General features: G+C 39.5%; 45 protein-coding genes (1 of these 45 running past the window's edge). 21 read left to right on the top strand and 24 right to left on the bottom strand.

Annotated elements, in window-relative coordinates:
• The 5 genes from HWV58_RS17190 to HWV58_RS17170 all read left to right on the top strand — a co-directional run.
• Nucleotides 1-1,432, top strand: the 3' portion of a protein-coding gene (locus tag HWV58_RS17190; protein ID WP_175635272.1) for an MFS transporter. 5 nt of this gene lie to the left of the window's left edge; 1,432 of the gene's 1,437 nt are visible here — the last part of the coding sequence; the start codon falls outside the window, past its left edge; the stop codon is at nt 1,430-1,432.
• A 64-nt stretch (nt 1,433-1,496) separates the two neighbouring features.
• A complete protein-coding gene (locus HWV58_RS17185; protein WP_175635271.1) occupies nt 1,497-1,955 on the top strand; it encodes a deoxycytidylate deaminase in 459 nt (152 codons plus the stop codon).
• A 75-nt stretch (nt 1,956-2,030) separates the two neighbouring features.
• On the top strand, nt 2,031-3,560 hold the full coding sequence (gene guaA, locus HWV58_RS17180; RefSeq protein WP_175635270.1) for a glutamine-hydrolyzing GMP synthase: 1,530 nt from the start codon (nt 2,031-2,033) through the stop codon (nt 3,558-3,560).
• A 121-nt stretch (nt 3,561-3,681) separates the two neighbouring features.
• Entirely contained in the window at nt 3,682-4,896 is a 1,215-nt protein-coding gene (locus tag HWV58_RS17175) for a type 1 periplasmic-binding domain-containing protein (protein WP_175635269.1), read from the top strand.
• Between the two features lie 29 nt (nt 4,897-4,925).
• Complete coding sequence (locus HWV58_RS17170; RefSeq protein ID WP_175635268.1) at nt 4,926-6,086, top strand: RsmB/NOP family class I SAM-dependent RNA methyltransferase; 1,161 nt, start codon at nt 4,926-4,928, stop codon at nt 6,084-6,086.
• A gap of 254 nt (nt 6,087-6,340) precedes the next feature.
• On the opposite strand, the gene HWV58_RS17165 is transcribed toward HWV58_RS17170, so the two are convergent.
• The 4 genes from HWV58_RS17165 to HWV58_RS17150 form a co-directional block, all read right to left on the bottom strand.
• Entirely contained in the window at nt 6,341-6,907 is a 567-nt protein-coding gene (locus tag HWV58_RS17165) for a MarC family protein (RefSeq protein ID WP_039477650.1), read from the bottom strand.
• A gap of 79 nt (nt 6,908-6,986) precedes the next feature.
• Nucleotides 6,987-8,318: a porin gene (locus tag HWV58_RS17160; protein WP_175635267.1), complete on the bottom strand. Its 1,332-nt coding sequence runs from the start codon at nt 8,316-8,318 to the stop codon at nt 6,987-6,989.
• Nucleotides 8,319-8,416: 98 nt separating this feature from the next.
• Complete coding sequence (locus tag HWV58_RS17155) at nt 8,417-9,874, bottom strand: amino acid permease (RefSeq protein ID WP_175635266.1); 1,458 nt, start codon at nt 9,872-9,874, stop codon at nt 8,417-8,419.
• A 129-nt stretch (nt 9,875-10,003) separates the two neighbouring features.
• On the bottom strand, nt 10,004-12,250 hold the full coding sequence (locus tag HWV58_RS17150) for a sodium-translocating pyrophosphatase (RefSeq protein ID WP_175635265.1): 2,247 nt from the start codon (nt 12,248-12,250) through the stop codon (nt 10,004-10,006).
• 259 nt (nt 12,251-12,509) lie between these two features.
• Here HWV58_RS17150 and HWV58_RS17145 point away from each other — a divergent pair, with 259 nt between their 5' ends.
• The 6 genes from HWV58_RS17145 to HWV58_RS17120 all read left to right on the top strand — a co-directional run bounded on the left by HWV58_RS17145 (nt 12,510) and on the right by HWV58_RS17120 (nt 19,430).
• Nucleotides 12,510-13,952 (top strand): APC family permease, encoded by a 1,443-nt coding sequence (locus HWV58_RS17145; protein WP_175635264.1) that lies wholly within the window; start codon nt 12,510-12,512, stop codon nt 13,950-13,952.
• Nucleotides 13,953-14,278: 326 nt separating this feature from the next.
• Nucleotides 14,279-14,854: a hypothetical protein gene (locus HWV58_RS17140; RefSeq protein WP_175635263.1), complete on the top strand. Its 576-nt coding sequence runs from the start codon at nt 14,279-14,281 to the stop codon at nt 14,852-14,854.
• A gap of 141 nt (nt 14,855-14,995) precedes the next feature.
• Nucleotides 14,996-15,943, top strand: coding sequence for a TIGR01212 family radical SAM protein (locus HWV58_RS17135; RefSeq protein ID WP_175635262.1), 948 nt, complete (start codon nt 14,996-14,998; stop codon nt 15,941-15,943).
• 346 nt (nt 15,944-16,289) lie between these two features.
• Nucleotides 16,290-17,696: an ammonium transporter gene (locus HWV58_RS17130; RefSeq protein WP_175635261.1), complete on the top strand. Its 1,407-nt coding sequence runs from the start codon at nt 16,290-16,292 to the stop codon at nt 17,694-17,696.
• A gap of 37 nt (nt 17,697-17,733) precedes the next feature.
• A complete protein-coding gene (locus HWV58_RS17125; protein ID WP_175635260.1) occupies nt 17,734-18,753 on the top strand; it encodes a porin in 1,020 nt (339 codons plus the stop codon).
• Nucleotides 18,754-18,848: 95 nt separating this feature from the next.
• A complete protein-coding gene (locus tag HWV58_RS17120) occupies nt 18,849-19,430 on the top strand; it encodes a DUF4468 domain-containing protein (protein WP_175635259.1) in 582 nt (193 codons plus the stop codon).
• Between the two features lie 14 nt (nt 19,431-19,444).
• Here HWV58_RS17120 and HWV58_RS17115 read toward each other — a convergent pair whose 3' ends face one another.
• Nucleotides 19,445-19,912, bottom strand: coding sequence for an SRPBCC family protein (locus HWV58_RS17115; protein WP_235972754.1), 468 nt, complete (start codon nt 19,910-19,912; stop codon nt 19,445-19,447).
• Between the two features lie 198 nt (nt 19,913-20,110).
• Entirely contained in the window at nt 20,111-20,584 is a 474-nt protein-coding gene (locus HWV58_RS17110; protein ID WP_175635258.1) for a ribonuclease H-like YkuK family protein, read from the bottom strand.
• A 216-nt stretch (nt 20,585-20,800) separates the two neighbouring features.
• Between HWV58_RS17110 and HWV58_RS17105 the strand changes: the two genes are divergently transcribed.
• The 7 genes from HWV58_RS17105 (at nt 20,801) to HWV58_RS17075 (ending at nt 27,370) form a co-directional block, all read left to right on the top strand.
• Nucleotides 20,801-21,019, top strand: coding sequence for a hypothetical protein (locus HWV58_RS17105; RefSeq protein WP_175635257.1), 219 nt, complete (start codon nt 20,801-20,803; stop codon nt 21,017-21,019).
• Nucleotides 21,020-21,069: 50 nt separating this feature from the next.
• Nucleotides 21,070-22,374 carry a DEAD/DEAH box helicase gene (locus HWV58_RS17100; RefSeq protein WP_175635256.1) on the top strand — a complete coding sequence of 435 codons (1,305 nt, stop codon included), beginning with the start codon at nt 21,070-21,072 and terminating at the stop codon, nt 22,372-22,374.
• A gap of 190 nt (nt 22,375-22,564) precedes the next feature.
• Entirely contained in the window at nt 22,565-22,798 is a 234-nt protein-coding gene (locus HWV58_RS17095) for a DUF1456 family protein (RefSeq protein ID WP_029274124.1), read from the top strand.
• Nucleotides 22,782-25,475 (top strand): TonB-dependent receptor, encoded by a 2,694-nt coding sequence (locus tag HWV58_RS17090; protein WP_175635255.1) that lies wholly within the window; start codon nt 22,782-22,784, stop codon nt 25,473-25,475. Before HWV58_RS17095 ends, HWV58_RS17090 begins: the two co-directional genes overlap by 17 nt.
• 51 nt (nt 25,476-25,526) lie before the next feature.
• Nucleotides 25,527-26,264 (top strand): GDSL-type esterase/lipase family protein, encoded by a 738-nt coding sequence (locus HWV58_RS17085; RefSeq protein WP_175635254.1) that lies wholly within the window; start codon nt 25,527-25,529, stop codon nt 26,262-26,264.
• 351 nt (nt 26,265-26,615) lie between these two features.
• On the top strand, nt 26,616-26,963 hold the full coding sequence (locus HWV58_RS17080; RefSeq protein WP_175635253.1) for a hypothetical protein: 348 nt from the start codon (nt 26,616-26,618) through the stop codon (nt 26,961-26,963).
• A gap of 20 nt (nt 26,964-26,983) precedes the next feature.
• On the top strand, nt 26,984-27,370 hold the full coding sequence (locus HWV58_RS17075; protein WP_175635252.1) for a hypothetical protein: 387 nt from the start codon (nt 26,984-26,986) through the stop codon (nt 27,368-27,370).
• A gap of 106 nt (nt 27,371-27,476) precedes the next feature.
• Here HWV58_RS17075 and ettA read toward each other — a convergent pair whose 3' ends face one another.
• The 3 genes from ettA to HWV58_RS24450 form a co-directional block, all read right to left on the bottom strand.
• On the bottom strand, nt 27,477-29,156 hold the full coding sequence (gene ettA, locus HWV58_RS17070) for an energy-dependent translational throttle protein EttA (RefSeq protein WP_175635251.1): 1,680 nt from the start codon (nt 29,154-29,156) through the stop codon (nt 27,477-27,479).
• Nucleotides 29,157-29,420: 264 nt separating this feature from the next.
• Nucleotides 29,421-29,978, bottom strand: a complete 558-nt coding sequence (locus HWV58_RS17065; protein ID WP_235972753.1) for a hypothetical protein — start codon at nt 29,976-29,978, stop codon at nt 29,421-29,423.
• A 2-nt stretch (nt 29,979-29,980) separates the two neighbouring features.
• The gene (locus tag HWV58_RS24450) at nt 29,981-30,232 is read right to left on the bottom strand and encodes a hypothetical protein (protein WP_235972752.1); all 252 of its coding nucleotides are present in this window, start codon (nt 30,230-30,232) and stop codon (nt 29,981-29,983) included.
• A gap of 186 nt (nt 30,233-30,418) precedes the next feature.
• On the opposite strand from HWV58_RS24450, the gene HWV58_RS17060 reads away from it, so the two are divergent.
• Nucleotides 30,419-32,872, top strand: a complete 2,454-nt coding sequence (locus tag HWV58_RS17060) for a mechanosensitive ion channel domain-containing protein (protein WP_175635250.1) — start codon at nt 30,419-30,421, stop codon at nt 32,870-32,872.
• Between the two features lie 241 nt (nt 32,873-33,113).
• Here HWV58_RS17060 and HWV58_RS17055 read toward each other — a convergent pair whose 3' ends face one another.
• The 4 genes from HWV58_RS17055 to HWV58_RS17040 form a co-directional block, all read right to left on the bottom strand.
• Nucleotides 33,114-34,643: a DUF4394 domain-containing protein gene (locus HWV58_RS17055; RefSeq protein ID WP_175635249.1), complete on the bottom strand. Its 1,530-nt coding sequence runs from the start codon at nt 34,641-34,643 to the stop codon at nt 33,114-33,116.
• A 50-nt stretch (nt 34,644-34,693) separates the two neighbouring features.
• Entirely contained in the window at nt 34,694-35,011 is a 318-nt protein-coding gene (locus HWV58_RS17050; RefSeq protein ID WP_175635248.1) for a hypothetical protein, read from the bottom strand.
• Between the two features lie 144 nt (nt 35,012-35,155).
• Entirely contained in the window at nt 35,156-36,655 is a 1,500-nt protein-coding gene (locus HWV58_RS17045) for a RagB/SusD family nutrient uptake outer membrane protein (protein WP_175635247.1), read from the bottom strand.
• Between the two features lie 18 nt (nt 36,656-36,673).
• The gene (locus tag HWV58_RS17040; protein WP_175635246.1) at nt 36,674-39,580 is read right to left on the bottom strand and encodes a SusC/RagA family TonB-linked outer membrane protein; all 2,907 of its coding nucleotides are present in this window, start codon (nt 39,578-39,580) and stop codon (nt 36,674-36,676) included.
• 803 nt (nt 39,581-40,383) lie between these two features.
• Between HWV58_RS17040 and HWV58_RS17035 the strand changes: the two genes are divergently transcribed.
• Both HWV58_RS17035 and HWV58_RS17030 read left to right on the top strand, forming a co-directional pair.
• Complete coding sequence (locus HWV58_RS17035) at nt 40,384-42,933, top strand: ATP-dependent Clp protease ATP-binding subunit (protein WP_175635245.1); 2,550 nt, start codon at nt 40,384-40,386, stop codon at nt 42,931-42,933.
• Between the two features lie 146 nt (nt 42,934-43,079).
• On the top strand, nt 43,080-43,604 hold the full coding sequence (locus HWV58_RS17030) for a CAP domain-containing protein (protein ID WP_175635244.1): 525 nt from the start codon (nt 43,080-43,082) through the stop codon (nt 43,602-43,604).
• Nucleotides 43,605-43,696: 92 nt separating this feature from the next.
• Here the strand turns inward: HWV58_RS17030 and HWV58_RS17025 are convergent, their stop codons facing one another.
• The 11 genes from HWV58_RS17025 to HWV58_RS16975 all read right to left on the bottom strand — a co-directional run bounded on the left by HWV58_RS17025 (nt 43,697) and on the right by HWV58_RS16975 (nt 56,500).
• Nucleotides 43,697-44,569, bottom strand: coding sequence for an ATP-grasp domain-containing protein (locus tag HWV58_RS17025; protein WP_175635243.1), 873 nt, complete (start codon nt 44,567-44,569; stop codon nt 43,697-43,699).
• Nucleotides 44,570-44,616: 47 nt separating this feature from the next.
• Complete coding sequence (locus HWV58_RS17020) at nt 44,617-45,684, bottom strand: PA0069 family radical SAM protein (protein ID WP_175635242.1); 1,068 nt, start codon at nt 45,682-45,684, stop codon at nt 44,617-44,619.
• 78 nt (nt 45,685-45,762) lie between these two features.
• Nucleotides 45,763-46,980 (bottom strand): carboxypeptidase-like regulatory domain-containing protein, encoded by a 1,218-nt coding sequence (locus tag HWV58_RS17015; protein WP_235972751.1) that lies wholly within the window; start codon nt 46,978-46,980, stop codon nt 45,763-45,765.
• A gap of 101 nt (nt 46,981-47,081) precedes the next feature.
• Nucleotides 47,082-48,305: a carboxypeptidase-like regulatory domain-containing protein gene (locus HWV58_RS17010; protein WP_175635240.1), complete on the bottom strand. Its 1,224-nt coding sequence runs from the start codon at nt 48,303-48,305 to the stop codon at nt 47,082-47,084.
• Between the two features lie 91 nt (nt 48,306-48,396).
• On the bottom strand, nt 48,397-50,049 hold the full coding sequence (gene recN / locus HWV58_RS17005; RefSeq protein ID WP_175635239.1) for a DNA repair protein RecN: 1,653 nt from the start codon (nt 50,047-50,049) through the stop codon (nt 48,397-48,399).
• A 107-nt stretch (nt 50,050-50,156) separates the two neighbouring features.
• The gene (locus HWV58_RS17000) at nt 50,157-52,244 is read right to left on the bottom strand and encodes a M56 family metallopeptidase (RefSeq protein WP_175635238.1); all 2,088 of its coding nucleotides are present in this window, start codon (nt 52,242-52,244) and stop codon (nt 50,157-50,159) included.
• Nucleotides 52,245-52,339: 95 nt separating this feature from the next.
• Complete coding sequence (locus tag HWV58_RS16995; protein WP_175635237.1) at nt 52,340-52,711, bottom strand: BlaI/MecI/CopY family transcriptional regulator; 372 nt, start codon at nt 52,709-52,711, stop codon at nt 52,340-52,342.
• A 356-nt stretch (nt 52,712-53,067) separates the two neighbouring features.
• Nucleotides 53,068-53,964, bottom strand: a complete 897-nt coding sequence (gene porD, locus HWV58_RS16990) for a type IX secretion system protein PorD (protein WP_175635236.1) — start codon at nt 53,962-53,964, stop codon at nt 53,068-53,070.
• Complete coding sequence (gene coaBC / locus HWV58_RS16985; protein WP_175635235.1) at nt 53,961-55,157, bottom strand: bifunctional phosphopantothenoylcysteine decarboxylase/phosphopantothenate--cysteine ligase CoaBC; 1,197 nt, start codon at nt 55,155-55,157, stop codon at nt 53,961-53,963. The genes porD and coaBC overlap by 4 nt, the downstream gene beginning before the upstream one ends.
• A gap of 77 nt (nt 55,158-55,234) precedes the next feature.
• Complete coding sequence (locus HWV58_RS16980) at nt 55,235-55,561, bottom strand: DNA-directed RNA polymerase subunit omega (RefSeq protein WP_025145617.1); 327 nt, start codon at nt 55,559-55,561, stop codon at nt 55,235-55,237.
• A 3-nt stretch (nt 55,562-55,564) separates the two neighbouring features.
• The gene (locus tag HWV58_RS16975; RefSeq protein WP_175635234.1) at nt 55,565-56,500 is read right to left on the bottom strand and encodes an outer membrane protein assembly factor BamD; all 936 of its coding nucleotides are present in this window, start codon (nt 56,498-56,500) and stop codon (nt 55,565-55,567) included.
• Between the last annotated feature and the right edge of the window lie 1,171 nt (nt 56,501-57,671).

The following is a 57,671-nucleotide window of genomic DNA, read 5'->3' as shown; positions in this document are numbered from 1 at the left end:
TTCAGAACAAACGCAAACCAAGTGGGCGCAGTTTATCCCACTGGTCACTGTATTCTTCTTTTGGGGCTTTGTAGCCGCCAGTAACGACATTCTCATTCCGGTATTTAAAAAGGCTTTTGATTTATCGCAAGCCGAAAGTCAGTTGGTTTCATTGGCATTTTACATTGCATATACTGTGGGTGCCTTAATTTACAATCTAATTTCTGTTATTATGGGGCAGGATATTGTTAACAAATTAGGCTATAAAAACTCTTTGGCTCTGGGTTTGGTTATCTCGGCAGCAGGTACCTTACTTTTTTACCCGGCTGCAAATCTTCACTCTTTCCCGTTAATGCTTTCGGGTTTGTTTATTGTAGCTTTGGGTTTCTCTTTACAGCAAACAGTTGCCAATCCGCTGGCTATTGCTTTAGGTCCCATTAAAACAGGTTCGCAACGTTTAACACTTGCAGGTGGTATTAATAACTTTGGTACAACCATTGGTCCGCTTATTGTAAGTTTTGCCATTTTTGGTTCTGCAGCAAATGCGAATACCAATATTAGTGTAGAGAGTGTTAAAATCCCTTATTTAATTTTAGGAGTAGCTTTCATTGCAGTAGCGATTTTCTTAAAAATGTCATCTTTGCCTGATAGACCAGCTTTAGTGGAAGCCTCGGCAGATGATACTAAATCGATTAAGGGATCGGCATTAAACTATCCGCAATTGGTTTTGGGTATGATAGCGATCTTCGTTTATGTAGGTGTTGAGGTTTCGACCGCGAGTAACTTACCTGCTTACATGGAGAAAGATTTGGGTTTCGAAATTAAAGACATTGCACCATATATTTCGTTATACTGGGCTAGTATGATGATTGGCCGCTGGACAGGTGCTGTTGAAGCTTTTACCGATAATGTGAGCACTCAGAAAATATTGCGTTTTATTGCGCCTTATTTAGCTTTTGGTATTTTTCTATTAGTAAATGCGATCGCAAAACATGATTTAGCTCCTTTTTATGTTTATGCAGCTATTATTCTGGTACTGATTGTAGCAGATATGGCGAGTAAAGGTAACCCGGCCAGGATGTTGTTGATTTTCTCTGCCATTGGTATTACTGCTTTGTTAATTGGTATGTTTACTACCGGTATGACGAGTGTGTACGCCATTACCAGCGTTGGTTTGTTCTGTAGTACTTTATGGCCATGTATCTTTACTTTAGCTGTTAGTGGTTTAGGTAAACACACCAGTCAGGGTAGTAGCTTCTTAATTATGATGATTATGGGCGGTGGTATTATCAGCTGGTTACAAGGCTATGTATCTGAGTTTACAGGTATTCAATACAGTTATATTGTTGGGATTATCTGTTTTGCTTATCTGGCATTTTATGCATGGAGAGTGGCATCTATATTAAGATCACAAGGAATTAACTTCGACCAGAAAATTTCTGGCGGACATTAATTTTTAATAAAGTAATTTAGCAGCCACAAAGATGAATTTCTTTGTGGCTTTTTTATTTTAACAAATGACAGATAAAACAAGTTTCGATTCCATTTTTATGAACCTGGCCACCGATTTGGCCGCCCGCTCGCATTGTGTGCGTGCGCATGTTGGTGCGGTTTTAACAAAAGATACCCGCATTATTTCTATCGGTTACAATGGCCCGCCGGCTGGCACTCACAATTGTGATGAGGAATGGCCTGAGCATGGTTGTGCACGCGATAGTAAGGGGAGCTGCTCGCTGGCCTTACACGCAGAAGAGAATGCGATTCTTTACGCCTCTAAAAACGGATCGAAGATTGAAGGTTGCACGTTGTATACTACTTTGTCGCCTTGTATTGCCTGTGCCCGCCTGATTTTATCATCGGGTATCAAACTGGTGTATTATTCAAAATCATACGCGGCATATAAGGGCTTGCCTAGTGATGAAGGGGTAGATTTTTTAAGGAAATTTGGAGTGGAGGTTAAGTTAATTGAGGCTTAAAAAAGCATTTAAAATAAACGCCTTTTTCTTGATCTTTTGGCTTTTAGCTTTCAGCTTAAAATCCTATCTTTGCCCATGCAAGAAAAAATCATTATCGTCGATTTTGGTTCGCAGTTTACACAACTCATTGCCCGTAGGGTTCGCGAACTAAATATTTACTGTGAAATATATCCATACAACAATCTTCCTGAGATTTGCCCTGATGTAAAAGGGATTATTTTTTCAGGTAGTCCATATTCTGTTCGTCAGGAAGATGCCCCTCAAATCGATTTATCGAAATACCATTTGAAATATCCTTTACTGGCTGTTTGTTATGGCGCACAATACATTGCCCAGCATTCAGGTGGCGATGTGCAGCCTTCTTCAACACGCGAGTACGGCCGTGCAAACCTTAATTTTGTTAATCAGGAAAACAAATTATTTAAAGGCATTAACATCGATTCGCAGGTTTGGATGAGCCATGGCGATACCATTACCAGCATTCCTGATAATTTTGAGCTGATTGCCAGTACCGATAGTGTAAGGGTTGCGGCTTACCACATTAAAGATTCTGATACTTATGCCATTCAGTTTCACCCTGAGGTAACGCACAGTATTGATGGAAAGATCCTTTTAGAAAACTTTCTTGTTGATATTTGTGGTTGCAGTCAGGATTGGACTTCGGCAGCATTTGTTGAAACCACTATTGCTGATATTAAAGCTACAGTAGGTAACGATAAGGTTGTTTTAGCCCTTTCTGGAGGTGTTGATAGTAGTGTTGCTGCCGTGTTATTGCATAAAGCTATAGGTACAAACTTACACTGTATATTTGTTGATAATGGTTTATTGCGCAAAAACGAATATGAAAGTGTTTTAGAACAATACAAAGATTTTGGCTTAAACATTAAAGGTGTTGATGCAAAGGATAAATTCTTAAGTCAGCTGGCAGGGGTTGAAGATCCGGAGCAAAAACGTAAAATCATTGGTCGCGTATTTATCGAGGTGTTCGATGAAGAATCGCATTTAATCCAGGATGTAAAATGGTTGGCGCAAGGTACAATCTATCCTGATATTATCGAATCGGTATCGGTAAAAGGCCCTTCGGCTACCATCAAATCGCACCACAATGTGGGTGGTTTACCAGACTTTATGAAACTAAAAGTGGTAGAACCACTTAAAACTTTGTTTAAAGACGAAGTAAGAAGAGTAGGTACTGCATTAGGTTTAGAATCGTTTATTTTAGGCCGTCACCCTTTCCCGGGACCAGGTTTAGGTATTCGTATTATTGGTGAGGTTACTGCTGAAAAAGTAGCTATTTTACAAGATGCGGATAAGATTTATATCGATAACCTGAAAGAAGCAGGTCTTTACGATCAGGTTTGGCAGGCAGGAGCAATCTTTTTACCAGTAAGATCGGTTGGCGTAATGGGCGATGAGCGTACTTACGAGAACGTAATTGCCTTAAGAGCTGTAGAATCGCTTGATGGTATGACTGCAGATTGGTGTCATTTACCTTACCCTGTACTGGCTAAAATTTCGAACGAGATTATTAATAAAGTAAAAGGGATTAACAGGGTGGTGTACGATATCAGCTCTAAGCCACCTGCAACTATTGAGTGGGAATAGCATTCAGTTTGGAGTTGTGGGTTTTTAGTTTGGAGTTTTTAGTCCAAACAACATAAATAAAATGATTATGCTAGCAAGGTGGAATAAACTTTGCTAGCATATTTTGTTAAAAACGATAGGTATGAATTTCAAAAAGGTTTATGGATTACTGGTTTGGTCTGCGTTGGTTTTAGCGGCATGTTCGCCTAAAATTAAAACGCCTAAGCCCGAACCGGCTAAACCTCTTGAGAAAGAAAAGGTTGCTGATAAAAAGCCCGTTAAGAAGTTTGCGCAAGGCGCAAGTGTTTCCTTACTTGTTCCGTTTAAGTTAAGCGAACTGAATTTAAAAACGGCTACCAAGGCAGAGATTGAAAAATATGCCATGCCCATCGATTTTTATCAGGGCTTTAAACTGGGCTTAGATTCGGCAGCTGCCCAGGGTTTAAATTTTAAGCTTAATGTTTTCGATACGGATGATGATAAAGCCCATATTGCTGCCTTGTACAAGAACGATCGTTTTAAGCAAAGCAATTTAATTATAGGCCCTGTTTTTCCGGATGGCTTGAAATTTATCTCCAACTATTCGAAAGAAAACAATACACTTGTAGTATCGCCATTGGCGGCTTCGCAACCGGCCGATTTTAACAACCCGAATCTGGTGTCTATAGTAAACAATATCGATCTGCATGCGAAAAAGATTGGGGCTTATATCGCCAAAACCTTTAATCCGGCAAGCACCATTGTGGTACTCATCAATCCACGAAAAACAGACGATGAGCAATTTGCAGCACCCATCAAGAGTTATTTTCAGGGCAATACCAAATTCGTAGTGCAGGAGTATGCTTCGGCCTATGCTTTCGAAACCAAAATGATTAAGGGTAAGCAATATGCCGTTGTAGTAACCTCTTCCGATCGTGCTTTTGTGCTGCCTACTATCGAAAAATTGTATAAATTAAAACATCTTCCGGCAGGAGGATATAACATTTCGCTTTTCGGCCATCCCAACTGGGTAAAACAAAACTACCCGACCGATAAAATGCAGGATTTGAACACCATTATCAGTTCATCTTACAAAATAGATTATAAAAACAGTGCTGTAACTACTTTTATTAAAAAATACCGATACCAATATGGTTTCGAACCGGGCGAATACGCCTTTAAAGGTTTCGATATCGGCTATTATTTTGGTCGCTTGTTAACTACTTATGGCGAAGATTATAAAGATTATATTGTAAAAGACCGCTATAAAGGCTTACATAATCATTTTTCGTTTATCCATGATGAAAAATTAGGCTATATTAACACCAGTTTAATGTTGTTGAAGTTTAAAAACTTCGCCTTAAACATTGTTGAGTAAACTTTAAATTCTTCCATCCCCAATTATACATGAGAGTAGACCATCAGATCAGGGCTTTTGAACAGATTTTAAACAGTTACGATGGAAGTTTGCCTTTACATCGGTTTCTGCCAGCTTATTTTAAGCAGAATAAGCAGATGGGTTCGTCTGACAGGAGATGGGCTACGCGGCATATCTATAGTTTTTTCCGTTTAGGAAAAGCCTTGCCTGCGCTCAATAACGAAGAACGTTTAAGTGTTGCCGATTTTTTGTGCCACGATACGCTGAGCCTGATTGTGGAGAAGAACCTGTCGGATTTTGCAGCTAGTATAACTTTGCCACTGAAAGAAAAACTTTCACTTGTTAAAGCCAAATACCCTGAGTTTGATTTAACACAAGTATATCCTTTTCATGCTGCACTTTCAGAAAGTGTAAGTAAAGAAGCGTTTTTTGCTTCCTTTTTTCAGCAGCCTGATTTATTTATCCGGGTTGCTGCGGCCGATTCGGTCAGTATTGTTGCTAAATTAACGGATGAAAGTATCCCGGTTAAAGCCATTACTGATACAGCCTTAGTCTTGCCTAACGGTACTAAACTCGAAACCATTTTAAAAGAGGGCAGTTATCAGGTACAGGATCTTTCTTCGCAACATACAGGCGAATATTTTAAACCCAATAAATGGGATAAGTGGTGGGATTGCTGTGCGGCATCAGGCGGGAAAACCTTGCTTTTGCATAGCTTTGAGCCTATAATTGAGCTTCTGGTAACCGATTTAAGAGAAAGTGTACTCCTGAACCTTGATGAACGTTTCAGGCAGGCAGGAATTAAAAAATACCATAAAAAGGAGCTTGATCTTTTACAAAATAACGATCAGGTTTTACACCACTACCAGTTTGACGGGATTATTTTAGATGCACCTTGCACGGGCTCGGGTACCTGGGGGCGTACACCCGAAATGCTTACCTTTTTCGATGAACGTAAAATCAATCAGTTTGCGACGATACAGAAGGGGATTGCCCAAAATGTAGTAAAATACCTTAAACCTGGTAAACCATTAATTTATATCACCTGCTCGGCTTTTGTAGCAGAAAATGAAGCTGTAGTTAAACACCTTACCGATACGTTACCGCTCGAGCTGGAAAAAATGGAAGTGATAAAAGGATATGAAAACCAGGCTGACACCATGTTTGTGGCGCGGCTAATCAAAGCCTAGCCATGTTCAAACCATGATCTGAAATTCTTTTTGAAGTACTTTACCGCTTCGATTAAAACGGCTATAGCTCCAATTATTAAGGTATATTCTTCAAAGCTGTTCATAATGTAATGAGCTTTCTGTTTAGATGAATATACGAATTTTATGTTACAATTTTTTTAGATTTTCGTCATTCCCAACTTGATTGGGAATCGTAATGCAATGTGTTTTAAGATTCCCGCCTAGGCGTGAATGACGACTTTGTTTAGATTTTCCTACAATCCCGTATTATTCCTGAAAAGCTTAATTGCAATTGCGAGTAAGATTACCCCGAACGCCTTTCTTAAGATATTTAAACCTGTTTTTCCGAAGAGTTTCTCTAAACGGTTGGTGTTTTTTAAGACGAAATACACGAAGAGCATATTCAATAAAATACCCACAAGAATGTTTTGTGTATGGTATTCGGTTTTTAACGAAAGCAGGGTCGTCATGGTTCCGGCACCGGCAATCAGCGGGAAGGCGAGGGGAACAATCGATACTGTTTCGGGGGCTTCTTCTTTGAAGATGGTAAGACCCAAAACCATTTCCATGGCGATAAAAAAGATTACAAAAGAGCCCGCAATGGCAAAAGACTCTACATCCAAGCCAATTACTTTTAACAGCGATTCGCCCAGGAAAAGAAAAAGGATCATTAAGCCTGCTGCCACCAGCGAAGCTTTTTCAGATTCGATATGACCAGCCTTTCTGCGCAATTCGATTACTACCGGGATGGCTCCCAAAATATCGATTATGGCAAACAGTACCATCGTAGTCGATAGTATCTGGCTTAAGTTGAACGTCATAAAATCAGATTTCATAGCAGAGCAATTTTAAGCAAAGGTAGCGGAATTTGCATCAATTCCGCCATTGAAGTATTATTTATTAGAAATAGAACTGTGTTCTCAGTGTTAGCACATTATCTTTTCTATCTGCCGTATAACCCTGAATCTGGGTTGCCTCATTTTTAATGATATCGTAATACAATACCGCTTTAAAATGCGGGTTAAAGTGATGTAAGAAGCCAAAGCCAAAGGTATCAAAGCGAACATCGGCAGGCGAAAGACCTCTATCGCCCGAAATATCAAGTCCTTTTACTTTAGCATTTGGATCGTACCAATCGTATTTCAAAATAAGCTGGTTATCGGTACTGTTTAATGTTTGTACGAAGGTAAAGTAAGCGCCGTTAAAAGTACGGGTGTAAAAGGGCAAAGCCAATGCCTTATTGTCAACCGGGTAGGAGCCTGGTGTGGTTGAGGTGGTTGATGTGCCGGTTTGTAAGCCCGATATTACTTCTGCCCTAAGCTCCGATTTCCAGCTTTTGGTTTTTGTGGCCAATTGTATATCTGCACCATAATATCTTCTCGGTGCTACCTTATTTACAGTAGAAGCCGACGAATCTTTTACCATTTTCCACGTATCATTTGTTTGCTCCATTTTGTAGCTTACCGGCAAGCGGTGATCTAAACCTCCCTGAAGCGTGCTTATTCCACCAGCAATGGTGAAGTTTTTAAAGGCATAGGTTTTATGGCTTAACCTAAGGATAAAATCTTTACTGTTATCGAACTCTCCGTTGCCGGCTAAACCCTGACCATTGTAGATACCAAAATCGAGTACAAAGTTTTTAAGTTTGGCATCTTTCCAGCGGGGATTTAAAGTAAAGGTTACGCCAAGATCGCGTTCGGTTCTCATTAAAATCTGTGACATTCTGCCCCGCTCAGGTGCTTCTCTAACTGATGATGACAATTGGAGCTCATTTCCGAATGGCCGGCCCGATAGACCAAGGGTTACCGCCAATATCTTCCATTTATTTTCGTAGTAACGCCCCCAGAAATCGCGGATGGCCACACCTTGCTCGGTACCATCAAATTGAAGCACAAAATAGGTAGAAGGTGCGCCATCGTCTGTTAGCATCATGTAATCGGCCCTTAAGCGGCCTCTTCGTAGCCTGAATCTGTTATTAGTGAAATCACCAAAATTACCACCCTGAAATTCGGCCTGTGCACCCTTTGATTGCGCCAGCTGGAACTGTGGCTGTAAATAACCACTGAAAGATAATGAACCGTATTTCTTCGAGATAATTAACAGGTGGTTAACCGTTGTCGAATCCATTACATCGTTAATTGTTCTTTGTGCGTAACCAGCTGAAGAAATAAAGAGCATTAATACAATTGCAGAAATAGAAACGTGCTTAATGGAAGCAAAATAACGGGTCATCTTTTTGTTTTTTTTGCAAAGGTAATTTATTAACAAATATTTAACACAAAAAAAGCCCCGACTTTTAAATCGGGGCTTTAAAAAATATCATTATTTGATTATAATTCTGGTTTTGGTGGGTCAATTGGTTGTACTACTTTACCCTTATTTCCAAGAACAGAGTTCTTTTTACCATAGAAGAAATATATAGCAACACCTAATGCCATCCAGATAGCTAGCCTGATCCAAGCCTCTAATGGAAGTGAAGACATTAAATAAACACAAACAATAATACCCATAATTGGCACAAAAGGAACCAAAGGTGTTTTGAATGGCCTAGGTCTGTCTGGATCAGTTTTGCGTAACAACATTACACCTATACAAACTAATGAGAAAGCAAATAATGTACCGATAGAAACCATGTGACCTAAATCAGTTACCGGAACAAATCCTGCGAATACACTTACAAAAAGCATAAAGAAGATATTGGTTTTGAAAGGTGTTCTAAATTTAGAATGGATACTACTGAAGAATTTTGGTAACAAGCCATCTTTTGACATTGTATAGAATACTCTTGATTGTCCCATTAGCATCACCAATATTACAGAGGTATAGCCAGCTAAAATTGCAATAATTAGACCCATTTGCAACCAACCGTAACCTGTAACTTTAAAAGCCGTAGCTGCAGGAGAAGCATCACCCTTAAAAATGGTGTAAGGTACTAAGCCTGTCATTACGTGAGCAAATAATACATATAATATGGTACAAACTACTAAAGAACCTAATATTCCGATTGGCATGCCTTTTTGCGGGTTTTTTGCTTCTTGTGCTGCAGTAGAAACAGCATCAAAACCGATAAACGCAAAGAATACTAGGGCTGCACCCGCTGCAATACCAGAAATACCAAATTCACCTTTAACACCTGTGTTTGCAGGGATATAAGGTGTATGGTTAGCAGGGTTTATAAATTTCCAACCTAATGCAATAAAAATAATTACCACAGCCACTTTTACAATAACTAAAATGTTATTGAGGCTTGCAGATTCTTTTGTACCGCGAATTAACATAAGAGAAAGTAGAGAAACAATAACTACAGCAGGAAGGTTAATCCCACCTCCATCTACTTCTGCAAATGATTTTGTTAAATAGAGCGGCATTTCAAGGCCAAACTCGTGTAATAGTTTATTAAAATATCCAGACCACGACACACCAACGGTGGCCGCTCCTAAAGCGTATTCTAATACTAAATCCCAGCCAATAACCCAAGCCATGAATTCGCCCATGGTAGCGTAAGAATAAGTATAAGCACTACCAGCTACCGGAATCATTGATGCAAATTCGGCATAACATAAGCCGGCAAAAGCGCAGCCAATTGCTGCTAACACAAATGATAATGTTACAGCTGGTCCTGCGTGGTCGGCTGCAGCGATACCTGTTAAGGAAAATAAGCCTGCACCAATAATAGCGCCTATACCTAGTGCAACCAGGCTGGTACTGCTCAATGTCCGTTTCAACGTGCCTTCACCGCTTTCAGCAGATTCTGCTATCAGCACATCAATAGGCTTTTTTAGATTCATAAGTTGTTTAGTCTTTAAGTTTGTTTATTTTATGATAATAAGCTCCAAACCTAAATAAAAATTACGGAAAAGTAAAAGGGATGATAGTTAAAAATCCCTTTTACACTTTTTCTATCTAGGTTTTTACAACTAACGCTGTAATGTGTCTGTGGTATTGGTTAAAGTATCGGTAATTGTATGACCTAAACTATCGGTTTTTTGCTCAATTCTGATTTCTTTGCGAACTTCTGTACGGTGTTCGCCAGCAATTGCCTTAACTGCGATATAAGGTGCAATAACAAGTGAAACGATAGACATTAATTTGATTAAAATGTTCATCGAAGGCCCCGATGTATCTTTAAAAGGATCGCCAACGGTATCTCCCGTAACCGAAGCCTTGTGTGGTTCCGATTTTTTGTAGTGCATTTCTCCGTTAATCATTACACCCTGCTCGAAAGATTTCTTGGCATTATCCCAGGCACCACCTGCATTACTTTGGAAAATTCCCATTAACACACCGGTAACCGTTACGCCGGCTAATAATCCGCCTAAAACTTCAGGGCCAAAGGTAAAGCCCACAATTACAGGCGTAATTAAAGCGATGGCTCCTGGCATCATCATCTCGCGGATAGAAGCTTTGGTAGAAATGGCCACACATTTTTCGTACTCTGGTTTCGCTTTGTATTCCATAATACCCGGAATTTCGCGGAACTGGCGGCGTACCTCCTGTACCATATCCATAGCAGCTTTACCCACAGCCTGTATACATAGGGCTGAGAAAATAAAGGGAATCATACCACCAACAAATAAACCGGCCAGTACGGGCGCCTTATAAATATCGATAGCCGAAATACCTGCAATACCAACAAAGGCCGCAAATAAGGCTAGAGAAGTAAGCGCCGCAGAAGCAATGGCAAAACCTTTTCCGGTAGCTGCAGTGGTATTTCCAACCGCATCTAAATTATCTGTACGTTCGCGTACTTCTGGTGGCAACTGGCTCATTTCTGCAATACCACCGGCATTATCGGCAATTGGTCCGAAAGCATCAATGGCTAATTGCATGGCTGTAGTAGCCATCATTCCGGCTGCTGCAATGGCCACACCATATAAACCTGCAAAATGATAAGAAGCCATAATACCACCGGCTAATACCAAAATCGGAATAACCGTAGATTTCATACCTACTGATAAGCCTGCAATAATATTGGTTGCATGACCTGTAGAAGACTGCTGAATAATAGAGTTAACCGGCTTTTTGCCCATAGCGGTAAAGTATTCGGTAACAATACTCATAATGGTACCCACTACCAAGCCCACAATAATGGCATAAAACACATTGATGCTAGAAAACTCGTAACCGCGAAGGCTCAGCGTTTCGGGCAGCATCCATTTAACAATAAAGAAAGAAGCTACTGCTGTGATGACTATTGATGACCAGTTGCCCAGATTCAGGGCGTTCTGTACGTTTGATTTTTCATCTTTAATGGTTACAAACCAGGTACCAATGATGGAGAATATAATGCCTAAACCGCAAATTACCATTGGTAAAAGAATTGGCGACATGCCGCCAAAGTTATCGGTTACTACAATTTCCTGTCCTAAAACCATGGTGGCTAAGATGGTGGCTACATACGAGCCGAATAAATCGGCACCCATTCCGGCAACATCACCTACGTTATCGCCTACGTTATCGGCAATGGTAGCAGGGTTACGTACATCATCCTCCGGAATACCCGCCTCAACCTTACCAACTAAATCGGCACCTACATCGGCGGCTTTAGTGTAGATACCTCCACCCACGCGGGCAAATAAGGCAATAGATTCGGCTCCCAATGAGAAACCTGTTAAAACCTCTATGGCTGTTTTCATTTCGGTACTGTTAACCGAAACTACGTTGAAATGCTTTAGAAATACAACAAATAAACCGCCCAAGCCTAAAACGGCTAAGCCGGCAACACCAAGCCCCATAACGGTTCCGCCGGTAAATGATACTTTTAAGGCTTGTTTTAAACTGGTTCTTGCAGCCTGTGTGGTGCGTACATTGGCTTTAGTTGCCGCTTTCATCCCAATATAACCTGCAGTTGCCGAAAATACCGCACCTATAATAAAGGAGATCGATATTATCCAGCTCGAATGCATCGGAATGCCATTAATTTCGGTAATGGTGCCCGAATAGGCTAGTAAAGCCGCTGTAAAAACCACAAAAATACTCAATACCCTCCATTCGGCTTTTAGAAAAGCCATTGCCCCATCGGCGATGTAACCGGCAAGCTCCTGCATGTTTTTGTCGCCCGCATCCTGCTTGCTTACCCAGGCACTTTTAATCATCATAACTATAATACCGACAAGGCCCAGGGCCGGAATACAGTAAAGTAAATTGTTTTGTAAAAAATCCATAGTAAATAATTGGTTTATATTTGGTTATTTGTTTTGCGGGTTTATAATAGGTTTAAACTGTTTTTTACGAAATAAGGTTTTAGCTTTTTAGCCTTACGCACCTGTCTCACCACATTTATATCTAGCAAGTTAATAAAATATTTATCATCCGTATATAAATGTACTGGCGAATAAAATATGTTCCGTTAAAATAATACATGGATTATCGTTTTTTTAAAATAAATTAGCCCCTAAACTAAATCAAACTGAACTGAACAATATGAAAATTCAAAACGAAGAAGGGACTTCCAAGAGAAAATTAACCCTTTTTGATGCGACGATGCTGGTAATGGGCTCGATGATTGGAAGTGGTATCTTCATTGTTAGCGCTGATATTATGCGCAATCTGGGCTCCGGATACTGGTTGATTGTTGTTTGGGTAATTACCGGAGTAATGACCGTTGCAGCAGCAATTTCTTACGGCGAACTTTCATCAATGTTTCCTAAGGCCGGAGGGCAATACACTTACCTGAAAGAGATTTTTGGTAAGATGATGGGCTTCCTTTACGGTTGGGGATTATTTACGGTTATTCAAACCGGTACTATTGCAGCTGTTGCCGTTGCTTTCGGTAAGTTTACAGCTTATTTAATACCTGCGCTTAACGATGCCGCGCCGCTTTTTCAAAGTGGCAGTTACAAAATTACCTGGATACAGATTTTGGCTATTGGTGTTATCCTGCTTTTAACTTATATCAATACAAAAGGTGTTGAAAGCGGTAAATTATTGCAGAACATTTTTACGGGATCTAAAATTATAGCTTTGATTGGTTTAATTATTTTAGGTTTCCTATTGGTTAAGAGCAATTTTTGGAGCGAAAATATGAGTTTTGGCACAAGCGCTTTCAATAACCTTAAAACAGATGCAAGTGGAAATTTCCTGAAATCAGGATGGGAGTCTATTTCTGGAATAACTATTATGGGTGGGATTGCAGCCGCAATGGTAGGTTCGGTATTTTCGAGCGTGGCCTGGGAAAACGTAACTTTTGTTTCGGGTGAAATCGAAAACCCCCGGAAAAATGTGGTGCGTTCGATGGTTTTAGGTACTACTGCAGTAATGATCCTTTATTTATTGGTGAATTTTGTATATCTCAACACGCTTAACAGAGATAGTATTGCTTTTGCATTAAACGATAGGGTAGCCGTTGTAGCTTCAGAACAGATTTTCGGTAGCGGAATAGGTACAATTGTAATTGCGGTGTTAGTAATGATTTCTACTTTTGGTTGCGTTAATGGAATCGTGCTGGCAGGAGCAAGGGTTTTTCAAAGCATGGCCGAAGATGGAATGTTTTTTAAAGCAGCACTTAAAAATAATAAAAACGGTGTTCCCGAAAAATCACTTTGGATGCAGGGTATTTGGGCATCTGTTTTATGTCTAAGCGGACAATACGGTAACCTTTTAGATATGATCTCTTTTGTTATTGTGCTCTTTTATATGATTACTGTTTTTGGTGTGATTTATTTAAGGTTTAAAAAACCTGCTTTAGAAAGACCTTATAAAACATGGTTATATCCGGTTACGCCAGTAATTTACTTAATAATAGGTGCAGCATTTTGTATCTTACTATTAATATATAAGCAGCAATATACCTGGCCGGGCTTACTAATAGTATTGTTGGGCGTTCCTGTTTATTTTTTCATTAATAAAAAAGAGCCACAAGGGTAAAATAATACATTACTCCATATCAAACCTCGCAGATTATAAAACTGCGAGGTTTTTTGTTTCTTGAGTTTCAGTTGCTAACCCAGGTATTGAAACCCGGCTATATTATTGGTCAACATTTAGTTGGTAAACCTTCTTTCCAGGTGTATTAAAAGTTTAAGGAAGTAGTTTTGTGGGCCGTTAGGTAATTTTTTGTGTTTGCTGTTCGTTTATTGTTTGGGTTTCATGTTATTAATAAAGTATAATAGTGTTCGTTTTGGCTTGATGTTTGGTCTGGTTATGTAGCTAAGCCACATTAAACCATATATCCTTTACCTTAATATATATGTATGCTACATTCAACAGTTAGCCTTAAAGTATTTTCAATAAGCCTGGGTATTTTTATGATTGCTACTTTCATGAGTTGTAATAATGCGAAGCAAGAGTACAAAGAAACAAATCAGACTAAGGCTTCAGAGAATCAGCAAGTCTCCAGGCTGCAAATGTTTATTAACTATATTGATGAAATAGCCAAATTGCCTTTAACAGATTTTGATCAAAGCCATATTGAAGCGTTAAACCAGGTAGCGCCGGCCTCTTTGCAGCTAGTTGTTTTTGCCGGTGAACAGGCTAACGAGGCCAGTATCATTATGCAGGCTTATCGTAATAACGATTCTGCGAATCCAGTTAAGGCAGGTGCCATTTTTCTTTTGCCCAAATCACTTTCCGATTCCTCCCGGGTGGCCGATTTTACCAGCCATTTTGGAGAACTTAAAAAAGAAGACGCTACTATTGCAGCAACCGGGCAGCCACTGCCGGTAAATTTAAAAGTTGATGATGCAACCGCATTAAAGCTAACAATTAACCATAATAAGCAGTTAAGCCAGGCAAATGTAATTACAGTAGAGGTTTTAAAGTATAAATAAAGGATGGATAGGCTGATAAAGATTAAAGAATTTGCAGTGTATAAATTAATGTAGCGGCACTTTGCCACTCAATTTTCATCCTTTTCACATCTTCCTGTAGTGAATTAGCATTGTAAAACTAATTGCGTATTTTTGCAGCAAATGGGAACACAGGTAGATTTAGGTATAAAAGGATATAAAAATTACGGTACGCACCTGCGTGAGAAGTATAAAGGGCAGCGCGTATTTAAAGTAATTGTTGATGGCGGTTTTACCTGCCCTAACCGAGATGGGAGCAAGGGCTACGGTGGCTGTACGTATTGTAACGTCGATTCGTTTACGCCTGAGCCATCCAGAAAAAACCCGAATATTAAAGATCAGCTTGCTGAAGGCATGTTGAGGGCGAAAAATTCTTACCGGGCAGATAAATACATTGTCTACTTTCAACCCAATACCAATACCTATGCACCGGTACATTATTTAAAGATGATGTACGATGAGGCTTTATCTGTCAATACCGAAGATATTGTAGGTTTTGCTGTGGGTACACGCCCGGATTGTATTGATGCAGAAAAAGTGGCTTTACTCGAAAGTTATACCGATCGTTTTGATGTAGATCTCGAAATGGGTATGGAATCTATTTACGATGAAACGCTCGATCAGATTAACCGGGGCTGTAGTCACGGCGAGTTTGTTGCGGCAGTCGAACTATTAAAAGATAGCAAGCTTGATTTGTGCGTGCACACCATTTTTGGCTTCCCCTGGGAAACAAGGGAGCAAATGCGCGGCTATATTCATGAGATTAACCGTTTTCCGCAGATTAAATTCGTAAAATTTCATCATTTACATGTGGTAGATGGTTCTATTATGGGTGCTAAGTACAAAAAAGAGTCTTTTAAATTGTTTACGCTCGAAGAATATACCGATTTGCTATGCGAACTCATTCCGCTACTACGCCCGGACATTGTAATTCAACGTCTTTTTGGTATTTCAGACTGGGATTTGCTAATTGCGCCGAATTGGGGGCTGAATAAATCGGCTATTCAAACCTATATGGATAAAGAAATCGAAAAACGTGGAGTTGTGCAGGGTTCTGAGTATTTTGGTTAAAAACTGATATTTTTTACTATTTTTTATAAAAACACATGAAATTTCATGTGTTTTTTTGTTTTTGTATGATTTTTATCGCCGTTTTTAGATGTATTTTGGTTAAAAACGGATAAAGTTCAGGTATTTTGTGTTTTTGTTTTTATTAAAAACTCATATCTAAAACACCTGATTTTTTTACTATTTTCATTTTTGAGCTATTTTTTTGTTGTGTTTTATAAAAATCACCAATTTTTATACGAAAAATTCAATTTTATGGTGTTAAAAATACAATATGTCGTATTTTTATAAAAATAAATGACAACATTTTCAAATATTTAAATAGTACAAACAAATTAAACTAAAAACTATGAGTAGATTCTCCTTTAAACAGTATGCGCCTTTCGCGATATTGATGATTGTCGCAATTTTAGCTCTATTTACTCCACTTCTACCTAATTTCGACGAAGGCAAGTACAGTGCGGCTGATATAGCTTTCATTTTAATCGCCGCTGCGCTTGTATTTTTAATGACACCAGGTCTGGCGTTTTTCTATGGCGGTATGGTTCATCGTAAAAACATACTTTCTACCATGATTAAAAGTGTGGTAGCTGCAGGTGTAATTACCGTTTTATGGACAGTAGTTGGTTTTAGTTTGGCTTTCGGCGATACTATTGGTGGTTTCATTGGTAACCCTTCAACTTTCCTGTTCTTTAAAGGGGTTAACTCTGGTGCTCCTCACCTTCAGGGTGGTGCCGATTTAACTATTCCGCTTTCTTTATTTGCGGTTTTCCAGTTAATGTTTGCCATCATTACCCCAGGTTTAGTAGTAGGTGCTGTTGCAGAACGTATCCGTTTTACTTCTTATATCCTGTTTATTGTATTGTTCGCCATATTCGTTTATTCTCCTTTGGCACACTGGACCTGGCACCCACAAGGTTTCCTATTTAAAATGGGTGTATTAGATTTTGCTGGTGGTACCGTAGTTCACATTTCTGCTGGTATGGCTGCTTTGGCTGGAGCATTGGTTTTAAAACGTAGAAAATCTCACTTAGAGCATAAAGAAGTGCCGCCTGCTAATATTCCTTATGTATTAATTGGTACTGGTTTATTATGGTTCGGTTGGTTTGGTTTTAACGCGGGTTCGGCTTTAAGTGCTGGTAGCTTAGCAGTTTCTGCATTCTTAACTACCAATACTGCTGCTGGTGCTGCCGGTTTAGCCTGGATGTTCTTCGATGTAGCGCGTGGTAAAAAACCTTCAGTATTGGGTTTTTGTATCGGTGCGGTTGTAGGTTTGGTAGCCATTACCCCAGGTGCTGGTTTCGTAAGCATTCCTTCAAGTATCTTTATTGGTGCAATTGCTGCTGTAATTTCTAACCTTGCTGTTTCATGGAAACAAAAAACCAGCTTAGACGATACTTTAGATGTTTTCCCTTGCCATGGTGTGGGTGGTATTGTTGGTATGTTGTTAACAGGTGTTTTTGCAACCAAAACAGTTAATGCTGCTGGTGCCGATGGTTTATTTTATGGTAACCCTGCTTTCTTTGTAACGCAGTTAAAAGGTGCTGTAATTGTAATCGCATTCAGTTTCATTGTATCTTTCGTGATTTTCAAATTAGTAAACTTGATTAATCCAATCAGGGTTTCTGATGAAGAAGAAGAAATCGGTCTTGATGCATCTCAACATGATGAAAAATACTCACAAGGTACTTTGTTGGTTGAAGAAAGAGCCATCTATATCGAAAAAAACAGTCCGATAACCGAAGCAATCTCTTAAGGATTTTTAATATCTAAACTCAAAAATAAGCTCAAACATGAAGAAAATCTTAACCGCTATTTTCGCGATGGCCAGCGCAAGCTGTGCCCTGGCTCAGGAAACAACTACATCACCACTTGAAATTTCAGGGTCGGTTGATACCTATTTTAAATACGATTTTGCCAAAAAACCAAACAACATTACCACATCTTTTGCTAGCGATCACAATTCGGTTTCATTAGGAATGATTGATATTGCATTGAAGAAGAAAACTGGTAAAGCATCGTTTGTTGGCGAACTTTCTTTCGGTCCGAGAGGTCAGTCGCAGTCAATTCCTGATGCAGCTGCCGGAGGTTCATCTTTCAACATTCAGAACCTATACGTAAACTACGATTTTACCGACAAGTTTTCAATGACAGCTGGTTACATGGGAACATTTATCGGTTACGAAGTGATTTCGCCGGTGGGTAACTTTAACTACTCTACTTCGTATTTATTTACCAATGGCCCATTCCAGAATGCAGGTATTAAAGCCACTTATAAATTCTCTGATAAAGTAAGTTTAATGGCTGGTGTATTTAACGACTGGAATCTTTACAGCGCAACCCGTGGTGTTTCTGCAGTTGGTGGCCAGTTAATGGTTGCCCCGGTTGAAGGCTGGACTGCTTACCTAAACGTATTATCGGGAGCTGGAGCAGGTGGTTATGGTACTATTGAAGATTTAACCACTTCTTACCAGATTACAGAGAAGTTTAAATTAGGCTTAAACGCTGCCAATTATGATATCGATAACGATGGTGGTGGTTATGCTGGTGCAGCCCTTTACCCTCAGTATGCAGTTGCCGATGGCGTAGTATTAGGTTTAAGAGGTGAGTACTTTAAGTATAAAAATGTTGGCCCTGTGCAAGGACTAAAATATACTGCTGTAACTTTTACCGCAAACATTAAATCAGGCGGTTTAACCTTCATCCCTGAGGTAAGATTAGACCACAGTGGCGATAAACCATTCTTTAAAGAAAGTGGCGCAGCAGCTCCAAACGCTGGTCAGTTTTCTTTAGCCGCAGTTTATGCATTCTAAGAAAGAAACAAATTAAATATTAAGCCGTCCCAATTAAATTCGGGGCGGCTTTTTAGTAACTTTACCTATTCAGATTAATTGTTTAACCCATTTGCATGAAATATATCCTTTTTATTGTACTCGCCACTTTTTCAATCAGGTTAGCTGCGCAGCAACAACAGTTTTCGAAAGATGATTCCGGAAAGTTTATTTATTACCAGGTTGTCGATTCTCAAACTGTAACTAAAGATACTTTGCTGCAAAGAGCTAAAGCTTTTGTAAATGTGCTGTACAAAAAAACAATGCACCAGGAAAGTGTTAGCGATTCTTCGGTTTCGGCCAAGGGCACCACGGTAATCGATAAAACCATATTGGTTGCCGGTCACCCGAGTGGCGAGGTAAGCTATCAGTTTATTTGCCAGCTAAGAAATGGAAAATACCGCTTTTGGTTAACCGATTTCACGTTTATTCCATATCAGAGAGACCGGTATGGAAATTTTGTAGCAACTACCCAAATAGGCACTCCTTTAGAGCGTACACCGGGCAAACTAAGCGCAGGCGCATGGAAAGATATTTTAAACAGCACTTATGTCAAAATAGAGAAATTGGGCACCGAATTTAAAAAGTTTATGGCTACCAGCAGGGTAGTGGTACCAGCAAAAAAGAAATCCGAAACCATTTCCACTAAACAGTGGTAACAGGGGGCATGCAGTTACAATGTGCCAAATAAATCAGCCACTTTCTGGTAGCGGAACTTAAAAATTTCATTTATTTTTTTGTTTACCATAATTGCATCCGCGATAGCACCAATTGGTCCCCAGCCAATGCCGTAGTGCAAAATATCGTGCATTAAAACCCCTCCTTCTATTTTTTCGAAATGGTGCTGGTGATGCCAGAATGCAAATGGACCAAAGCGTTGCTCATCTATAAAATAAGCCTGATCCTTTACATGTGTAATCTCGGTAACCCAGTTCAATTTAATGCCGGCTATCGGTGCAACCTTGTAGGTGATAATCAACCCGGGGTAAATTTTGGTGCCTTCCATATTTGGCGAGGTTACATCAAAGGTCATATCGGTTGGCGTAATCTCTGCCAGGTTCATTGGCGAAGAAAAAAAATCCCAGGCTGCAGCCAGATCAACAGGAAGTTTTTGTGTAAACTCTAATCTATAAGTCTTCAAAGCTTTTGTTTTAAAAAGACAACAGCAAAGATGCGGTTTTGTTGATTGTTAACCGCAATTACACAAAGAAAGATCGTCATCTCGACTGGAACGCAGTGGAACGGAGAGATCTACCATGGCAGATTTAGCTTCGCTGAGCTTCGTGATTCTTGAAGGCCTAACAGGTTTTAAAAACCTGTTAGGTCTGATATTTAGAAATTAATGCACCATTTTATCGGCACAGGTAGAGCTGGCAAATGCTTCTGGTTTGGCTTTAAAAATAAAGCCCATGCTTAAGATATAGCCCATAGCATCGTTAAGTGCTTTGTTCGATTTAAATGATGGGTTGGTGTTGATGTCGGCATGCACCTCTAAAGCCACGTCATAAATATCAAGTAAATCGCAAATAGAGTAAGCTGTTTCAATCGATTTTTGCACTTCCATTAACATCCTTTCCTTAATACTTACCTGAGCTGAGTTTTTTTCCTGATGGATGTACATAAAACCACCATGATGCTCTCTTAGCAGCACAATAACCGTTGCAAAATCGGTTACAGCCCCTTTAACCTGCGAGTCGGTACCGATGCAAACTTTTAGCTTAAAGCCATTTTCCGTTTCTCTGATAATTGCTTTTTCAATTTCTTCGAGGATCGAAGATTGGATCACTTCACCACTAAATTTTTTCCACGTCATACATTGTAGTTTTTGAGGTTAATAAATGGTAATCAGGTTTTTATTAAAAATAGGCGCTAAAAGTTAAATATGTGTTAAGGCTGGATTGTTTATTTGCTAACAAAAAGTTAGTTATCAACAAGTTAGTAAAAATAGTCCGTTTTATGGCGCTAATTTTTGAAACAAATGCATATAAGAGTCGTTATATTTACATTAATCAACAACAATTCTTATATTATGAAAGCAGAATTAATTCAGGAATTACAGTTATTACAGAACAGCAGGGCCAATAAATTCGCAGATGAATTGACCGACAGGATTTTATCATCAGTTGATGCTGTTAACGAGAAACTGGCTTCGTCGCTATCGCTGCGTGGGAGGATGCTGATGCTGTTAGATAAAAGATTAAATTTTGAGACCCTCCGTAAACTGCGGACCAGATTTTTTAAGCACTAAGCCTTAAGTTAGATTTAGCCATAAACAGAAATGCTTACCTTTATGGCCGAATGATAGCAAATGCCTTAAAAAAACTAAATATTACTGCACTGAATCAGATGCAGGAATCTGCCGTGCAGGCAGCCAAAACCGGTAAAGATGTGGTATTAATTGCGCCAACCGGTTCGGGGAAAACGCTGGCTTTTTTAGTGCCTGTACTGGCCAATTTAAAGCAAGGTGTTAAAGGTGTTCAGGCATTGGTTTTGGTGCCATCGCGCGAGCTGGCCTTGCAAATTGAACAGGTATTTAAGCAGATGGGCACCTCATTTAAGGTAAACTGCTGCTATGGCGGTCATGCAGTACGTGTAGAAAAAAACAATCTCGCACATCCGCCGGCGCTACTCATTGGCACCCCGGGCAGGATTGCTTATCACCTCGATAACCAGAATTTCGACGAATCATTTATCGAAACACTTGTTTTAGATGAATTTGATAAATCGCTGGAATTTGGCTTCGAAAACGATATGTCGTACATCATCGGCTCATTACTTTCATTGAAGCAGCGCATCCTTACTTCGGCTACCAAAATGGAAGAAATTCCGGCCTTCGTTAAAATTAATGCGCCTGCTGAAGTTGATTTTTCTAAAAACGTAGCCGTTAAACCAGCTTTAAAGCTGAAGAAAATAACTGCAACAGCTGCCGATAAACTCGATTACCTGTTCAGGCTGCTGAGTAAAATAGGGAATAAGAACACACTCGTTTTTTGTAATCACCGCGAAACTGTAGACCGTATTAGCGATTTGTTGTTTGAGCATGGCCTTGGCCACGATGTTTTTCATGGTGGTATGGAACAATTCGACCGCGAAAAAGCACTGCTGAAATTCAGGAACGGGAGTCATAAAATTTTAATTACTACCGATCTGGCTGCCCGTGGCTTAGATATCCCGGAGGTTGAACATATTGTGCATTACCAGTTGCCTTACACCGAAGATGCTTATATTCATCGCAACGGTCGTACGGCGCGTATGCATGCAAAAGGAACAGCCTATGCCATTTTAACGAGCGAAGAAAACTACAAATACCTGCCCGAAGATATAGAAGAGGAAATCTTATCAGATCGTTACGACTTGCCTGAGGCGAGCGATTGGGTAACTTTATATCTTGCCCATGGTAAGAAAGATAAAATTAACAAGATTGATATTGTTGGACTGTTTTTACAAAAGGGAGGTTTAACCAAAGACGATTTAGGTTTAATTGAGGTTAAAGATACTACCAGTTATATAGCAGTAAAACGAAGCAAGGTAACCCAATTGTTAAAAAAGCTAAACGGCGAAAAAATTAAAGGAAAGAAACTTAAATTAGATATAGCGAGTTGAGGTTTATACGTTCATTGGTTCAATAGTCATTAGTTTATTTGTCATTAGTTTATTGGGTGAGGGTAACATTCCAACATTCGAGAATTAAAACTTTCAAACTTTGCAACATTTCAACTTTAAAACGTTCTAACATTAAAACACTCATTCAATAACTCACCCAATAAACCATTCATTTTACAATCCAAACCGCATGAGCAACAACGATATATTAAAAAAACTTAGAGTAGCCTTATCACTTAAAACAGAAGATATTATAACCATTTGCGATTTAGTGGGTTTTAAGGTAACCAAAGCGGAGTTGGGCGATATTTTCAGAAATGAAGACCACGAAAATTTTAAGCCCTGCGGCGATCAGATCCTGCGTAATTTTTTAAATGGTCTTGTAATTTATAAAAGGGGCCCAAGGGATGAAAAAAAGCAATAATTTCTGCTTTTTATTATTTTTTGTACTGCTTATTCTCTCTTTTAACGCGCGCGCTCAATCTAAAGTAAATGGTACTGTAACCGATTCCCTGAAAAAGCCTGTCGAAGGGGTGAGTATTCAGGTAACGACGGATAAAGATACCCTGCGTACTACTTCGGATAGCAAGGGAGGGTTTTCCTTTCCGAAAGTAAAAAGCAATAAGTTTTATCTTGTGGTAAAAGCTTTGGGCTACAAACCTTATGCTTCTGTTTACGAAATCGAGCCTTCAAAAAAAGGAACGGTTTTGGAAGCCATTGTGCTTAAAACAGAACCCATACATTTAGAAGATGTAGAGGTTAAAGTAAAAGTCGATCCGATAAAAATTAAAAAGGATACCATCGAGTACAATGCAGGTGCCTATACTGTAAGGGAAAACGACAAGGTAGAAGACCTGCTGAAACAACTGCAAGGCATTGAGGTTGATGAAAAAGGTGCCGTTACCGCCATGGGTAAAAAAATGACCAAGCTGCGGGTAAATGGCGAAGATTTTTTTACCAGCAATGTAGAAGATTACATCAGGCAGTTACCAGCTGATATTATTGCCAAGCTGCAGGTAATAGACGATTATGGTGATGAAGCCAATTTTACAGGCATAAAAGTGGGTACGCCTCAAAAAATGCTGAATCTGGTTACCAAGCCAGGGATGGATAAAGGTGTATTTGGTGGCGTAAATGTATCATCGGCTACAAATAATGCACATAACCTTGGAACCAACGGGAGTATCTGGAAAAAAACAAAGCAAATCGGTTTTGGTGGCCGCTACGGATTAACCGATAACGAGTTTAGTAAACTGCATAATGCCAGCTTAAACGGAAATATCAGGGATAAAATTTCTAAGGAGTTTAGTGTTAACGCCAATTACAACTTTAACAATAACCGCAACAATTCTATTCAAAGCACCTATCTCGAAACATTTAATCCGCAAGGAACCATTTACGATTTAAGAGAGAGTGCCAACAATAGCAGCTCACTTAATAACAACATAAACCTTGGGCTAAACGGGGCTACAAAAAAGAATTATTTTAATGCGGCGCTTTCTGGCTCGCTGGGCAGCAGCAAAAACAATGCTTTTTCAACTTCCGATAAAACAGGGATTATTAAGCAAGATCTTATTTCTAACTCCGGTTCTAGAAGCAATAGCCCCAATATCGGTGGAAATATTAACTGGTCGCGACGCTTGTCAAACAACAGGCGGTCGCTGTCAATGGGCTTTAATTTTAATACCAACGAGGGCAAATCAAGCAGCAGCATTAATGATATTATCCGTTATTACAACGAAACAACCAATGTACTGGTTAAAGATTCGCTGTTAAACCGCCTGGTTGAAAATGATACCCGCAGTTCGAACATAGGAGGGAACATTCAGTTTTCCAATTCTTTAAAGCGGGCTAACGATAGCACAGGGTATAGCTTTATCAATTTATCGTACCGCTTTTCGGTAAGCAGGAGCCAGAATACCCAAAATACTACCGTCACCGATAAATTTGGTGCCAGCTTTCTGGTCGATTCGCTGGGACAGGATTACGTTTCGAATTTTATTAACCAGAACATTAGCATTGGTTTTAATACAAATGCGAAAAAGATCAGTTATAATTTCGGGTTAAATTTTTCGCCCAGCATTATTATAGGTAAATACCAGAATACCGGGCAGCAACTGCGCAATTATCAGTTAAATTTTTCGCCTTCAGGTAATCTCAGCTACCAGATTAAAGAAAACCGGAGTTTTAGTTTTGGTTATAATGGCTATACCAGTTCGCCCGATTTTAACAAGCTTCAGCCTATCCGCAACAATAACGATGTGCAAAACCTCATTATTGGAAATCCTGATCTGAAGGCCACTACAAGCCACTCGGCCGATCTCAGTTATAACCAGTTTGGAGCCAAATCGGGTTGGAGCATTATGGCAGGCTTATCGGGTTCTTTTGCATTTAACAGCGTAGTGAGCAATACCATTTTTTTAAGAGATACACTAAACAGTTTAAAACAGCAAACTACCTACGAAAATGTAAATGGCATTTATAATGTTGGCGGCAACTACTCGTTAAACAAGCGCCTAATGACCAATAAACTTTCCCTGTCGTTAAATGGGAATGTAGCTTACAGTCACAATGTTTTTTATACCGATAATGTATTAAACAGGAGCAGCGGAATAAACCTCTCGAACGCATTCAGGTTTAGCCTTAACGAGAAGAAATTTTCGGTAAACAGCAGTATATCGTACAGTTTTAGTTCGAACACTTATTCTATTTTGAACCAGAACATTAAAAACGTACAGGTTTTGGCTTTAAATGGTGGTGCAAGCTGGATTCCGAACAAGCGTTTCAGGTTGAACGCCTCAGCCTCCAAAAGTCTTAATTTTGGCTATAATTTAAATGCCGGCAATCCGCTATTGGTAAATATGGGCATGAATGCCAATTTCCTAAAAGATAACAGGCTTGGTTTTGCGGTTCAGGCAAACGACCTGTTTAACCAAGGGGCACTTTTTCAAACCAGTATTACGAACAATTCCATCTCCGAGAACAGAACGCGGTTCATTAGCCGATTTGTACAAGCCACACTTACCTATAATATCAGCAAATTTGGCGATAAAAGAATCAAGAGCAGGCTTAACAACTTTAATACAGGCGAAATGAATTAAACCTGAAATTAAATTTTAGTTTAGCGGTTCTTTTAAACCGTTTAAAGCCTTATGAGAAGCTATATCCTATTTTTCCTTTTGGTGATTGCCACAGGCAGTTTATCTGCGCAAAATGTTGATGCCGATTCGTTAAAAAACAAACCGAAAAAGGAAAATTTTGCCGATGATTGGGCCGCGCTTACCAAGTATGAGAAAGAAAATGCGCTTTTATTGCCGCCAAAACGGAAGGAAAAGAGGGTAGTATTTTTAGGGAGTTCGATTTTTGAATTCTGGAAACAGAAAGATCCCGAATATTTTAACAATAAACCATACTTAGATAGGGGGATAAGCGGACAGATTTCGCCACAGCTGTTAATCCGGTTCAGGCAGGATGTGATTAACCTGAAGCCAAAAGCGGTAATTATTTTAGCCGGAAGTAACGATATTGCAGGTAATACAGGCCATGTTACCAACCAAAAGATAATGGATAACATTAAAACCATGGCAGAGCTGGCCAAACTGCATCATATTAAAGTTATCCTTTGCAAATACCTGCCGGTTTACCAGTATCCATGGAATAAAAGCATACATGCCGCCGAAGAAATTATGGCGCTAAATGAGCTGATTGTAGCTTATGCCAAACAAAAACATTTTACCATATTAGATTACTGGACACCCTTAGTTGATGAACTTAACGGCCAAAAAGCCGAATTAACGGTTGATGGAGTGCATCCCAATCTGGCAGGTTATAAAATAATGGAAACCGTAACCGAAGTGGCGATTAAAAAAGCCCTTAAAAACAGGCACTAGGGCTGAGCTTTAATAAATGATTGAATTTTGAATGATTGAATGTTTTAGGCAAAGCACTTATTCTCATTCAACATTTAATCCTTCAATAACTGTAAAATAAAATAATCGAGTTTTGAGTGATTGAATGTTTTAGGCAAACACATATTCCCTCATTCAACATATATCCTTCAATAATTACAAAATAAACTTTCAATAATATTTGAAACTTCAATAATATTGATTTAATTTTACATCAACAAAAGTGGGAAAGAAAAGTGATAGAAACAGGTAGGGGAAGGCCTAATTTTTTTAATCCATATTTTCAATTTTTCCTGAAAGTTTAATTTGTTGTTGGCGTTAAATCAACTTATCATGGATTACAATATACTGGGCTATAGCATTTTTATTTCGATCATCGTATTCATCATTGTGGTGGTGGGAAAAATCTGCTATCGCAATGGCAATGTTTTCGTAGCCGAACTGATACCCGATCATCTGGAACTCTGTCAACAGATTAATAAATCATTACTGGTAGCTTATTATCTGGTAAATATTGGCTACTGCAGTATGACACTGATTGGCTGGGAGACCATCACCTCATCTTTACAGCTTATTGAAATCATGGCTATAAAAGTAGCGACTATCATTTGCATCCTCTCGGTGCTTCATTACTTAAATATCTTTTTGCTCACCAATACCATTCATAAATTAATTAAATAACAATCTAAAAAATCCGGATTATGGAAACGACAAAAATTTTAATCGGTTATGCAGTTTATTTACCTGTTGTACTTTTCTTAACTTTTTATGTTTCAAAAACGCTGTTTAAAAATAGTAAAGTGTACATGCTCGATATTTTTAAAGGCCGCGAAGAAATAGCTTTTGCAACCAATAAACTTTTTGAAACGGGGTTTTACCTGTTGAATATTGGCTTTGCCCTTTTGATTATGAAAATTAGCATCAGCACAAACGATTACAGGAACTTAATCGAAGCGCTAAGTTCTAAAATTGGTGGCTTTGCTATTTACCTTGGCATCATGCTGTTTATTAACCTGTATTTCTTTTTCAGAGGTAAAAGAAAAGCAAAAGAAGCCCAAAGACTGGCTCCATTTACAGCATCTATGTAATGGCTATAAATAACTCAAGTTTTTAAACTTGAGTTATTCTGAAAGTTTTTTATTAACGCTAATCTCTCAAATAAGAAAGTCCCGATTTTTGGTCGGGACTTTTGCTTTAACTTAATTTTTTATATCTGATGCGTTTCGGTGTAACATCACCCAAACGCTTTTTGCGGTTTTCCTCGTAGTCGGAGTAGTTACCTTCAAAGAAATACACTTCCGAGTTACCTTCAAATGCAAGGATATGCGTACAAATCCGGTCTAAGAACCACCTGTCGTGACTGATTACTACCGCACAGCCACCAAAGTTCTCAAGAGCTTCTTCGAGGGCACGTAAAGTGTTTACGTCGATATCGTTGGTAGGCTCATCGAGTAATAGTACGTTAGCACCTTTTTTCAGGGTAATGGCTAAATGCACACGGTTACGTTCTCCACCTGATAAAATACCTACTTTTTTCTGCTGGTCTCCACCATTGAAATTGAATTTAGAAACATAGGCACGTCCGTTAACTGCCTTGTTGCCCAATTGAATGTTATCTAAACCATCGGTTATGTTTTCGTAAACAGTTTTATCGGCATCTAAATCGTTGTGCATCTGATCTACATAACCCAGTTCAACCGTTTCGCCTACACGGAAAGTACCCTCATCGGCCTCTTCCTGTCCGGTAATTAAACGGAATAAAGTGGTTTTACCGGCACCATTCGGACCAATAATACCTACAATACCCGCAGGTGGAAGTGAGAAATTCAGGTTATCGAATAATACTTTATCGCCATAAGCTTTGGTTACATTGGTGGCTTCGATTACAACATTACCCAAACGCGGTCCTGCAGGAATGAAAAGCTCCAGTTTATCTTCTCTTTCTCTGCCATCTTCTGATGCTAATTTATCGTAGTTGGCAATACGTGCTTTTGATTTTGCATGACGGGCTTTTGGCGCCATACGTACCCACTCCAGCTCGCGTTCTAAAGTTTTCTGGCGTTTGCTTTCGGTTTTTTCTTCCTGAGCCAAACGTTTTGCTTTCTGGTCTAACCAGCTGCTGTAATTTCCTTTCCACGGAATACCTTCACCACGATCTAACTCTAAAATCCATCCGGCCACATTGTCCAGGAAGTACCTGTCGTGGGTAACTGCAATAACGGTTCCTTCGTAATTTTGTAAGAACTGCTCTAACCAGTCGATACTTTCGGCATCAAGGTGGTTGGTAGGCTCATCCAATAGTAATACATCAGGGTGTTGAAGCAACAAGCGGCACATGGCTACACGGCGGCGCTCACCACCTGACAGTACTCCAATTTTAGTGTCCGGATCAGGGCAGCGCAAAGCATCCATCGCTCTTTCGAGTTTCGAATCAATTTCCCAGGCTCCTAAAGCATCTATTTTATCCTGAAGCTCGCCTTGTCTGGCCATTAACTTGTCCATTTTATCCGGATCAGAATAATTTTCTTCCAGACCGAAAGCTTCGTTTACTTCTTCGTACTCTTTTAAAATAGCCGTAACTTCTACAACACCTTCTTCTACCACCTCGCGAACGGTTTTTTCGGGATCAAGGATTGGCTCCTGAGCTAAATAACCCACCGAGTAACCTGGCGAGAAAACAACTTCTCCCTGATAAGATTTATCTAAACCAGCAATGATTTTTAAAAGAGACGATTTACCAGAACCGTTTAAACCAATTACACCAATTTTGGCACCGTAAAAGAAAGAAAGATAAATATTTTTTAAAACCTGTTTTTGTGGAGGGTAAATTTTATTTACACCCGCCATTGAAAAAATGATTTTCTCGTCTGACATAGTATTTATATGATTTTAATAATTTTTAAACTTTGTATTTTATAAAAGAGGTTATTTAGATTTAAGATTTGTTCAACAACATTTGTAATGGGTTAAAATCAAATCGCTACAAAGATAGAAACAACAAGGCTATTACAAAGGGCTTTATTTGGGTAAACTCAATAAAGTAGCACAGAAAGAAAAACAGGGTTTCTGCGGTGTGCAGAAACCCTGTTTTTAATTTTTTAAGTAACAATCCACCTTCAAAGCGAAGATTTTGAGTTCTTATTTGCGGTATAACGGACAACGTTTTAGGAGGTATTCTAAAGGACTGCTGTACGAACCATCGGTATTGGAGAAAAAGGCCTTGTGGTTTTGGTTGTAAATACTGGCATTGTTATCCATATAAATATGAAGGCCAACACTTACATCGTAACGCTGTGCAGCACTGCTGTAACTCGAACTCGAAGTTGAACCACCGCTAATCTTATCATTGTCGTTTCTTTTGATTTTGGTATTGGAGTTATCGCTGGTAGTACTGGTTTGATAACCTTTATTTTGCGTAATGCTGCCGTCAATAATGTATTCTACGCCTAAGGCATCGCAAATATCTTTCATTGAAAAACCTCTGATTTTTTCTTTGGTAATACCCGCCTGGATTAATTTGGCATTCGTAGTACGTGGATCCAAAATGGTGTAACCTGCCGAATGCTGAGATAAGATGCTGTAGGTGTCTTCCTGGGCTTTATAGCCCACTTCATCGGCACCGGGCTGGTTATCTATTAGAAATGTGAAGGGCAAAATAGCAATTTTGTTATGATGATCAACAGGCGTTGCACTCATGGCTACCTGATCTTTTTGACGATCTTGTGCCGGAAGACTGGCTTGGCTAAAACTTCTGTACGGGCACTGGCATACGTTACTTTCTGGATATCGGATTTTTTGATTGAGTACTCAAGGGTTTCGCCAGCGTAAACGAAAGAGATATCGGTGTCGGTAATCCGCGTTACTTTCCCCTTCATTTCTTCACCATTGGTTTTTTGAACAATATCTACCCGGATAGTTTTAGTTTGAGCAACAACATTGAGCGAGAGCAATATCGCTAAAATAAATAAATGTATTTTTTTATGTTAATAGGTTTATGAACCAAATATAATGATAACAGCCCTGAATTTTTATGCATTGTGATGAAAATCAAGTCGATTCTGAAGTGAAATTTCCAAATGCAGGTACCTAAAACTAATTGATATAATTTTGTATTATTGATATTAATTACGCCACTTATGAAAATCAAAAACCTGTTGTTCCTCTCCTTAGTGCTATCGTTTGCCTTTAGCATGGCCCGGGCACAAAATAAGGATAGCCTAAATACACTTAAGCCTGTTGATAGTTTGAAACGCAGCTTTGTAGAGCGGATGCAGGAATTTGCCAAAAATTCGGCTAATAAGAGCAAAGCAGAATTAGCTGCTGATAAAGCAACAATTGATCAGATCAGGATATTTGAGCAAGCCAGAAAAGCCATACAAAAGGCGAAAAACTACCTGAACAACGGTTTGGATACACCCGGTATAAAAACCGAACTTAAAGAAATAGATGATGATTTTATCCAGGCAAGCGATGGGGTTTTTATCAATAAAGGTACCGCTCAAACTTTTCGTAACCTAACTGCAACATCAAAAATATTAGCCGAATTGCTTAATAAAGCGAATGCCCGGAAGCTCAGTCTCGATGCCAATCAGCAGCAGCTTAATAATTTCCGCTACCAGCTCGATTCATTGTCGGGCGAGCCGGCACTTTTTAAGTTTCCGCAAGATTCAGTTTCGTTAATGAAATACCTGCAAAAGGTTGTGCTTGTAGCCAAAGAAATTAAACCGGTTGACAGCATGCTTAAAATTGCCAATACCAATATTCAAAGTCTGCTGGCTCAGGTAAATGTTACGGTGTTTAAGTTGCAGAACCATTTAGATGAAATAGCTGCCTACCAGGAAAAAATGGCAGACAATAATTTTAAACGTGAGTTTGGCGATATTTTAGGCCCGGAGGGACATTACCGGCCTTTTGGCGAAATATTGTCGCACTCTTGGGTAAAGGGCGGCATGACTTTGGGCTTTTATGCAGAGAACAATTATGGGAAGTTACTTACTTTGTTATTGTTGGCTTTTTTGTCTTATACTTACCTTAAGTCGCTCAAAAATATTTATACCGAATCGAATCTGTTACGAGCAGATATGGATGGACAGCTGGTAATCAGGTATCCGTTCTTATCGGCACTGCTCATTGTGATCAGTATATTCCAGTTTATTTTCAGGTCGCCACCCTTTGTACTCAATGTCATCTTCTGGATAATTTCCTGCATATCGCTAAGTTTCATTTTCAGCAAGTTTATCAATAAATACTGGATGAGGGTTTGGACTTGCATGGTGATACTTTTTATGCTCGCTGCAGTTGATAACCTGGTTTTGCAGGCTTCGCGAACCGAAAGATGGCTGATTCTGATCATTTCTGCCGCAGGGGTAATTTTCGGTTTGTTTACCTTGCTTAGAGGGAAGAGGGATACGCTAAGGGAGAAATGGATTGTATATTCGATTGGGTTTATGGTATTGCTGGAAGTATTTTCGATGCTGTCGAATATATTAGGAAGGTATAATCTGGCTAAAACGTTATTTATTAGCGGTTATTTAAATGTGGTTGTGGCCATACTTTTTCTGTGGACGGTTAGACTAATTAACGAAGGACTGTTTTTAGCTTTCAACATCTACGCTGGCCAGGATAAAAAATTGTTTTACCTCAACTTTTCTAAAGTTGGAAAGCGTGCGCCATTATTGTTTTATGGTTTACTTGTGGCAGGTTGGCTTGTATTGTTCGGACGTAACTTTCCGGCGTATAACTATTTTTCGAAACCCTTAAAAGAGTTTTTTAGTGTCGATAGAACCATAGGCGACTATACCTTTAGCATCAATACGGTTTTATTGTTTATTGTCATTATTGTGATTTCGTTAATCGTTTCGAAGGTGGTATCGTTTTTTGCTACCGATAAACATTTGGAGCATAAGGATGATCAAAAAAGCTATGGGATTGGCAGCTGGTTGCTTTTGGTTCGCATTGCGATTCTCGCCATTGGTCTGTTTTTGGCTATTGCAGCTGCAGGTATACCGGTCGACAGGATTACGATTATTCTCGGTGCTTTGGGGGTGGGTATTGGGTTTGGCTTGCAAACTTTGGTAAACAATCTGGTGAGTGGGTTAATTATTGCTTTCGAAAAACCGGTAAACGTTGGCGATATTGTGGATATTGACGGGCAGGGAGGCACCATGAAATCGATTGGGTTTAGAAGTAGCGTAATTTCGACCTGGGATGGTGCCGATGTGGTTATGCCCAATGGCGATTTGCTCAATGCACATCTCATTAACTGGTCGTTGGGTGGAAACCGCAAGCGGGTATCAATAATTGTAGGCGTTGCCTATCAAACCGATCTTGAAAAAGCCAGACAGGTTTTAATGCAGGTACTGGGAGAAGAGGAGCGGATTGCTAAAAACCCTGGTCCGGTGGTTCAGTTCGAACAGTTTGCCAGTAGTGCCATTGATATTAAAATCTATTTCTGGGCCAAGCACATTGGCCAGGCAAATTCAACTAAAAGCGATCTGATTGTTGCCATTAACGAGGCTTTCAAAGCTAGTGATATCAGTATTCCTTTTCAGCAGCAGGAAATTACGGTTCGCTATCCTAAAGAAGAATAACAGGATATTTGTTGTAATAAGTTATTTTGGATTTTAGTAGCAGGCAATAGGCTTTCTAACCTTGTTTTAATGTAATTATCAGTGCATTTTCACAATACAAGCCAATTGGTAACTTGCTGAATAAATGTTATACTTTTAAAACACGGATTAATTCTTAGTAGATACCGTAAACGTTAGTAAATTTAAAAAGCCTTTCAGGATTGAAAGGCTTTTTGTTTTTTATTTGAAGAGATAGATTGGATTAGAAACCTAAACCCAAGGTAAAGCCACGCACTGCTGTGCTAATGGTTGCACCTGCGGTTGCGGCACCTGTTGTTAAATTTACGGTATATAGTTTTTGAACACCACTAACAGTAAATATGCCATAGGCAATTCCACTTGTGCCTCCAATATCAAAGCCACTGTTTGCCTCAATGTTTACACCCAGCGGGCCAACATCAACCAATGTTCCTGCATTGGGTGGGTCTTGCTTATATAAGCGGTCTGTGGTAGAATCAACATCAAACAATATAGTTGTAGTTGCCCCTGCAAAGTTATTAGTATATGCAGCAGCAGAAATTGCTACAGTACTTAAAGAAATGGGGCTATCAACTGTAAGTGCAGCATCAACAGGATTTATCCTGAAATTTTGCCCTGTGTTACCAACTATTCTAATCCTATCAACAGTTGGATTAAAATCTATCCCCACCTGGGTGGCTGTTAACAAGGTGCTTAATGGCCCTGTTCCTACCATAGCTGCAAGACCAGATGAAGCATTTATCGAATAAACTCTGCTTGTACTTCCAATTGCAAATAACTGTCCGTTTAACGGGCGCATATCAATACCCAAAATGCTTTCACCGGTTTGTATACCCGTAATTGCTTTAACTACAAAAGTTGGCGTTGCAGCAGTTGGATTGAAAATTAATAATTCGTTATTGTTTGAAACAGCATAAGCAACTGGTTCGGTAGGGATGGCAATACCAGTAATCTGTTGATCAATATTGCTGATTTTTGAAGCTTTACCCGAAGCCAGATCAATTAGGTATAGACCAGATTTTCCGCCAGCAGTTAAAGCGGCTAATGCAACAGTTCCATCGGGATTAATATCAAAACCACCAACATCTTCAAAATCGAAACCTAAACTGCCAACTTCAACCAACTTTCCATCATTTGGTGGATCTTGTTTATGAAGCTTATCATTTGCTATATCTATATCGAAAAGTAATGTTGTACTTGCTCCAGCCTTATTTTGGGTATAAGCAACCGACGATACTTTGGCATTGGTTACGCCGTTAACAGTTCCGTCCGTAGCTGCCACACCACCGTTTTCAGGATTTAAACGTAGATTTTGCCCGGTTGAAGTAACCAAACGGATGCGATCTACTGTTGGGTTAAAATCAAAACCTACCGAAGTTCCACTTAACGCCGGTGTAAATGGTGCTGTAGAAACAGATCGTGCAGCACCAGTTTTTTGATCAATAACATATATGCGACTGGTGCTTCCTACTCCGTATAATTGCCCGGTAGCGGGACGAAAGTCGATTCCTAAAATACTTTCGCCACTTTGAAGTCCCGAAATGCTTACCTGAGCAGTTATTGATGTTGGATTTTTAGCGTTGATTAATAAGAGCTTGTTATCTGCAGTAAGGGCATAAAGATTAACATCTGGCCCTGGAGTTAATGTTTCTTGGTCGGGAGTATTATTCCTGTCTTTTTTACATGCAGAAAATAAAATAGGGGCCATAATAGCCAATAGGGCTACTATGGTGAAAAGTTTAGCTTTTACCATGGTTTTAAGGTTTAATTAAGAAATTAAGAGTTAAGGATAAGTGCCTGCACTTATTTAGGAGGGTATTCTAATGTTTGAAGAAAACAGCTAACCAGCATGTAGTCGCTTGTGAACAGGCTGGTTTTGCCGTTTGTAATATCTAGAAAATCAAATTGTATTAATCTGTTAATGGCAAGGTCGTCAAGCTTGAGCTTTTCTTCTTCCTGTCCGTTATTTTCATTTCCCGCAGTTTTATCTTGTTTGCTATTCTTTTCTTTTAGTATTTCTTGAAACGGTTTTTGAATTGTATAGGCATACACTGCTAACTTACCCGCAAAAGCGATAGTTAAAATCAGTACAATTAGAAGTCTCTGATAAATAGACACCATGTTGGAAATCCGGTTTTAAGGATTTAACAGTATATACGACAAAAGAACTTCTTTAGATTTTTATGGAATAATTTATTTGGATTTTTGAAAACAGAATACAAAAACAGGTTGAATTTTTTTCAACCTGTTTTTGTAAATGTATACCTATGGATTTTGAGATAAGTTTGGGTTTTTATCTCTCTCGGTTTGTGGAATAAAATAAACTACCCGTGCGTCGGTAGGATTAATGGTTTGATTTACCGAACCATTTATGGTAGAATGTGTTCCAGGGTAATCCCTCACCACGGGACGATTATTCCTAAACAGATCATAAGCCCGGTGCCCTTCAAAGGCTAGTTCGAGCCATCTTTCTTCCAACACAATATCTAAAATACTGTGCGTTGGCGTAACATCTGCAAGTGTATAAACAGGTATGCCTGCACGTGCTCTGATTATATTTACATCATCAAGTGCCAATTGTGCTTTATTCAGTTTAGCATTGGCCTCTGCGCGGTTCAGATATTGTTCGGCCAGCCTCAAATAAACAGGGGATGTTAAATTGATAACCCCTTCCTGCAAGTTGTTTTTGTTTACATAGTAAATGGGAGCCGGCGGGGTAAGTTTACCGTTAAGCTGTTGCGTACCACCTACAACATACGGAGAGATAAAGCTTTTGCGCTTATCCTGAGGGTTTTTATTAAGAAAATTATAATACTTGGTAGAAGCATATATTTCTCCCCATCCACTCTCACCCTGACCCAGGGCATTACCATTGGCATCGCCACTGTAATATAAAGAGCCTACAGCAGAGTAATCGTAATTTTCCGTTTTGGTGTGTTTTATAGCAAATATACTTTCGCGGTTGGTTTCGGGATCTACCCTGAAGTAGTTTTGATACTGTGTATTTTGCAGCAACTGATATTTGTTGGAGTTGATTACCAGATCTGCATATTCTACCGCTTTTGCATTATTATCCATGTATAAATATACTCTTGATAACAAAGCATAAGCCGCCATTTTGGTGGCGAAACTATTGCTCTTCTCGGCGGTGATAAATTGGGCAGCCTTTAAAAGATCGGCCAGTACAAAATCGTAAACCTGGGCAACCGTACTTCTTTTAATGGTAGCAGCTTCCGAATCACTCAGGTTTTCGCTCAAAATAGGCACTCCCGGATTAGCAGTTGGGTTTTGCGCGTAAGGCCTTCCAAACATCCGTACTAAATTGAAATGTAACATTGCCCTCAGGAACAGATTTTCTCCTTTTACCTGTAGCATGTCGGTCGATGCATTATCGGGGATCAACTTAATGATCTTATTAGCAGCTGCGGCAATATAATATGCCTGCTGAAAATATGCAGTTGCATTGGCCGAATTTACCAAATGGGTGTATTTATATAAATTGGTTACATCGCTCGATGAGTTCTGACCCTGAGCCACTTCATCAGAAGGAAGCTCAGCCAGCCAGTGGTAATTATTTTCATAATTTAATCCCTTTAAAGTTGCGTAATTACCTAAAGTTGCAGTGCGCATCCCTTCAATAGTATTCAGTAATCCACTATCTTCTACTCTATCAGAAGGGTAGAAGTTTTTCCGGCAGGAAGCGACCGAAAAAATTACGGCTGTTGCAAGAGCGATTTTTATAATGTGTTTATGATAGGTTTTCATTTTTAATTTCATTTAAGGTTAGAAAGTTAAATTAACGCCAAAAACAAATCTTCTGCTTGTGGGGTATCTGAATGATGATATACCACCAGTTAGATCTACTTCAGGATCTACGCCAGAAAATTTAGTAGCCGTAAACAAGTTATCGCCACTAACATACAGGCGTGCTGCATTTATTGAAGCTTTTTTAAGCCAGCTTGCAGGTAAATTGTAACCAACAGTTACGTTTCTTAACCTCAAATAACTACCGTTTTCAAGGAAACGGGTAGAAGTTTGGTGCGACTGCAGGTTACCTCCGAATTTAGCCTGTGGATGTGTTGCGTCAGTTTGGCCGGGTGTGGTCCATCTTACCGATCCTTTAGGCAATACCTGCTGGTTATAACTTTCATAAACACCATCATTATCGAAATAGAAGCGGCTATCGTTATACACCCAGTTGCCATAAACAAAGTTTAGAAAGGCCGAAAGTGTGAAGTTTTTATAGGCAAGTGTATTGGTTAACCCACCGCTGAATTTAGGCGCAGACGATTTACCTGTATATTGCCTTGTAGCCTGGTTATAGGTACTGGTTACCCCGGTTGGGTCGTCTAATTTTTCCCAAAGAGGCTTGCCATCAGCCGGATTAACCCCAGCCCATTTTTGCATGTACCACTCATCCATATCATGACCTAAGGCAATTGGCTGCGTGCCTGTATTTACAACTAGTAAGCCCTGATTGAGTTCCATTACCTTGTTCCGGTTAAACGACATATTAAAACTGGTTTCCCAATTAAAATCTTTTAACTGGATATTTTTGGAGTTGATGGTAAACTCTATCCCGCGGTTCCTGATTGAACCAATGTTTCTTCTAATGTTGGCATAACCTACAGTTGAAGGCAGCGGCACCGCAAATAATAAATCCGAATTGCGCTTGTCATAGGCATCAAAAGTTACATCTATGCGCTTAAATAAGCTAAAATCTACCCCCAAATTGTATGTTCTCGATTTTTCCCAGGTTAAATCAGGATTGGCAATCTGCGTAGGGAAAGCGCCGGTTTGGCCATTGTAAGATGCTGCTGCATTTAAATTATACAAGCCAAACGACTGGTAATAATCAATACCTCCCTGATTGCCCGTAGTACCGGCACTTGCGCGCAGTTTTAGAAAGGAAATCGTCTTATTATCTTTTAAAAAGTTTTCGTTCGATAAAATCCAGGAAGTTCCGAACTGGTAAAAGGTGGCTGCCGGATTGTTTTTCCCAAATCTCGAAGCATATTCGTTAACAATAGATGCCACTAAATAATATTTGCTTTGGAAACTATAATCGGCCTGGGCTAAATATTTAATGTTTTTGTAAGCATCATAGCTGCCAGTTGGTTTGTTGGTAATATCTGTAGCCGTATTTATTGCGTCCATTCCCGCCGGAAGGCCTTTTGCTGTTATTCCGTTAGTATCATATTTATAGCTCTCTATCTCCGCAACACCTAAAATACTGAAATTATGCTGGCCAATATTTACAGCGTACTTAATCCTGTTCGATGATAGTAGGGTAGTGGCAAAAGTATTGGTTAAAGAAGCCGTACCTAAATTGGTAGCTCCGCTCTGGCTTCTTCTGTCGTAATAGTTGTTTGAGCGGCCACTAGCAATTGTGGCACGGTTATAACTCGAAATGGTTAAGTTTTTAAGCAGGTCGTAATCCAGGTTAATATCCCCCGTAGTAGTAAAACTTCTGGCTTTAGAATAGCTGTATTGTAAACTCTGAAAGAAGTTAGACCGGTCTCTGCCTTTCCAGGATGGAATGTTTCGTGGATCGGTCGGGCTGCCATCGGCATTATACGCCGGATCGTAAGGCATATTCAGGTAAGCCTGGTACACCGCACTTTCGGGATTTATATTATCGTTAATTACAATACCACTGAGCAAGGCATTTAATTTCAGTTTTTTAGTGAGCTGGGAAGAAAGATTAGCCCTTAAACTATATTGGCTTTTATCATTATTGATGAGTGTACCTTCTTCTTTAAAATAGTTGCCCGATATGTAGAACTGATTTTTCTCGCTTCCACCCGAGGCAGTTAAAGTATGGTTATTTACCATAGCCGTTCTAAAAGCCTCATTCCACCAATTGGAATTGGTATTTACCAGTGAAGCAGCAGGAGGAGTGGTGAAAAATGTTTTCTGGTAGTCGTAAAGTTGCTGGGCATCCATCAACTGGAAATTACCGGTAGTAGCCTGAGCAAAGCCTACAGTAGAATTTAAACTAAAACGGGTTTCGCCGGCTTTACCTTTTTTAGTGGTTACAATAATTACACCGTTTGCCGCGCGCGAGCCATATAAACCTGTGGCTGCGGCATCTCTTAATATGGTGATGTTGTCTACATCGGCAGGATTATAGGTACCGCCAATATTTCCGTCAACCACAACAAGTGGTCCGATACCTGCATTAATGGTACCCACCCCACGAACAACAACGGTTGAGCCGGCTGTTGGATCGCCAGAGGCCGAGCTCGCTACCACGCCAGGTGCTTTACCCTGTAGCAAATTACCCAGGTTTACCGAAGTTACATCATTTAGTTGCGAACCGCTTACAGTTGTAACCGCACTCGAAATTTCCGATTTCTTTTTAGTGGTATAACCTACAACTGTTACGGCATCAAGATTAGTCGTTTCATCTGTTAAAGAAACATTGAGCGTGGTGTTTGTACCAACTTTAAGCGTTTGAGTGCTAAAGCCCAATGCTTTAAACTCCAGGCTGCTCTCATTGTCGGCGTTGATAGAATATCTTCCGTTTGCATCAGTTTGTGTGGCAGTTTTAGTGCCAAGTACAGTTACTGTTATGCCAGGAAGTGGAAGCTTTTTACTGTCAGTGACAGTACCAGTGATGGCGCGATTTTGTGCCTTTAACAAAAAAGCACAGGCCATAAGGGAAATTATTAAAATTAATTTCTTCATGTTTTTCAGGTTAGATTAGTTTTTAGGTTTGTTGTTTTTCGGAGCGCTGAGGCTTTTAAGGAGGGATAAACGTTACTCTCATGTTCATGTTTTGTACTTTTATTTAACCAGTTATTACTAAACTATTACCTTAAAAATTAACATCAAACGATTAATGCAGCGCAAACGTTTGCCTGAAACATGGTGTAAATAAGATAATACCGGGCTTTTTAACTCCTTTTATCGTTACGACAGATTATGATGACAGTTGCTATGGGGTTATATGTACGCAAACGTTTGTTTCTGTTGCGCATACTTAGCTTTTGGAGAAATGTAAAGAGCGGTTCTGTTACATTTTCCCAAACAAAAACAACCAATTTTATGTTCATCACGTATAGTAATTATTAGATGGCGAGTAAAGGTTTCATTAGGTTATTGATTTTTATCTAATGAAAATGTTAAATGATGGCATGTTCCTTTTATTTTTCTGTCAAAACTTGTAAATTGCCTATATAAATAGATACAATTTGTCAGTTTCTAAGCGTTGGGAAATACTTACAATAAACCGACAATAAAATTATTTGAAGCGGATGTTTTTGGCAAAAGTCCCTTTAAAACCTTTATAACACTTAATACGTAGATAAATAGAAATAAAATATTATTTATCACGACGGTATTCTTGCATTGATTTTAAGGCTTTCAGGCGTGTATAGGCCTCTTTATCCACCCGGATGGCGCAATTGTTGATAAAATAAAGAAAACAGCACTTACTCTTTTTATAATTTATTTTATAGTTTAGGGACGTAGCTGTTAAGAAAGGTATTATGGAAGCAAAATTTTCACCACAGGTTAAAGATGTAATCTCTTTTAGTAGGGAGGAAGCGCTCCGCTTAGGGCACGATTACATCGGAACCGAGCATTTATTATTAGGCCTCATCCGCGAAGGCGATGGTATGGCAATAAAAATTTTACGATCGTTAGGAGTTGATACTGGTAAATTGCGCCGCTCAATTGAAGATGCCGTTCGCGGTACATCGAGTGTTACAGTAAACTTAGGCAATATACCGTTGACGAAACAGGCCGAAAAAGTTTTAAAGATTACTTACTTAGAAGCTAAAATATTTAAAAGCGATTTAATTGGTACCGAACATTTATTGTTATCGGTTTTGAGAGATGATGATAACATTGCCTCGCAAATCTTGTTGCAGTATGGTGTTACTTACGATGTTTTTAAACAAGAAGTAGAAGTAAATAAGAACGGCTTCAGAGACGATATTTCGAACAGCGCCTCTACAGGTGGCGACGACGATTATCGTGAAGAAGAAAGCTTTAGTACACCTAAAAAAGTGTCAGATATAAAATCTAAAACACCTGTTTTAGATAATTTCGGTCGCGATTTAACCAAGGCAGCAGAAGAAGGTCGTTTAGATCCGATTGTTGGCCGCGAGAAAGAAATTGAGCGAGTATCTCAGATTTTATCCCGCAGGAAAAAGAACAACCCGATTTTGATCGGTGAGCCGGGAGTGGGTAAATCAGCAATTGCAGAAGGCCTGGCCTTGCGTATTGTACAACGTAAAGTTTCGCGTGTGCTTTTTGGCAAACGTGTAGTTACGTTAGATTTGGCTTCGCTTGTGGCCGGTACGAAATACCGTGGTCAGTTCGAAGAGCGTATGAAAGCTGTGATGAACGAGCTTGAAAAATCTACTGATGTAATTTTATTTATTGATGAGATTCATACCATTGTTGGCGCAGGTGGTGCATCTGGTTCGCTTGATGCTTCGAACATGTTTAAACCAGCATTGGCCAGGGGTGAAATTCAATGTATTGGTGCCACTACTTTAGATGAGTACCGTCAGTACATTGAAAAAGATGGCGCTTTAGACCGTCGTTTCCAAAAAGTGATGGTTGAGCCTGCAACTCCTGATGAAACTGTTGAGATTTTAACCCGTATTAAAGATAAGTACGAAGAGCACCACGGTGTAACTTATACCGATGAGGCCATTCAGGCATGCGTTACGTTAACTTCTCGCTATATTTCTGATCGTTTCTTGCCTGATAAAGCTATTGATGCATTAGATGAAGCGGGATCGAGAGTTCACTTAACCAATATCCATGTTCCTCAAAACATTATTGATATCGAAGCTAAAATTGAAGATATCAAGTTAGAGAAAAACAAGGTTGTACGTAGTCAGAAATACGAAGAAGCAGCAAAACTCCGCGATACAGAGAAAAATTTAATTGAAGAATTAGATAAAGCCAAAGCTGAGTGGGAGGCTGAAACCAAAACCAAACGTTACGAAGTATCAGAAGATAACGTAGCTGAGGTGGTGGCCATGATGACTGGTATTCCGGTGCAACGTGTTGGCCAAACCGATAGTCAGAAACTGTTGAACATGTACGATAAAGTGGCCGAGAAAATTATCGGTCAGGATGATGCGATTAAGAAATTAACCAAAGCCATCCAACGTACAAGAGCCGGATTAAAAGATCCTAAAAAACCAATTGGTTCGTTTATTTTCTTAGGTCCAACTGGTGTAGGTAAAACGGAATTGGCAAAAGAACTGGCACGTTTCATGTTTGATAGCGACGATTCGCTGATTCAGATTGACATGAGCGAGTACATGGAGAAATTTGCAGTATCGCGTTTAGTAGGAGCGCCTCCGGGATATGTAGGTTATGAAGAAGGTGGACAGTTAACTGAAAAAGTTAGAAGAAAACCTTATGCTGTGATCTTATTGGATGAGATTGAAAAAGCGCACCCTGATGTATTCAATATCTTATTGCAGGTTTTAGACGAAGGACAATTAACAGATAGCTTAGGCCGTAAAGTTGATTTTAGAAATACAATCATTATTATGACATCGAACATTGGTGCACGCCAATTGAAAGATTTCGGTCAGGGTGTTGGTTTCTCTACTTCAGCTAAAAACAATCAGGCAGAATCGCACAGTCGTGGTGTAATTGAAAGTGCTTTAAAACGCGCTTTTGCACCTGAGTTCTTAAACCGTGTTGATGATGTAGTGGTATTTAACAGTTTAGGTAAAGAAGAAATCTTCAAAATTATCGATATCGAATTAAAAGCTTTATTCGGTCGTGTACATACTTTAGGTTATGATATTGCCTTAACTGAAAATGCAAAAGAATATATTGCCGATAAAGGTTTCGATAGTAACTTCGGTGCCCGCCCTTTAAAAAGGGCTATCCAGAAATATCTGGAAGATCCGATTGCGGAAGAAATCCTTAAAGGTGAATTAACTGAAGGAGATGTTTTGGAAATCGATTACGATAAAACAGCCGATCTGATCTCAGTAAATCACAAAAAAGGCGAAAAGAAGAAAGAACAATCAGCAGAAGAAGATTCTTCAGCTAAATAACTTGAAACTCCCGATGAAAATCGGGAGTTTTTTTGTTTAAAACGGCCTGTTAATGTCTGATAGCTGTTTATAGAGTAAGAAAAAGATTATGGTGGACGATTATTTTTTAAAAAATCAATGTATCTTTCGCTAAACAAACCATAGTCATGAAATCTATCGTCCCCAAATTAATGTGCTTAGCGCTATGCTGTGCACTCATGTCATGTAAAAAAGGAACTGATTCTACCACTACAGAGACACCTCCAACATTAAAAATAGAAATTTCTACGACCACCAATATCAATAACGATGCGTTGTTAAAATTGGTTAATGATACACGTTTGGCGGGTTGTAAATGTGGTAGCACCACCATGCCTCCGGTTGCTGCACTAACCTGGAATGTAAATTTGGCTTCGGCCGCTATTTATCAGAGTAAATATACCGCATCTATAAAAAGCCTGGTGCATACCTCTGCAAATGGAGAAACGGTTGGCACACGCGTTACTGCAACAGGTTATAACTGGACAACAGTTGGCGAAAACTTAGCATCGGGGCAAACTACAGAAGCACAGGTTTTTAATGAGTGGTTGGCAAGCGAAAGCCATTGCAAAAACATGATGACTGCATCTTTTAAAGAAATGGGGGCTGCCAGAACGGATAATTACTGGGCACAGGTTTTTGCTTCAAAATAAAAATACGATCGTCATTTCGATCCGATAGCTATCGGATGAAGCAAGCCAGTTTTCACCGATAGCGTGCACTCCGCTCGAAATGACGATTATCTTTACATTAACTCCTTCAAGGCCTGATAGTACCGCTCATAATTTTGCGGGTCGGTATTTAAAAATAGAAAAGGCTCAATAAGTTCCAGTTCCATCAATAAAAATTGGCCGTTAACAAAAGTGCCGTCAACCCGTGCATAGAGCGCGTTTTTCGCAAATAAATCTATGTATTGTTGTGCTATAAAAATTTGCTCCTTACTGGGGCTTTGCGGATGAACTGAACCGCCATGAGCCGGTTGAACCCTAAAATCGCCTGGTTTTGCCTGTTTAACCAGCGAATGGCTGTATACGCTATTAAAGAAAATAAACGACCATTCTCCGTTTTCGAGAATTTCGGGCAAAAAGGGTTGTACAATAAAGTCCTCTTCCTGCAGTAGCTCATTTAGTTTGTGGTTTACTGCTGCCACATTATCAGCTGTAACCTTAAAAGTATTTTTAGCTCCGCCGCTTACACAGGGTTTTACAATCAGTTTATCTACTCCAAATTTCGCGAAGAAATCGTTCAGGTTAACACTTTCCGCTTTGCGAATAAAGGTACTTGGCGTAATTTTTAATCCAGCTGCTTCAATTTCCTGCAGGTATAATTTATTGGAATTCCATTTTACCCGTTCAATGGGGTTAAGTAGCCTTACATTTAGCTGTGCCAGTTTTTCAAGCCATTGGTAAAAATCGTTTATGAGGTCAAAATAATCCCAGGGAGATTTTAATACTGCTAAATCATAATCTTGCCAGTTTATTTCGGGATCATTCCAAATTACTTTTTCAATGCTTAATCCTTTCTCCTTTAAAAAAATTAAGAGTTTATCGTCTTCACTTTCAACAGTGGCACTATCGTAAGCGCCTTTATCCAGATAGGTAACTAATGCAATATTCATGGCACAAAATTATAGCAAATTATGAATTTAACCGGTTAATATTTTGATTAAAACAAACTGATCTGATCGCTAGGAATTTTAAAAAGGCTGTGGTCTAAAATAATATCTTTTACATTTAGGCCGTTCAGGCGACAGTGCAGCCTGAAATTGTCTCTGATCATTTGCGAAATATTCCCATCACCCCGCATACGGTCGCCAAAGCGACTGTCGTTTACCTGGCCACCATGGCAGCTCTGGATCATGTGCCAAACTTTATCAAAGCGATCAGGGAAATTTTTACGCAGCCAGTCTTCAAATATCTGCGCAATGGCACCATTTAACCGCACCACCGTATAGCCTGCTTTTATGGCACCAGCATTGGCAACGGCCTTTAATATTTTAGGAATTTCATGATCGCTTAATCCCGGTACGAGCGGTGCAACCATAACCCCCATGGGGATGCCGGCCTGGCTCAATTCTTCAACAATCCTTAACCTTTGCTTGGCAGTGGTGGTACGGGGTTCCATTACCTGCCTTAAGTCTTCGTTTAAACTGTTAATGGAAACATAAACCATGCAAAGGTTCAGTTTAGCCATTTCCTGCAAAATATCCTTATCGCGTAAGATTAACGAGTTTTTGGTGATCATGCCAATGGGCTGTTTATAAGCCAGGGCAATTTCGAGCAACCGCCTGGTAAGTTTAAATTTTCTTTCGGCAGGCTGGTAGCAGTCGGTATTGCCTGAGAGTGAAATGGTAGTAGCGTCCCATCCTTTTTTCTCTAGAAATTTTTTAAAGAGGGCAGGAGCATCCTGTTTTACAATAATTTTGCGTTCAAATTCTATACCTGCGCTGTAACCCCAGTATTGATGCGAATTGCGGGCATAACAATAGGTACAGCCATGCTCGCAGCCCTGGTAAGGGTTTAGGGAATAAGCCATGCCTACATCCGGACTGTCAACCTTATTTACAATGGTTTTCGAATGCTCAAAAATGAACGAGGTTTTGCGGTCGCTTTCTTCCCAATCGTCTATCCCTTCATCGTGCTCTTTTACGTACACATCTTTCAAAAAACGGTTGTGCGGATTAACCTGTGCGCCCCGCCCCTTAAAATATTGTTTTTCTTCTCCGCTCATCATACGATAAAATTACTAAAAATATTAGTAATTTGAAAGCGGCATTATGGGCACTTTTCCACAATTGCAAACAAGAAGGTTTTACTTTTTAGCCAGCGGAATATAATCCATAGGTACCATATCGGCCACTTTTTCGTAAGCCCAGTAACCCTCATACAGTAATGATCTCGAATCGTAAATGCCGCCATTTTCGTAGAAACGAACACCCTCACCAGTTAGATTGGCAACAGAAATTTCATTTTCCGGCACATCCAACGGCCTGAAAATCCAGAAACCGGTTTTAGAGTAAGCCAGCGATTCTTTTTCTTTGGTGTATTGAATCAGCAGGGCATCGGTATAACTCAAATATTTCAGGTTTTGGTTATAATAGTGTACAAGCGTATCGGTAAGTACATCAGCCCGCGAAAATTTATCGATGGTACGCGGCATTTCCTTTTGCTTGGTCCAGAAAGCGAGTAAGGCTGTATCAACCTTTCCTTTAGTTTGCCTGATACCTGTTTTTTCGGGCACCGCTTTTATTTTCTCCAGATTGGTATTAATTACATATTCCGGATAACGGTTTGGATTGGGTACCTTAACCATTTTATTGATGATAAAGCCTTCCTCCTGTGCTTTATTGGCATAAAGTGAGCGGAAGAAATGCTGCGACGAGCCGTAATAGGCCACTTCTCTTGCCCCAATGTACTTTTTCTTTTTCGAAGCAGAAGCTTTTAACTCTTCAAAAAACGGGTGACCGGAGTAGTAAATAATGTGTGTACGCGAGTTATACTCAAAACGATCGAGCATATATTTCAGACGGTAGCCCAGCGCTTTATTTTCTACAATCAGGAACTCGGTGGTAGAAACAGTTAAGGTACTTTTGGTAATATCGAAATCAACATTTAAAACCTGCGGATTCAGAATTTTACACTGAAGGGCATTCGGTGTTTTGCCAATAAAGAACTCTTTAAACTGGTTGATGTATTTCTGCCGGTTCGGATCGGCCCTAACGGTTACCTCATCAAGCTGGGCAACATTTTCTTTCAAGACTAATTCTACCTGCACCGATTTATCAGATATGATTACACTTTTGGAATAGGGAAGGTAGCCCACAATCTGCACCAGCAAATCGTAACTGCCTGGTTTAAGATTCGTCAGTTTAAAACGGCCGTCGTTATCGGCAACAGTAGCAATTTTATACCCGCTTAAATAAATGCTTGCACCGGGTAAGCCATCTTTCTGATCGCGTACCAAACCGCTGATCGTGTAGGTATTTTGAGCAATAGCATTAGCGCCCCAGATCAGGAATAATAGTGACACTAAAAGGCTTTTAATCATGGAGACGAATGTAACCAAAAGGCTTAATATTTATTAAAAAGCAAAAATATTTTTAACAATTTTAACACTTAACCACGGCTTTTTTACGGTCGGGGTGGCAAATAATCCATAGGTACACTGTCGGCAATTTTCTCCCAGGCCCAGTAGCCCGAAAAAAGCATCGACCGTGGATTGTAAATGCCTCCGTTTTCGTAAAAATATACGGGGGCTACCTGTAAAGTGACAGTTGATATTTGATAGCCAAAATAGTCGGGTGGCCTGCTAATCGAAAAGCCAAGCCGTTCTGTAAAGGATGGATCCTCGGTTTCTTTGGTATAAACCACATAAAGTTTATCTGTAAAATTAATGGCCTTAATGGCAGCATCAGGGGTTGGCCGTGCTAAAGTATCTTGTAATACCGGAGCTTTACTTAGTACTGAAATCTCTTTTGGCAGGTTTTTCTTCTTGGTCCAGTAATTTAGCGAATCGCCCATGGTGAGGTGAATGTTGCCCGTAAAAGTTTGCGCCTGACCAAAACGCTTAATATTGGCGTTGATCAGGCTGTCCTTAGGCCTGTCGCGGTTTGGAACACTTTGCAGTTTATTGATGATAAAACCTTCTTCCGTAGCCTTTTTGTGGTATAAGGATTTGAAAAAATGCTGCGGTGAACCCAAGTAAGCAGTTAAGCGCTTTTTATCCCAGATTTGTTTCTGGCGTTTTGAGCCTTTTAAATCCTCGTAAGTAGGGTAGCCCTCGTAATAAATAATATTGGTTTTACGGCTGTATTCGAAATTATTAACCAGGTATTTGATGCGGTAACCGAGTGCTTTGTTTTCGATGATGAGAAACTGATTACTCTTAACAGTAAGCAAAGCATTTTCCCTGTCGTAATCGATAATCAGCACATTGGGATTAATGAGTTTGCATTGCGCAGCATTAGGGGTTGTTCCGACAAAGAAATCCTTAAACATGGCAATATAATGCGCCCTGTTTAGATCGGGTTTTATGGTTACTTCTTCCAGTTGGGTAACACTTTCTTCAAGAATCAGATCGAGTTTTACATCTTTATCGGCAACGACTACATTTTTATTGAGCGCTTTATATCCAAGTAGCTGCACCAGGATATCGTAGTTTCCGGGCTTTAAGAGGAGTTTATAAGCTCCGTTATTATCAGAAGAGGTAGCAATTTTGTAACCACTCACATAAATACCTGCACCGGGTAATGCTTCTCCACGCTTATCCTTCACCATACCGGTAAGGGTATAATTTTGCGCAGAACACAATGTGCCAGCGATAACAAGCGAGAGTAGAATTAATAATGATTTCATCGATTAAATATAAACTAATTATTTAGTTTTAATAATGCTTAATGAAAATTTTTGGTAGTGTCAGATATTTCCATCTGACAGCACAAATAGATTATGCCAATAACTCTTTTGCGTTTTCTACAGCCGATGCTCCGGGGTTTTTACCGCTCAACATTTCGGCAATAATGCCAATGCGCTCTTCCTGCTTCAATTTACGAATTCCTGTGGTAGTTTTTCCACTATCTTCGTGTTTATGTACAAAATAATGCGATTCGCCTTTAGCTGCAATCTGCGGCAAGTGGGTAATGGAAATTACCTGCATGTTATTGCCAAGATCGGAGATAACTTCGCCGACTTTTAAGGCAGTTTCGCCCGAAATACCGGTATCAATCTCATCAAAAATAATGGTTGGAAGTGAGGTATGTTGAGCCAGCAAGGCTTTAATGGCCAGCATTAAGCGCGATAATTCACCCCCCGATGCTACTTTACTAACCGGGGCAGGGGCCTGACCGGCGTTAGCTGTAAATAATAAGTTGATTTCATCTAAACCATCTTTATTCAGTTCGGCTACTACTTTCTGGTCTAAAAATAATCTGGCATTCAGCATGCCAACTTTTTTTAGGGTAAGACCGGTTTGTTCTTCAACCTGTTTAATGGCTTTTTTTCTATTGGCGCTTAACTGCGTAGCTTTTTGCTGCAGTTCCTGCTGAAGTTGCGAAATCTCTTTTTGAAGTTTTTCGATATGCTCATCAGAAGATAAAAGCTGGTTCAGGTTATCTTCCAGCTGATGTTGAAAGGCCAGAAGCTCGGTATTGTTGGCCAGGCGGTGTTTCTGCTGAAGTGAATAAAATAAATCGAGTCTTTGGTTTACAATTTCCAGGCGATCGGCGCTGTGCAAGGTGTTTTCTTCAATGCTTGCAACTTCATCGGTAATGTCTTTAATTTCGATAATCGACGAACGCAAACGCTCGTATAACACATTAATGGCCGGATCGAATTTTTCTATCCCCTGCAGTTGTAACGATGCCTCTTTTAAAATCTGAAGGGCAGAAGGCTCGCTTTCACTAATTAAACCTGAAGCAGTAAGCAGGGCTCTTTTAATGGTTTCGGCATGAGTGAGGCGTTCCAGTTCCAGTTCCAGTTCTTCCTGTTCACCTTCCTGCAGTTTGGCCTGCTCCAGCTCGTTAAACAAAAATTGCTCGTAATCTTGCCTGTTTCTGGCCTCGTTCGCTTCGCTAACAAGTTTTTTTAACAGGTTATTGTCATGCTTCAGTTTTTTAAATCCGCTGCGGTAGTCGGTCAAAAGCGGCTGGTGACTGGCCAGCGAATCTACAATCAGCAATTGAAAATCGGTATCGTTTATTTCCTGTGTGGCATGCTGCGAATGGATGTCGATCAGTTTTTCGCCAATCTGTTTTAGAATGGATAAGTTAACCGGGGTATCGTTAATGAAGGAGCGCGATTTCCCATCTATCGAAATTTCGCGGCGCAAAAGGCTTTCTTTAGAAAAATCGAGATCATTTTCTTCAAAAAGTTCTTTCAGGTTCTCGTCAGCCAGTGCAAAACTTCCTTCAATTACACATTTTTTATCCTGGTTAAAAAAGTATTTACTTTCTGCCCTTTGGCCCAAAATTAGCGACAATGCACCTAGAATGATCGATTTTCCGGCACCGGTTTCGCCGGTTATAATGTTTAAGCCGCGATCGAACTCAATATCGAGGCTATCAATTAATGCGTAATTACGTATAGAAAGTTTTTGAAGCATAGCTTTGCGAAAATACTAAAAAGATATTTCAACATTCAATGCAAAACAAAAACAGCGAAGAATAATCTCTTCGCTGCTCAATTAAATTTGTGTGGTTTAGCTTCTTTTTATTTAATTGCAATATTGATGTTATTATTATCCAATAGATTGATATTGTCAGTTTTGATAAAAGTTTTCAATGCCAGCTGGTCGGCAACTTTGAAATTGGTGTCTTTATAAGTTACCAGTGCATTTTCTGTATTTAATGCTTTAACGGGGCTGGTGAAATTCTTGTTGTTATAAAGCATCACAGCCGGCATTACATAGGTGCCTTTGTTGCCACCTTCAATTTTTTCCTTTTTCTCTGTCTTCTCCTTTTTTTCGATCTTCTCTTGCAGCTCTTTTACTTCTTTATCAAATTTTTCTCTCAGCTTTTTGTACTCTTCGGTTTGTTTTACTTTATTGTTGCTGTTGTCGAAGTATAGGATATGGGCATCTCTGTACTTTTGACCCAGAGAATCGCTACGTAGGTTGCTAAGTGCAGATAGTTTAGACAAATCAATATCTTTTGCAATGCTTAAGTTAATTCGATCTACCTGTGCCCTAAATTCGGGTGTATTTACTTTTGCAGCAATATCTTCTCCAAATTTTTTCCATTTGGCCTGCGCTTCTGGTGAGCTGAATTGTTTAGACATGTCTTCAGCCATTTTTTTCCATTTAGCCTGGGCTTCTGGTGAGTTCATTTTCTTTTGCATATCCTCTCCAAATTTTTTCCACTTAGCTTGTGCTTCTGGCGAGTTATATTGTTTGGCGATATCGTCTCCGAATTTTTTCCATTTGGCTTGTGCTTCCGGCGAATTGTATTGTTTGGCCATATCTTCTCCAAATTTTTTCCATTTAGCCTGTGCTTCAGGCGAATTAAACTCACGGTCAATTTTAACCCTGAATAACGAATCTTTGAATTTAAAGCCACTATCCATCTGGATTCTGAAAGCATTTCTTCCACCAAAAAGTTCATCCCTGTAAAAATCTTTGCGGATACTATCCGGCATTTCTTTTACCGAGTTGTATTCGGTTTTATTGCCGTTGGCATCAACAGTAACAATTTTAATTTTACGTTTCTTGGTGGTATCGGTACAGAAAGTATGGTTAAAAGTTGGAGCTGAGGCAACAAATCTCACCATTTCCTGTTTGGCTGGTTTTTTGGTTTCTTTTTTCTTTTCTGTCGGATTGATCCAGGCTATAGAAAACAAGCAGGCTACACCAAGCGTTAGGGCTGCCATTTGTTGTTTGGCATTTAAATAATTTGTTTTCATGTTGGTTATTCTTTTAATACGTTGATATAAATTCTGGGTTTTACCGGTTGCTGCCAACGCATAGGCCGGACTGTTCTTATCTTTAAGCAGTTCCAGTTTAAGCAGGGCATGGGCATAGTTCAATGGCTTTCCGGTAATTTTAAGTACCAGGTCATCGCAGGCATGTTCGCGCTCAATGTGGATGAAACGACCTGCCATCCACACAAATGGGTTGTAGAAAAGCAAGGTTTCTATCGCTGTTTTGATCAGGTTTAATAAAAAGTCGTTTCTTCTGATGTGAGATAGTTCGTGGATGAGGATCGCTTCTACCTGATCGTTATCCAGCTGGTTTACCAGTGCTACCGGAAACAGTACTACTGGTTTTAAATAACCGATAACCAAAGGCACATTCACAATAGCCGACAAGTGGAACTGGATACTTTTTTTGATTTTAAGATGCGCTGTTACTTGTTTGAAAATTGCTTTCCAGCTTTCGGGAATAGCACTTAAGCTATCCTTTTTTAGTTTAGACAACTGATTGTAGCCTTTAGCAATTACAAAGAGTTGAAGCAAAATACCGATGATATAAAAAGCGACTACAATTGGGAAATACTGTTCGGCCTTACTGCTAAAGCTGGGTGGCAGGTTGTTAAAGTATTGATAAACCTGGATATTCTGCGGGTTGATTGCAGGTGCCTGACTATTGGTACTCAGCATCATCTGACTAATAAAATTGTAACCAAAACCAATAAACATTAAAATAATGGCACTAAAAGCAAGATTGTGTTTGTGCTTTGCTGCCAGTTTAGGTAAGCTAAGCATTACGATAAATAACACACCGTAAATAATAGCACTTTGCCACAAAGAGTTTAAAATGCTCCAGCCAAATGCTTTGATGAATTGTTGTAATAAAGTTTCCATAATGGTGGTTTTAATTTTTTTTAACGGGTTATACCCGAATAATCATTTCAATTAGGGAGCTATACCCTACACCGTTCAACCCTCAACTTTCGGCCTTATTTAAGGCTGTCTAAATATTTTTTAATTTCATCAATCTCATCTGCACTTGCGCTGTGGTTACCCAAAGCCTGCATTACCAATCTTGCTGCCGATCCGTTAAATACATTGTCGATCATTTTGTTTACCAATTGCTTTTCGGTTTTATCCTGACTAGCCAATGCTTTATAGATGTGTGTTTTTTGGTTAGTATCTCTTTCTACCATTCCTTTTTCATGCATAATCTGCATCAGTTTTAGGGTAGTGGTGTAGCCTGAGTCTTTTTTGTTCAATGATTCATGCACTTCTCTTACCGTTGCATTCCCCTTATGCCAAAGCACCTGGAGGATTTCCATTTCGCCTTCTGTTGGTTTGATGTTGTTATTCGCCATATGTTACAGGTTGTACGAATTATTTCGTAATCAAATGTACGAAGATATTCGTAATATCAAAATGTTTTAACAAAAATTTAACTATTGTACTGGGTTAATGAGTATAAGACGCAGGAGAGGGGGGAAAGTTGCATCTGGTGGAAGGTTAACTGTTTGAACTGGTTAATTGGTTAACTGTGAGAGTAGATCTGGTAAGGGGTTAATTGTTTGGACTGGTTAATTGGTTAACTGTGAGAGTAGATCTGGTAAGGGGTTAATTGTTTGAACTGGTCAATTGGTTAACTGTAAGAATATATCCCGTAAAGGGTCAATTTGTTTTAAAGGACTAACCAACAATTAACCGATTAACCATTAAACTAGTTTTTCTTCAACCCTTCATATTTGCCAATATTTGCCGGATCGATTTCAGCCAGCATATTGTAGGCTTTTAAACGCTCCTGTACATTCAGTTTGGTGAGTACGTTGGTTACTTCTTCTGCTTTTGAGGCAAAATAAACGTTAGGGAAAATGGATCCCAGTTTCTGTTTATCCATTTGTTGCAGGGCAGGGAGTGCCGCTACAATTTGGTTTAAACCTTTATCGTTATCTGTTAGCTGATCGAGGCCACTTAAATGGTAGCTGTAAATAAAGCTACGCAGTTCGCCAAAAATCGGGTTCAGCACATTCTCGTTAAACCAAAAACGGTTACGTAAACCATCAGCTGCTTTCCAGCCGGTATTGCCAGAGGCCTGTGCCAGGTTAATGATGTTTTGTGCTTTTTTATAAAAAGGAGTTCCACCCATTTTGCTAAAACTGTCTTTGTCCATCCCGATAATGGTATAGGCATAGTAGCTGAGGAGGGCACTGATATTCGAAATATAATTCTGATCAGAAAAATCGATAGTAGAGCCATCCAGGTAATTGAAATCGAAGTTTTTATCGCTCATGTTCAGCAAGGTGCTGTTGTACGAACTGTTAAAAACCGGTCGACTACTCTGAATCTGGGCTTCGGCCGTATATCCCGATCCGCCATCCCAGGAGTTGATGGTAATGATAAAACTACAGTCGATACGCTCTTGCGGCTTGTAAGCTTCGTTGCTGAATTTGTTGTTGTTTAAAAAATCGCGGATTGTTTTTTGAAGGGCATCAAGCGTTGGTTTGCTAATGTTCGACACCTGAGGAGCCAGTACAGTTACACGCGCATTTAATTCCTGCGCCTGTACTTTACCAAAGCCGGTTAGCAACACCAATATCCAAAAAATCCTTTTTATCATTTTGCAATTTTTAAAATAGCTGAGCAAATATCTTTAGCAACATCGGCTTTAGCTTTCATTTCGAAAACACTGCGTTCTAAAGCCTTGTTAAAAATAGTAATTTTATTGGTATCTGATTTAAAACCTGCGCCCTTATCGTTTAAAGAATTTAAAACTACCAGATCGAGATTTTTCTTTTCCAGTTTACCTTTGGCATAATTTTCTTCATCGTTGGTTTCTAAAGCAAATCCAACCAGAATCTGATTCCCCTTTTTCGCTTTACCCAGGGTAGCCAGTATGTCGACTGTTTTTTCGAGTTCGAGCACCAGGCTGCTATGCTGCTTTTTGATCTTATTGGTAGCTACAATTTTTGGTCGGTAGTCTGCCACGGCGGCACACATAACGGTAATGTCGGTTTCAGGGAATACAGCTAAACAGGCTTCGTACATTTGTTGCGCACTTACTACATCTGTCCTTTTTACTGTTTGACTCGATTTTTGAGCAGTTGGTCCTGCTATTAAAGTCACATTGGCACCCAATCTGGCCAGTTCATCTGCCAAAGCAAAGCCCATTTTACCCGAGGAGTGGTTACCTATAAAACGAACAGGATCTATCGCTTCGTAAGTCGGTCCGGCTGTTACCATTACTTTTTTGCCGTATAGTGGCATCGATTTTTTTATAGCTTCATCCAGAAAAGAAATAATTTCTTCGGGCTCTGCCATACGGCCTTCGCCATATAAACCACTGGCCAGTTCGCCGCTTCCGGGTGCAATAACGATATTGCCGTAGCTGTTAATTTTTGCAATGTTGGCCTGTGTGCTTTCGTGTTTCCACATGTCTAAATCCATTGCCGGAGCAACATAAACCGGGCATTTCGCCGAAAGGTAAACTGCTGTTAGCAAATTGTCGCAAATTCCGGTAGCCAGTTTGGCCAGGGTATTGGCGCTAATAGGGGCAATGATGATGAGATCGGCCCATAAGCCCAATTCTACATGGTTGCTCCATACACCGGTTTCCTCTTCGAAATACTGGGTATAAACGGGGTTTTTAGAAAGCGTAGCAAGGGTAAGTGGTGTTATGAAATTAGCACCATCAGGGGTAAGGATAACCTTTACGTTTGCACCAGCTTTTACAAGCAACCGAACCAGAAAGGCCGATTTATATGCTGCGATGCTGCCGCAAACGCCAAGGATTATATTTTTATTTTTTAGCATAATGCAGAGTACACAGGGCATGGAGCATAGAGCGTAATGCTAAAAACGCTTTGCTCTAAACGCTATGCGCAATGCTTTTACTTTTGTTCTTTAGCAGGATTCCTGTGATAAATTTTCTCGTTCAAAAATTCATCAATAGCAACTAAAACAGGCTTAGGCATACGTTCGTAATGCTTGCTGATTTCAATTTGCTCGCGGTTTTCGAAAATTTCTTCTAAATTATCGTTGCTCGATGCAAATTCTGCTAATTTACCGTGTAACTCCTCTTTAACGTTGTTCGAAATCTGATTTGCTCTTTTAGCAATCACAACTAAAGATTCGTATAAGTTATCTGTAGTTTTATCTAAATCGTGTACGTTTCTGGTAACTGTAGTATTTGGTACAGCAGGTTTGTTAGTATTCATGTATTACTTGTTTTTAATATCCGTTTTATTTGTTGCAGCAGCGGTATCTTTTATTTTACCAGCTCTGATCAGCATTTTCTTGTATTTTTCCTGTTCGGTGTTATACAAGGCAATTTCTTGTTTGGTAGCTACAATACCAGCCTCAACATCTTCTTTCAATAGTTTGGCATCCTTGGTATACTGACTTTCAGGATGATTTTCTGTAAACTCGGTATATAAAGCAAGTGCTTCATTATAACGATCTTCCTGACGGTAAACCAAACTGTTTTTAGCGTATAAATATTGCGCCTTAATCATTAAGAAATCCATTTCCTCGGCGTATTTAATATCCGGGTAATCTCTTTGTGCATTTTTTAAAGCAATAACTGCAGCTCTGTAATTATCGATATTACTAGGACCGGTAGTTAAATACATTTTAGCATTTTCAAAAGCCTTATCTTCCAGTTTACCCCTTAAAGTGGCAATGTACTTGCTGGCAGCAGCTGCACGGTCGCTGGTAGGGTATAAGTTGATAAAAAGCTGCAAAGCATCAATCGCCTTATAAGTGTTTTCCTGATCTAAAGAGAAATTTGGCGATTCTAAATAATAGCAATATGCGCCCATATACCTGGCTTCCTCAGCATTTTTACTTGCAGGATAAGTATCTGCAAAGCTCTTAAACTGATACCTGGCCGTAGTATAATCACTTAATCTGTATAAGGTATAAGCATAATAATAGTTCAGATCTTCAGCTTCTGCACGGCCACGGTATTTCTGAGAAAGATCCTCAAAAAGCACCAATGCCTTGCTGTAATCCCTTTTATTATACAAACGAAGCGCCTCCTGGTATTTTTTAGCCACGTCGTTACTCGCCCTCAATTTCTCGAAACGACTTTTACAACCTGCCACACCCAAAGCGGCAACAAATACTAAAATAATTAAGTGTTTAACTTTAAACATTCTGCAAAGATAATTAATAATACGATAACATCAATAAAAACAATTCGCCGCTAAGCTATGTAAAGCAATTCAGTACAAATAAACAGTTAACAATTTTTAACATATATATAGTATGGTTCGTAATGTGCTAGCTTATTCTTTTCGGTATTGCTTTTATATATATGCTTTATATAGTATAACTTATTTCCCTTTTATTCGAAAAGCAATGTCTGTACTACTATATAGGTACGTTCCCGTCCTTTGCTTCAAATCCTCTCCCGATTGAAATATCGGGATGCGGGTTTTCCACTCCGGCCGGGTTTAAGTGGCTGGGGCGGTGCAAGACAGGTCGTCATGACGCACAAAAAAGCAAAAGCAGCCTTCAAACTTTAATTTCCTTAACTGCTTAATGATAAAAAAAAGCATAGTGCATGGAGCTAAGGCCCTATAATAATGGAAAGGACTTTGCGTGCGCTGTGCTTTTCTTCGCGCCCTTTGTGGTTAAAAACGGGCTGTCGCTGGGATAAATTGCCCGATAACAACCCAGGAGCGCTAATTGTTTGGTATTCCTTAATATTATTTCCTGCTGTAAACCAATTATTTAGCCAAATTCTTTCAGAAAACCTACAAATCCATTTGTGGGCTTTATAATTTTTCCTACCTTTGCAACCCGCTCGGAAGGAGAGGGAGTTAATTGAAAAGCGTACAATAGAGGGGATAGGGCAGGATTTATTTTAAAATAAAGCTTGCAGGAAGGAAAAAGATTGTTACCTTTGCAGCCCGCTCCGGAAGGAGAGGGAAGCTAAATAAAATTAGCGTATTGAAATAGCGAAGAAGGGAAAAAAGGAAACGAAAAAATAAAAAATATTTTATTTGGAAGTTAAAAAAAGATTCCTACCTTTGCACTCCCAACCGAAAGGAAGGGCAAAAAAAGCTGAGCGGCGGATGTCGCGGAAAGCAAACGAAAAAAGATTGAAACAGGCGAAAACTGAAGGCCGGACGAATAAGACCGGCAGAAACCAAGACCCTGAAGATATATAAAAAGGCAACCGCGAGGTGACGCCGATAAGTTCTTAAAAGAGATGTCAATGTAGCGAAAGCGGGTTTAATGAAGTACTGGTCGAAGTACATGATTAAGGAGCTTTATTTTAAAGGTGATGTCTAACAGACAAAACAAAAGAAGACTATTTTT

The organism is Pedobacter ghigonis, assembly GCF_903166585.1.
Taxonomy (GTDB): domain Bacteria; phylum Bacteroidota; class Bacteroidia; order Sphingobacteriales; family Sphingobacteriaceae; genus Pedobacter; species Pedobacter ghigonis.
This window is presented reverse-complemented; position numbering and strand designations above follow the sequence as displayed.

What these genes read in the sequence shown, in the direction of transcription:
- HWV58_RS17185 (WP_175635271.1), top strand. Translation starts at nt 1,497, where the DNA reads ATGACAGATAAAACAAGTTTCGATTCCATTTTTATGAACCTGGCCACC.
- guaA (WP_175635270.1), top strand. Translation starts at nt 2,031, where the DNA reads ATGCAAGAAAAAATCATTATCGTCGATTTTGGTTCGCAGTTTACACAA.
- HWV58_RS17175 (WP_175635269.1), top strand. Translation starts at nt 3,682, where the DNA reads ATGAATTTCAAAAAGGTTTATGGATTACTGGTTTGGTCTGCGTTGGTT.
- HWV58_RS17170 (WP_175635268.1), top strand. Translation starts at nt 4,926, where the DNA reads ATGAGAGTAGACCATCAGATCAGGGCTTTTGAACAGATTTTAAACAGT.
- HWV58_RS17165 (WP_039477650.1), bottom strand. Translation starts at nt 6,907, where the DNA reads ATGACGTTCAACTTAAGCCAGATACTATCGACTACGATGGTACTGTTT.
- HWV58_RS17160 (WP_175635267.1), bottom strand. Translation starts at nt 8,318, where the DNA reads ATGACCCGTTATTTTGCTTCCATTAAGCACGTTTCTATTTCTGCAATT.
- HWV58_RS17155 (WP_175635266.1), bottom strand. Translation starts at nt 9,874, where the DNA reads ATGAATCTAAAAAAGCCTATTGATGTGCTGATAGCAGAATCTGCTGAA.
- HWV58_RS17150 (WP_175635265.1), bottom strand. Translation starts at nt 12,250, where the DNA reads ATGGATTTTTTACAAAACAATTTACTTTACTGTATTCCGGCCCTGGGC.
- HWV58_RS17145 (WP_175635264.1), top strand. Translation starts at nt 12,510, where the DNA reads ATGAAAATTCAAAACGAAGAAGGGACTTCCAAGAGAAAATTAACCCTT.
- HWV58_RS17140 (WP_175635263.1), top strand. Translation starts at nt 14,279, where the DNA reads ATGCTACATTCAACAGTTAGCCTTAAAGTATTTTCAATAAGCCTGGGT.
- HWV58_RS17135 (WP_175635262.1), top strand. Translation starts at nt 14,996, where the DNA reads ATGGGAACACAGGTAGATTTAGGTATAAAAGGATATAAAAATTACGGT.
- HWV58_RS17130 (WP_175635261.1), top strand. Translation starts at nt 16,290, where the DNA reads ATGAGTAGATTCTCCTTTAAACAGTATGCGCCTTTCGCGATATTGATG.
- HWV58_RS17125 (WP_175635260.1), top strand. Translation starts at nt 17,734, where the DNA reads ATGAAGAAAATCTTAACCGCTATTTTCGCGATGGCCAGCGCAAGCTGT.
- HWV58_RS17120 (WP_175635259.1), top strand. Translation starts at nt 18,849, where the DNA reads ATGAAATATATCCTTTTTATTGTACTCGCCACTTTTTCAATCAGGTTA.
- HWV58_RS17110 (WP_175635258.1), bottom strand. Translation starts at nt 20,584, where the DNA reads ATGACGTGGAAAAAATTTAGTGGTGAAGTGATCCAATCTTCGATCCTC.
- HWV58_RS17105 (WP_175635257.1), top strand. Translation starts at nt 20,801, where the DNA reads ATGAAAGCAGAATTAATTCAGGAATTACAGTTATTACAGAACAGCAGG.
- HWV58_RS17100 (WP_175635256.1), top strand. Translation starts at nt 21,070, where the DNA reads ATGATAGCAAATGCCTTAAAAAAACTAAATATTACTGCACTGAATCAG.
- HWV58_RS17095 (WP_029274124.1), top strand. Translation starts at nt 22,565, where the DNA reads ATGAGCAACAACGATATATTAAAAAAACTTAGAGTAGCCTTATCACTT.
- HWV58_RS17090 (WP_175635255.1), top strand. Translation starts at nt 22,782, where the DNA reads ATGAAAAAAAGCAATAATTTCTGCTTTTTATTATTTTTTGTACTGCTT.
- HWV58_RS17085 (WP_175635254.1), top strand. Translation starts at nt 25,527, where the DNA reads ATGAGAAGCTATATCCTATTTTTCCTTTTGGTGATTGCCACAGGCAGT.
- HWV58_RS17080 (WP_175635253.1), top strand. Translation starts at nt 26,616, where the DNA reads ATGGATTACAATATACTGGGCTATAGCATTTTTATTTCGATCATCGTA.
- HWV58_RS17075 (WP_175635252.1), top strand. Translation starts at nt 26,984, where the DNA reads ATGGAAACGACAAAAATTTTAATCGGTTATGCAGTTTATTTACCTGTT.
- ettA (WP_175635251.1), bottom strand. Translation starts at nt 29,156, where the DNA reads ATGTCAGACGAGAAAATCATTTTTTCAATGGCGGGTGTAAATAAAATT.
- HWV58_RS17065 (WP_235972753.1), bottom strand. Translation starts at nt 29,978, where the DNA reads ATGAGTGCAACGCCTGTTGATCATCATAACAAAATTGCTATTTTGCCC.
- HWV58_RS17060 (WP_175635250.1), top strand. Translation starts at nt 30,419, where the DNA reads ATGAAAATCAAAAACCTGTTGTTCCTCTCCTTAGTGCTATCGTTTGCC.
- HWV58_RS17055 (WP_175635249.1), bottom strand. Translation starts at nt 34,643, where the DNA reads ATGGTAAAAGCTAAACTTTTCACCATAGTAGCCCTATTGGCTATTATG.
- HWV58_RS17050 (WP_175635248.1), bottom strand. Translation starts at nt 35,011, where the DNA reads ATGGTGTCTATTTATCAGAGACTTCTAATTGTACTGATTTTAACTATC.
- HWV58_RS17045 (WP_175635247.1), bottom strand. Translation starts at nt 36,655, where the DNA reads ATGAAAACCTATCATAAACACATTATAAAAATCGCTCTTGCAACAGCC.
- HWV58_RS17040 (WP_175635246.1), bottom strand. Translation starts at nt 39,580, where the DNA reads ATGAAGAAATTAATTTTAATAATTTCCCTTATGGCCTGTGCTTTTTTG.
- HWV58_RS17035 (WP_175635245.1), top strand. Translation starts at nt 40,384, where the DNA reads ATGGAAGCAAAATTTTCACCACAGGTTAAAGATGTAATCTCTTTTAGT.
- HWV58_RS17030 (WP_175635244.1), top strand. Translation starts at nt 43,080, where the DNA reads ATGAAATCTATCGTCCCCAAATTAATGTGCTTAGCGCTATGCTGTGCA.
- HWV58_RS17025 (WP_175635243.1), bottom strand. Translation starts at nt 44,569, where the DNA reads ATGAATATTGCATTAGTTACCTATCTGGATAAAGGCGCTTACGATAGT.
- HWV58_RS17020 (WP_175635242.1), bottom strand. Translation starts at nt 45,684, where the DNA reads ATGATGAGCGGAGAAGAAAAACAATATTTTAAGGGGCGGGGCGCACAG.
- HWV58_RS17010 (WP_175635240.1), bottom strand. Translation starts at nt 48,305, where the DNA reads ATGAAATCATTATTAATTCTACTCTCGCTTGTTATCGCTGGCACATTG.
- recN (WP_175635239.1), bottom strand. Translation starts at nt 50,049, where the DNA reads ATGCTTCAAAAACTTTCTATACGTAATTACGCATTAATTGATAGCCTC.
- HWV58_RS17000 (WP_175635238.1), bottom strand. Translation starts at nt 52,244, where the DNA reads ATGGAAACTTTATTACAACAATTCATCAAAGCATTTGGCTGGAGCATT.
- HWV58_RS16995 (WP_175635237.1), bottom strand. Translation starts at nt 52,711, where the DNA reads ATGGCGAATAACAACATCAAACCAACAGAAGGCGAAATGGAAATCCTC.
- porD (WP_175635236.1), bottom strand. Translation starts at nt 53,964, where the DNA reads ATGATAAAAAGGATTTTTTGGATATTGGTGTTGCTAACCGGCTTTGGT.
- coaBC (WP_175635235.1), bottom strand. Translation starts at nt 55,157, where the DNA reads ATGCTAAAAAATAAAAATATAATCCTTGGCGTTTGCGGCAGCATCGCA.
- HWV58_RS16980 (WP_025145617.1), bottom strand. Translation starts at nt 55,561, where the DNA reads ATGAATACTAACAAACCTGCTGTACCAAATACTACAGTTACCAGAAAC.
- HWV58_RS16975 (WP_175635234.1), bottom strand. Translation starts at nt 56,500, where the DNA reads ATGTTTAAAGTTAAACACTTAATTATTTTAGTATTTGTTGCCGCTTTG.